The sequence below is a fragment of the Streptomyces sp. NPDC102437 genome (assembly GCF_044765565.1).
Classification (GTDB): Bacteria; Actinomycetota; Actinomycetes; order Streptomycetales; family Streptomycetaceae; genus Streptomyces.
On the sequence record NZ_JBIWKI010000040.1, the window covers coordinates 14,202 to 57,434 of the forward strand.

41 protein-coding genes and 1 pseudogene are annotated in these 43,233 nt (G+C 70.2%); 29 read left to right on the plus strand and 13 right to left on the minus strand.

Features of this window, described 5'->3' with window-relative positions; all coding sequences use genetic code 11:
• Positions 1 to 209 precede the first annotated feature (209 nt).
• The 4 genes from ACIRJP_RS33840 to ACIRJP_RS33855 all read left to right on the plus strand — a co-directional run bounded on the left by ACIRJP_RS33840 (position 210) and on the right by ACIRJP_RS33855 (position 3,710).
• On the plus strand, positions 210 to 1,259 hold the full coding sequence (locus tag ACIRJP_RS33840) for an integrase (protein WP_404182655.1): 1,050 nt from the start codon (positions 210 to 212) through the stop codon (positions 1,257 to 1,259).
• Positions 1,260 to 1,333: 74 nt separating this feature from the next.
• A complete protein-coding gene (locus ACIRJP_RS33845; RefSeq protein WP_404182658.1) occupies positions 1,334 to 1,711 on the plus strand; it encodes a hypothetical protein in 378 nt (125 codons plus the stop codon).
• A 139-nt stretch (positions 1,712 to 1,850) separates the two neighbouring features.
• Positions 1,851 to 2,669 (plus strand): hypothetical protein, encoded by an 819-nt coding sequence (locus ACIRJP_RS33850; protein ID WP_404182661.1) that lies wholly within the window; start codon positions 1,851 to 1,853, stop codon positions 2,667 to 2,669.
• A 123-nt stretch (positions 2,670 to 2,792) separates the two neighbouring features.
• Positions 2,793 to 3,710: a hypothetical protein gene (locus ACIRJP_RS33855; protein ID WP_404182664.1), complete on the plus strand. Its 918-nt coding sequence runs from the start codon at positions 2,793 to 2,795 to the stop codon at positions 3,708 to 3,710.
• 195 nt (positions 3,711 to 3,905) lie between these two features.
• Here the strand turns inward: ACIRJP_RS33855 and ACIRJP_RS33860 are convergent, their stop codons facing one another.
• Positions 3,906 to 5,042, minus strand: coding sequence for a hypothetical protein (locus ACIRJP_RS33860; RefSeq protein WP_404182667.1), 1,137 nt, complete (start codon positions 5,040 to 5,042; stop codon positions 3,906 to 3,908).
• Positions 5,043 to 5,289: 247 nt separating this feature from the next.
• Between ACIRJP_RS33860 and ACIRJP_RS33865 the strand changes: the two genes are divergently transcribed.
• The gene (locus tag ACIRJP_RS33865) at positions 5,290 to 5,964 is read left to right on the plus strand and encodes a hypothetical protein (protein ID WP_404182670.1); all 675 of its coding nucleotides are present in this window, start codon (positions 5,290 to 5,292) and stop codon (positions 5,962 to 5,964) included.
• Positions 5,965 to 5,988: 24 nt separating this feature from the next.
• Here the strand turns inward: ACIRJP_RS33865 and ACIRJP_RS33870 are convergent.
• Together ACIRJP_RS33870 and ACIRJP_RS33875 are read right to left on the minus strand one after the other, a co-directional pair.
• Positions 5,989 to 6,232 (minus strand): annotated as a pseudogene (locus ACIRJP_RS33870) (hypothetical protein); the annotation flags it as partial.
• Between the two features lie 296 nt (positions 6,233 to 6,528).
• Complete coding sequence (locus tag ACIRJP_RS33875) at positions 6,529 to 6,786, minus strand: hypothetical protein (protein WP_404182672.1); 258 nt, start codon at positions 6,784 to 6,786, stop codon at positions 6,529 to 6,531.
• Between the two features lie 684 nt (positions 6,787 to 7,470).
• Between ACIRJP_RS33875 and ACIRJP_RS33880 the strand changes: the two genes are divergently transcribed.
• Together ACIRJP_RS33880 and ACIRJP_RS33885 are read left to right on the plus strand one after the other, a co-directional pair.
• Entirely contained in the window at positions 7,471 to 8,361 is an 891-nt protein-coding gene (locus tag ACIRJP_RS33880) for a hypothetical protein (protein ID WP_404182675.1), read from the plus strand.
• Between the two features lie 388 nt (positions 8,362 to 8,749).
• Entirely contained in the window at positions 8,750 to 9,163 is a 414-nt protein-coding gene (locus ACIRJP_RS33885; RefSeq protein WP_404182678.1) for a hypothetical protein, read from the plus strand.
• Between the two features lie 250 nt (positions 9,164 to 9,413).
• On the opposite strand, the gene ACIRJP_RS33890 is transcribed toward ACIRJP_RS33885, so the two are convergent.
• Entirely contained in the window at positions 9,414 to 9,800 is a 387-nt protein-coding gene (locus tag ACIRJP_RS33890; RefSeq protein WP_404182681.1) for a DUF6415 family natural product biosynthesis protein, read from the minus strand.
• Positions 9,797 to 10,249 carry a hypothetical protein gene (locus ACIRJP_RS33895; protein WP_404182684.1) on the minus strand — a complete coding sequence of 151 codons (453 nt, stop codon included), beginning with the start codon at positions 10,247 to 10,249 and terminating at the stop codon, positions 9,797 to 9,799. Before ACIRJP_RS33895 ends, ACIRJP_RS33890 begins: the two co-directional genes overlap by 4 nt.
• A 170-nt stretch (positions 10,250 to 10,419) precedes the next feature.
• On the opposite strand from ACIRJP_RS33895, the gene ACIRJP_RS33900 reads away from it, so the two are divergent.
• The 11 genes from ACIRJP_RS33900 (at position 10,420) to ACIRJP_RS33950 (ending at position 22,016) form a co-directional block, all read left to right on the plus strand.
• The gene (locus ACIRJP_RS33900) at positions 10,420 to 11,649 is read left to right on the plus strand and encodes a twin-arginine translocation signal domain-containing protein (RefSeq protein WP_404182687.1); all 1,230 of its coding nucleotides are present in this window, start codon (positions 10,420 to 10,422) and stop codon (positions 11,647 to 11,649) included.
• 7 nt (positions 11,650 to 11,656) lie between these two features.
• A complete protein-coding gene (locus tag ACIRJP_RS33905) occupies positions 11,657 to 12,208 on the plus strand; it encodes a GNAT family N-acetyltransferase (RefSeq protein WP_404182689.1) in 552 nt (183 codons plus the stop codon).
• 539 nt (positions 12,209 to 12,747) lie between these two features.
• Positions 12,748 to 12,981: a hypothetical protein gene (locus tag ACIRJP_RS33910; RefSeq protein ID WP_328974025.1), complete on the plus strand. Its 234-nt coding sequence runs from the start codon at positions 12,748 to 12,750 to the stop codon at positions 12,979 to 12,981.
• Between the two features lie 575 nt (positions 12,982 to 13,556).
• Positions 13,557 to 15,581 carry a hypothetical protein gene (locus tag ACIRJP_RS33915; protein ID WP_404182692.1) on the plus strand — a complete coding sequence of 675 codons (2,025 nt, stop codon included), beginning with the start codon at positions 13,557 to 13,559 and terminating at the stop codon, positions 15,579 to 15,581.
• Between the two features lie 182 nt (positions 15,582 to 15,763).
• Entirely contained in the window at positions 15,764 to 16,954 is a 1,191-nt protein-coding gene (locus ACIRJP_RS33920) for a hypothetical protein (RefSeq protein WP_404182695.1), read from the plus strand.
• Positions 16,955 to 17,033: 79 nt separating this feature from the next.
• Positions 17,034 to 17,498, plus strand: a complete 465-nt coding sequence (locus ACIRJP_RS33925; RefSeq protein WP_404182698.1) for a Pycsar system effector family protein — start codon at positions 17,034 to 17,036, stop codon at positions 17,496 to 17,498.
• Between the two features lie 14 nt (positions 17,499 to 17,512).
• Positions 17,513 to 18,253: a hypothetical protein gene (locus ACIRJP_RS33930; protein WP_404182701.1), complete on the plus strand. Its 741-nt coding sequence runs from the start codon at positions 17,513 to 17,515 to the stop codon at positions 18,251 to 18,253.
• Positions 18,254 to 18,972: 719 nt separating this feature from the next.
• Positions 18,973 to 19,656 (plus strand): DUF6884 domain-containing protein, encoded by a 684-nt coding sequence (locus tag ACIRJP_RS33935; RefSeq protein ID WP_404182703.1) that lies wholly within the window; start codon positions 18,973 to 18,975, stop codon positions 19,654 to 19,656.
• A 94-nt stretch (positions 19,657 to 19,750) separates the two neighbouring features.
• The gene (locus ACIRJP_RS33940) at positions 19,751 to 20,884 is read left to right on the plus strand and encodes a hypothetical protein (RefSeq protein ID WP_404182706.1); all 1,134 of its coding nucleotides are present in this window, start codon (positions 19,751 to 19,753) and stop codon (positions 20,882 to 20,884) included.
• On the plus strand, positions 20,884 to 21,276 hold the full coding sequence (locus ACIRJP_RS33945; protein ID WP_404182709.1) for a hypothetical protein: 393 nt from the start codon (positions 20,884 to 20,886) through the stop codon (positions 21,274 to 21,276). The genes ACIRJP_RS33940 and ACIRJP_RS33945 overlap by 1 nt, the downstream gene beginning before the upstream one ends.
• Positions 21,273 to 22,016 (plus strand): nuclease-related domain-containing protein, encoded by a 744-nt coding sequence (locus ACIRJP_RS33950; RefSeq protein WP_404182712.1) that lies wholly within the window; start codon positions 21,273 to 21,275, stop codon positions 22,014 to 22,016. The genes ACIRJP_RS33945 and ACIRJP_RS33950 overlap by 4 nt, the downstream gene beginning before the upstream one ends.
• Here the strand turns inward: ACIRJP_RS33950 and ACIRJP_RS33955 are convergent.
• Complete coding sequence (locus ACIRJP_RS33955) at positions 21,996 to 23,357, minus strand: competence protein CoiA family protein (protein WP_404182715.1); 1,362 nt, start codon at positions 23,355 to 23,357, stop codon at positions 21,996 to 21,998. The two genes, ACIRJP_RS33950 and ACIRJP_RS33955, sit on opposite strands and share 21 nt — an antisense overlap.
• A gap of 12 nt (positions 23,358 to 23,369) precedes the next feature.
• A complete protein-coding gene (locus tag ACIRJP_RS33960; RefSeq protein ID WP_404182718.1) occupies positions 23,370 to 24,041 on the minus strand; it encodes a hypothetical protein in 672 nt (223 codons plus the stop codon).
• A 253-nt stretch (positions 24,042 to 24,294) separates the two neighbouring features.
• Here ACIRJP_RS33960 and ACIRJP_RS33965 point away from each other — a divergent pair, with 253 nt between their 5' ends.
• The 5 genes from ACIRJP_RS33965 (at position 24,295) to ACIRJP_RS33985 (ending at position 33,005) form a co-directional block, all read left to right on the plus strand.
• Positions 24,295 to 24,927 (plus strand): hypothetical protein, encoded by a 633-nt coding sequence (locus ACIRJP_RS33965; RefSeq protein ID WP_404182721.1) that lies wholly within the window; start codon positions 24,295 to 24,297, stop codon positions 24,925 to 24,927.
• Positions 24,924 to 25,832 carry a hypothetical protein gene (locus ACIRJP_RS33970; RefSeq protein WP_404182724.1) on the plus strand — a complete coding sequence of 303 codons (909 nt, stop codon included), beginning with the start codon at positions 24,924 to 24,926 and terminating at the stop codon, positions 25,830 to 25,832. The genes ACIRJP_RS33965 and ACIRJP_RS33970 overlap by 4 nt, the downstream gene beginning before the upstream one ends.
• Before the next feature lie 137 nt (positions 25,833 to 25,969).
• Entirely contained in the window at positions 25,970 to 26,461 is a 492-nt protein-coding gene (locus tag ACIRJP_RS33975) for an HNH endonuclease (RefSeq protein ID WP_404182727.1), read from the plus strand.
• A 964-nt stretch (positions 26,462 to 27,425) separates the two neighbouring features.
• Positions 27,426 to 32,483, plus strand: a complete 5,058-nt coding sequence (gene mobF, locus ACIRJP_RS33980; protein WP_404182730.1) for a MobF family relaxase — start codon at positions 27,426 to 27,428, stop codon at positions 32,481 to 32,483.
• Between the two features lie 78 nt (positions 32,484 to 32,561).
• Positions 32,562 to 33,005: a hypothetical protein gene (locus ACIRJP_RS33985; RefSeq protein ID WP_404182733.1), complete on the plus strand. Its 444-nt coding sequence runs from the start codon at positions 32,562 to 32,564 to the stop codon at positions 33,003 to 33,005.
• 70 nt (positions 33,006 to 33,075) lie between these two features.
• On the opposite strand, the gene ACIRJP_RS33990 is transcribed toward ACIRJP_RS33985, so the two are convergent.
• The 6 genes from ACIRJP_RS33990 to ACIRJP_RS34015 form a co-directional block, all read right to left on the minus strand.
• Positions 33,076 to 34,125: a hypothetical protein gene (locus ACIRJP_RS33990; protein WP_404182735.1), complete on the minus strand. Its 1,050-nt coding sequence runs from the start codon at positions 34,123 to 34,125 to the stop codon at positions 33,076 to 33,078.
• 2 nt (positions 34,126 to 34,127) lie between these two features.
• Positions 34,128 to 35,060 (minus strand): ParA family protein, encoded by a 933-nt coding sequence (locus tag ACIRJP_RS33995; RefSeq protein WP_404182738.1) that lies wholly within the window; start codon positions 35,058 to 35,060, stop codon positions 34,128 to 34,130.
• A gap of 107 nt (positions 35,061 to 35,167) precedes the next feature.
• A complete protein-coding gene (locus ACIRJP_RS34000; RefSeq protein ID WP_404182741.1) occupies positions 35,168 to 35,830 on the minus strand; it encodes a hypothetical protein in 663 nt (220 codons plus the stop codon).
• On the minus strand, positions 35,830 to 38,163 hold the full coding sequence (locus ACIRJP_RS34005) for a TraM recognition domain-containing protein (RefSeq protein WP_404182744.1): 2,334 nt from the start codon (positions 38,161 to 38,163) through the stop codon (positions 35,830 to 35,832). The genes ACIRJP_RS34000 and ACIRJP_RS34005 overlap by 1 nt, the downstream gene beginning before the upstream one ends.
• A 193-nt stretch (positions 38,164 to 38,356) precedes the next feature.
• Positions 38,357 to 40,063: a DUF2637 domain-containing protein gene (locus ACIRJP_RS34010; protein WP_404182747.1), complete on the minus strand. Its 1,707-nt coding sequence runs from the start codon at positions 40,061 to 40,063 to the stop codon at positions 38,357 to 38,359.
• A 22-nt stretch (positions 40,064 to 40,085) separates the two neighbouring features.
• Entirely contained in the window at positions 40,086 to 40,271 is a 186-nt protein-coding gene (locus tag ACIRJP_RS34015; RefSeq protein WP_404182750.1) for a hypothetical protein, read from the minus strand.
• Positions 40,272 to 40,572: 301 nt separating this feature from the next.
• Between ACIRJP_RS34015 and ACIRJP_RS34020 the strand changes: the two genes are divergently transcribed.
• From ACIRJP_RS34020 to ACIRJP_RS34045, 6 genes are all read left to right on the plus strand, one after another.
• Positions 40,573 to 40,902, plus strand: a complete 330-nt coding sequence (locus tag ACIRJP_RS34020) for a hypothetical protein (RefSeq protein WP_404182753.1) — start codon at positions 40,573 to 40,575, stop codon at positions 40,900 to 40,902.
• Positions 40,903 to 40,907: 5 nt separating this feature from the next.
• Positions 40,908 to 41,048: a hypothetical protein gene (locus tag ACIRJP_RS34025; RefSeq protein ID WP_404182756.1), complete on the plus strand. Its 141-nt coding sequence runs from the start codon at positions 40,908 to 40,910 to the stop codon at positions 41,046 to 41,048.
• Positions 41,049 to 41,134: 86 nt separating this feature from the next.
• Positions 41,135 to 41,404 carry a hypothetical protein gene (locus ACIRJP_RS34030; protein WP_404182759.1) on the plus strand — a complete coding sequence of 90 codons (270 nt, stop codon included), beginning with the start codon at positions 41,135 to 41,137 and terminating at the stop codon, positions 41,402 to 41,404.
• Positions 41,401 to 41,676 carry a hypothetical protein gene (locus ACIRJP_RS34035; RefSeq protein WP_404182762.1) on the plus strand — a complete coding sequence of 92 codons (276 nt, stop codon included), beginning with the start codon at positions 41,401 to 41,403 and terminating at the stop codon, positions 41,674 to 41,676. Before ACIRJP_RS34030 ends, ACIRJP_RS34035 begins: the two co-directional genes overlap by 4 nt.
• Positions 41,676 to 42,107 (plus strand): hypothetical protein, encoded by a 432-nt coding sequence (locus ACIRJP_RS34040; protein WP_404182765.1) that lies wholly within the window; start codon positions 41,676 to 41,678, stop codon positions 42,105 to 42,107. Before ACIRJP_RS34035 ends, ACIRJP_RS34040 begins: the two co-directional genes overlap by 1 nt.
• Complete coding sequence (locus ACIRJP_RS34045; RefSeq protein WP_404182768.1) at positions 42,107 to 43,141, plus strand: DNA cytosine methyltransferase; 1,035 nt, start codon at positions 42,107 to 42,109, stop codon at positions 43,139 to 43,141. Before ACIRJP_RS34040 ends, ACIRJP_RS34045 begins: the two co-directional genes overlap by 1 nt.
• Positions 43,142 to 43,233 lie beyond the last annotated feature (92 nt).

Here is a 43,233-nt window from a genome sequence, read left to right on the forward strand (position 1 = left end):
GCAGCTCCACCCGCACCTGGGAACGCCTCCTCGCCCAAGCCGCCCGCACCCCCGCCCAGTGACGGACGCAGTCCATCGGGAGGTTATCCGGGATTCAGCAGGGCCCGGCCGTGCGCCGCAGCCGGACGGCCGGGCCCTGCTGAATCCCGGATAACCTCCCCATATCCGGGATTAAGAACCGGTGGCAAATCCGGCGAACGGGGCGGTCAGTGGCAGAGCATCAGACAGCGGTCGAACCGGTCGTCATCCCAGCGTCCCCGGCGCGGCCGGAGGAGTTCGACGCGGCCACCCGCGCTGCCCTCGACCACATCGACGGCCAGGCCGTGCGGGTGGTCGCCGACGGGCGCCCGGAGAACACCCGCAAGGGCTACGCCCAGGACTGGGCGAGCTGGAGGAAGTTCTGCGCCGAGAGCGACGTGCCGCTGCTCGCCGTCACCCCCGGCACGCTGGTCATGTTCGTCGAGTGGCTGTGGACCCAGCCCGGCTCGAAGCCGGGTACCTGTATGGCGCCCTCGACCATCGGCCGCCGGGTCACCGGCACCGTGGTGTCCGCCCGCACCGAGCACGGCGTGAAGCTGGAGGAGGGAGTGGCCCGCCTCGCCCGCAACCGGCTCAAGCAGCTGGCGAGGGAGATGGAGGAGAAGGGCGAGCAGCGCGGGCGCGGGCAGGCCCCGCCCCTGCTGGTCGACCACCTCACCGCGATCAGCGCCGCCTGCCCCGACAACCTCATGGGCATCCGGGACCGGGCCATGGTCCTCATGCACTTCGCCGTCGCCGGGCGCGAGCACGAGATCGCCGCCAACCGGATGCGCGACTACGCCGACGACCCCGGCGGACTCATCGCCGACATGCGGGTGTCCAAGGTCCGCCCGCGCATCGTTCCCGTGCCGTACGGCTCCCGCCCCGCGATCTGCCCGGTCCGCGCCTGGACCGCATGGAAGGAGGCCGCCCGGCTCGACGACCCGGACGGCCCCGCCTTCCGCAGGCTCCACCCGCGCTGGCACACCGTCATGAAGAGCGGACTGCAGCCCGAGTCCGTCGGCGACGTCGTCACCCGCGCCGGCGAACGCGCCGGGATCGAGATCCGCTTCACCGGCCACAGCCCCCGCCGCGGCCTCGCCACCTCCGCCCGGCTCAAGGGCCACGACCAGATCGTCATCGCCAAACAGGGCGGCTGGGCCCCCCACTCCAAGGTCCTCGCCGGATACCTGGAGATCGTCGACCAGTGGGAGGACAACGCTCTGATCGGCGTGCTGTAGGACGGGCCCGAGCTGCTGTCCACGGCTGTCCGCCCGGGCCTCACCAGGTGGCAGTCTCCCGGCATGGACTGAGCGTGGCCGCACCCGACTGGGAGGCCCTGCGGCTGGTCGAGGAACCGGCCTTCTGGCACGTCGAGTTCGGCCGGCAGGTGAGCCAGTACCTGCAATATCACGTGGGTCTGTCCCTCGACGTGCACCTGCGAGACGGCCGCCCCCGGCCGCCGCTGCCACGACGCCAGGTCTCCCGCCCGCTGGAGGAACGGTTCGCTCTTCCGCGGCTGCAGGGCGACAAGTACATGACCTCGCTGAGCGCGAAGCTGGAAGCGGTCTGCCGATGCGGCGGTCATACCCACCCGCGAGAGTGCCGGCGGGCGCGCAGCACCGGGACGCCGCAGGACCCCACGGGGAGCACCCCCAGCCCGGTAGACGGCCCATCTGCGCCGACTCGGTGAGCGCGGCCCCGGGCGCAACTCCTCACTGGATAGCCGTAATTATCCTGTGCGTTCATTCCGGTCACCCTCACAGGTAAATTCGGCCGAATGTCAGGGTAAACCTGACGAAGGGGTGACTGTCAGGCGTAACCTGACGACCATGACCGACGTGCCCGACACCACAGCGGCCGAGCCGCAGTACTTGTCCCCCCGCGACGAAGCCCGTATCTCCTTCGCGACGAGAGCCTTCAACCTCTCCACCGACGTACTCGACCTGATCCCGGTCCGTCCTGAACTCCCCCACGGCGAACTCCTGCGCCAGACCCTCGCTCTGAGACAGGCCGTCGACAAACTGGTCGACATTGCTGTCATCGCAGAGCGGGAGCGGGGCGCTACCTGGGAGCAGATCGGCGGCGCCTCCGGCACCACTCGGCAGAGCGCTCACGAGAAATGGTCCTCAGACCTCACCGCCTGGGCGAGCAACGGCCGCACCTCTGGGCACAAAAAGAGCCCGGGTACCTCCATGGACCGAGCCAAACGGATTGACCATCTCTACGCCGCGCTGCGGCCGGAGACCGCGGACGCCGTGACCGCCGGCCTGGACGCCGTCCGCTTCCCCGGCTCCGACGTCTACGAGAGGGCCCAGCGCCCGCGCGCCGCCGCCCTGCACGCCCGCCTGATCGAACTCCGTGAACTGAAATTCACCCTGCACGACCAGTTCAAGGAACTCACCGAGGAGGACGAGAGCACTCTCAGCGACGACCAGATCGAGGCGTTGGCCCAGAACCTGACCAGAACGGCGGAGACACAAGACGAATCGGCCGCCTGCTACGAAGAACTGGTTGCCGCAGAACCCGCACTCGCTGAGGAACACCTCGCGTCTGCCCAGTATCAGCGTCAAGTAGCCGCAGAGAGCCACAAACATGCTGCCGCGGCACGGCGAAGGCGAGAGGACCAGAAGGCCAGGACAGCGAACTGAGCCCAGGCAAACCCGTCCATCGAGGGGTGCTACGGCCGGACTGCAACACTCCTCGACCGGAGCCCGGCACCGCACGCCTACGGCGAGACCCACGACCAGTAACCCGCCACGAAGGAGAACCGGATGATGTACGAGACCGACCTTGCCGCAGCCAGGCAAACCCGCCGCGTTTGGACCTGCAGTTGCGGCGCCGACAATCCCCCGACGTACGACTGCTGCCACGACTGCCAGCGCCCGTCCTGGACGTGCGCCTGCTGTGGCACGGTCAACGCCGCGGTGTGGAGCCACTGCCAGGAATGCGACAACACCATCCCCGGCGAGGCCCTCGGAGACCGTGAGGAAGGCTTCGAGATGACCTGGGAGGAGTTCGTTGCACAGCAGGTCGGGCCGCGCCGGGTCGGAGGCCGCTACGACCACGGGTACGCCGACAGCGAGTACGAGGTCACCGCCATCGACCGCGGGCCCCGCGAGAGCTGGCCGTCGTGGCAGATCACGGTGCGCGGCGCCGACGGGCAGGTCCGCGAGCACTGCACTGGCTGGGACTCCCGCCGGGACCGGATCGTTGCCCAGGCGCCGGCCGACGTCACCGTGGTGTCCGTCGGCCGCCTGCACGACGGGGACCAGGACCAGGGCGAGTGGGCCGACGTGTTGCAGCGCGCCACCATCGCGCTCGACCTGCGCGCGCACTTCCGCGACCCCCACGTCCGCGCCGATCTGCGCCAGCTCACCGCCCAAGACCAGGTCGTGCGCGACACGGTCATGGACACCCCGGGCGTGCGCGAGGTCCTCGCCGCGACCGCGCTGCAGGTCCAGGGCTACCTTGCTGGCCCGACGGCCGCACCGCTCACCGTGGTGACGCAGTGTGCTGGCGGACGTCACCGGGCAGCTACCACGGCCATGGCCCTGCGCGCAGTCGTCGCCGGGGACGTAGAGCAGGCCACCGCGTACGGACTGGCCGACGCCGCCCGGGAGTTCATCGCTCGCTGTCTGACCGTTGACCTGGTCCACCGCGACCTGGACAAGGACGTCGTCGCGCGCTGACCCCGCGCCGGGGCAAACAGAAGGGCGTTCGCAGCCATTGGAGCTGGCTGCGAACGCCCTTTCTGACTCTAGCGGTCACTCCGTCGGCCATGATGGGCAGACCCGTCAGCAGTCAGCCGAGGAAGAGGGATCGCCATGCAAATCGGGCCCAAGGGGTGCTTTTTCATCCTGATCGCCATCGTGGTGCTGGGGGTCCTAGTCGGACTGGGGTCCGGCTCCCGGTGAGGGCCGGCGCGGCCCCGCCGGATTTTCCGGCGAGGGCCGTGGTGTCGACGGCCGGGTGCCGTGCGTGCTGATGCCGCTGGACGCGGTCGACGACACCGAGGAAGAAACCGCCGACTGCTGGCCCTGGCTCTCGCGAGCGGCATGAGTACTGATTCCCTGCTTCATGATGCCGACCGGGCGGGTCACCGCGGCCAGGGACTGCCTAGAGGCCGCATCGTAAGAGTCGCGTCGGGCGGCCACAATCTCGTCCCCCATGCCGGGAATCAAACGGAAAAGCATTGCCGACGCGATGATCGAAATGGCGATGATCGCGAGGCCGGAGACGATCGCCCCGACCGAGTCTCCGGTCGGGCTCCCGTCCGTCGCGAGTGCAGATGCCAGGGCGAGCACGATCACGATGATCGGCTTGACCAAAATGATCGCGGACATCATGCCGACCCACTTGCGGACCCGTGACCACAGCTCCCTGTCGACGAGCCCCGAGTAGACGACCGTCCCGAGCAGCGCTCCGACATACAGCAGCGCGGCCCGGACCACCAGCTCCAGCCAGACGACGCCCGCAGAGACGATCGACACCAGAGCCAGGATGATCTGCATGACCGACCCGCCCTCCGACCCCTTGCGCAGCGCCGCCGAGTACGAGCTGAAGAAATCGGTGTCGCCGGTCCCAGCTATGGCTTCCGTGATGCCGTCCACCGCCCCCACCACGACGTGAAGTACCAGCGGTGTGAAGGCACTTGCGATGACCACGAGCCACAGCAGCCCGATGGCCTCACCGAGCGCCCGGGTCAGGGGCGCCCCCCGCACCACGCGCTTAACCGCGGCCCACAACCACATCAACAAGACCAAGAATGTGGAGGCAGCGAACACGATCGCGTACTGCTGGACGAACTTGGAGTTCGTGAAATCGACCGTACCGGTCGATTTGACGGCTTTCGACAGCTGCTCAATTGTCCAGGCAGCCCCGTCCGCGCACCCTCGGGCGAGGGAGGACAGCGGGTCCAGCGAGTCCCCCAGGGAGTCGCTGCCTCCCCCTCCTGCGCCGCCGGTGACATCGTCGCCTCCACCAGTCTCGCAGTATTCCTTGGCGGGGCCGAACTTGATCAACTCGCAGGGATCCTCCGACTTCGTCGGGGACGGACTGGGACTGGGGGCAGCCAGGGCAGCTGTCACACCCGCTGTCACCAGCCCGGTGACAGACGACGTCAGTATGGTCAGCCGGGCCACGAGACGCGCCGACATATCAACCCCCAAGCCCAGTGCCCGAATACACGAGCTACGAGCTTCCCACGGCTGAGCTGGGCATCGGTACGGTGGCGCACCAGGACCACGTAGCAGGAGGGGGCGCACACCCGTGACGACCAAGGACCGCCGGCCGCCGCCGATCACCTGGCGCACCATCAAAGTCTGGAGGCCGAGGCGGAGGCACCAAGGGCTCATCGCCGGGTCCGCCATCGTGACCGTGCTGGTCGCTGCCATTGCTGTGGCGGGGGCAGACCGCGACAGCGGCACCGCCGACGCCACAGTCCCCGGAGGCGCGTACGCGTCCGCCGAGGCGGACCACAGTCCGAAGGGTGCCCAGCGCGCCGCCGCGGCAATGGTCGTAGCCCTGGGATCAGAGGCGATGTACCGACCCGAGGACCGCCACGCCCTCCTCCGCCGGATCGGCGACCCGGCAACCCTGGATCAGCACCAGCGGGACTACGACAAGGACTACAGCCCTGCCTTCAACCGGAAGGTGGGGCTGGACGCGGACGGAATTGCCCCGGCCGGCTCCGAGTTCGTGACCCGTATGGCACCCGTCGGCACATCGGTCCCGGCGTACACCGAGCAGCAGGCCACGGTCGCAGTCTGGTCCCACGCACTCTTCAAGACCGTGGACGAAACCAAGCCCACCGCCGACTGGTACACCGTCACCGTCAAACTGACGTGGACGAGTTCCGGGTGGCGGATGCTCGACAGCAGCCAGACGGACGGTCCGACCCCGGACGAGGCCGCCGGGCGGTACGGACAGGCGCCGCCGCTGTAGGCCGGCCGCCCGTACGACGGCCGGTCAGGGCGAGTCCCCGACCCAGTCCCACCGGCCCGGGGGCGCCGGGCCGAACCTCATAGTCGGCCCGGCCGCCGGGGCCGTAGCTGCTGGCCTCGGCGATGAGGCACGCCCCACCGTCCACCAGGTCCGCCTCAGTCCAGGACGTCACATCGAGCAGCTGGCCATCGAGGGGGCCGCCGACGAGTTCCACGTAGCGCTGGCCCGGCTTCTCCCAGCAGTCGGGGTCATCGTGGTACGCGCCGTACCCGGCGCCGCATCTCTGCCATCACCCCAGCATCCCAAGCGGGCGCCAGCCACGACAGGAGATCGGGAGACCGGGCCGCACTGGGGGTTATGGCGGAGGCTTTCTCCTCGCTTCCCTGCCCGATCTGGGAAGACTGGTCGCATGATGACTGGCGCCGTGGGCCAGCCGAGCGGAGAGGGCGAAGCCGAGTGAACGAATCGGATCTGACGGACCGGCTGGATCTGGCGGTGAGGGCGCATGTGCGCCCAGGGGCACGGTTCCCCGAGGCGGCTTGGGCGGGCGGTCGGGACGTCCGGCTACTCCTGTGGGCCAAGCAGGCTGCGGACGTGGCGCGGGTACTGGGGATCGGTACCGGGTTGCCGCTGGGGATGGAGCTGCCAGAGGTAGGGGTGCAGCCGACGGTGTCGGGCGAGGTGAACGGTGTAGCGATGGTGCAGTTGCCCGAGCGGGATGCGCGGCGCCTTGCGGCCCTGCTGGAAGAGGCGGACCGGGCCGCCCGGCGCCATCGGCTCGCGCCACGGCCTGGTTCTCCCGAAGCTACGGCGAAGTGACAAGTAGCCGAGAGTAGTGCAAAAACGTACGGCCGCGATCAAGGTCCTGGGGGTGCCGGTCCGGCCGCCATATCCGTCCGGCTACGACGCGTCCGGCTTGCCCGCTGACCCCGCGACGCCAAGGGAGCCCGCAGCCATCGGAACTGGCTGCGGGCTCCCGCGTATGCGCTGCTGACCGACCTGGTGCGCGCCGGCGTCGAGGAGGCCGTGGACATGCGGGCGCCGCAGAAGGTGCGGGCCCGCGCCGAGCGCGAACGGCAGAAGGTCGCGGCGAAGGCCGAGCGGCTGCGCTGACCGTACGGGGCCGGGGCACAGACCTGTGGCCGGGCAGCGTGGTACCAGGGGGCTTCGCCGCCCCCTGGACCCCGCTGCCCCGTCACTCCCCGGCGCGAACCGGCATCGTCGTGGTGCAGACCGGTCGCGCCAGGGAGCAACGGGGTTGTGGTCAAAGGCTGCTGTCCGGTGGGGAGTCCGCCACAGACGCGGTCCGGTCGGCAGCCGTCTGCAGGTCCGTCCGGTGCGCCGACCCCACCCTTATCTAGGGGTCTCGGCCGTTTTTGCAGGTCACAGCGCCGGATGACTGTCAGGCATGTAAGGCACATCTCCAGCGAGCGCCGGGGAGTGTTGACTGGCAGCGTGAATTACGGCGCTAGCCCCATAAAACGTCCGCGGCGGACGAAGGCGCAGATGGAAGCCCTCCGGGCCGAGCTGTACTCGATCGTCCGCGACGCCCAGCCCTGCACCGTGCGGCACGTCTACTACCTCGGCTTGGGTCGGCTGTGGGAGAAGGACACCGGGAAGTCGCGCCGGAACTACTCGGTGCCGGTCCGCGAGCTCGGGCACATGCGCGAGCGGGGCTTGCTGCCGTGGGAGTGGATCACCGACGGCACCCGACTGGTCCGGCAGGAGATGCAGTACGACTCGATACTGGAGGCCCTGGAGCGCACCGCCGAGACCTACCGGCGGAACCTCTGGGCCTCCCAGCCCCGCCGCGTCGAGGTGTGGTGCGAGTCGGATTCGATCTCCGGCGTGCTCCACCCGGTCACCTCGAAGTGGGGCGTCGGCCTGTACTCCTGCCGAGGGCAGTCGTCCAAGACCTTCGTCTACGAGGCGGTCCGGCAGAACCAAGCCCACGGAAGGCCGCTGACCGTCCTGTACGCCGGCGACTGGGACCCGAGTGGTCGCTCGATTCCTCGCTCCGTCGTGGAACGGATCGAGCGGTACGGCAACAACGGCATCGACCTCGACTTCCAGCAGATCGCGGTGACGGCGGACGACGTGCGCGGCGGGCGCCTGGTCGCGCACGAGGCCAACACGGCGGACAGCAACTTCAAGCGCTTCCGGGAGGAGTGCCTGCGCGAGGGGCTCGACCCGTACAACGCGGTCGAAGTAGAGGCCCTGAGCCCCGGCGCGCTGCGGCAGCGCCTTGACTCGGCGATCGAGAACCTGGTCCACGACGTCCACCAGTGGAACGTTCTCGCCCGCGCCGAACAGCACGACCGCAGCATGCTCCTCGGCGTCCAGGAAGCCCTCGAAGCTCACCTGCAACAGCAGGAGACGGACCAGGACGACGCCTGACGCGCCGTGCCGTACATGCCTGAAGACCCATCGGATACTCGTCAGGCACGTACGAAAACGGCTACATGCCTGACTTGCCAGACGCTCATTTCCCACCCGAGATAAACAGCGGTGCCGCGAGGTGTAGGTGCAGGGGCGCAGCGGCAGGGTCGGGGGTCGGTTCGTCGTCGGGCGGCTGGTTCGAGGGAGCAGGCATCAGGATCTCCAAGGGGTCAGTGGCGCCGGGTTCGAGCGCACCGCTCCGTCGTACGCCGCCGCCGGCCGCCTGGACCGCTCTGCTCCTGGACCTCCCGCCCGGTGGGTCGGGGCGTTCAGTCTCCGGTCCGCTGCACGGGAACAGGCGAGAGGGGGAGCCGGTCCGGACGAGGTATCGCTACGCTGCCGTTCCATGACCCACACCGAAGAGTCCGACGCGGTCCTGAAGATCAGCGATGCGCTGAGGGCACTGCACATCGACCCCGACGGGGGTGGTGCCATCGAGCGCCCCGCCATCGCGGCCGGGCGACTGCTCGCCGCCGCCGAGATCCTCGCCCGCAGCGTCATGAGCAGCCCCGGCGACCTGGACGGCCAGGAGCAGCTGGACGACCTGATGCACGGCTTCTACGGCATGGTCGTCGCCTTCAGCGACACGATGCCCGCGGGCGCATCCTCCGCCCTGCGCGGCGCACTCCTGCAGGACCGGCTCCGCCGCGCCGAGAAGCAGGCCGACCTCGCCGGTGAAGAGGCCGACCACCTGACCTCCGTACTGCACGAGGCCATCGAGGAGGCCGGACGGCTCCGCAAGCAGAGCGGCGTCCTCTGAGCCCGTCCGTGAGACCCACGGGGCATCGCGCTGACCTGCGAGAAGGAATGCCCGTGGAACCTATGAGACCGTCCTACGCGCGCGAGTGCGGGGCGGTCTCCTTCGTTCCCGCTCCCGGCGGAGCGGGCATATCGACGGGTTCTTGCGCTACTTGCGCAGGTCCACGCGCGGGCGCGTGTGCGTACGAGAAGGGGCCCCGGGGAAGGGCCCGCGCTCACGAGGGGAAGCGACGGGCCGAGGCCGTGGAGGATCAGCCCGGGACGGGCCGGGGTGTGGTCAGCCGGTCGAGCCGGGCGTACAGGTCGCGCACGATGCGGGCCCGGCCCTGCACGCACCGCAGGGTCGGCTCCAGCGGAGTGGCCAGCCGTGCCCGCGCCGACCGCAGGACGTCCTCCGCGAACAGGCGCCGTCCGTCGTGCTCGGGGAGCCGGCCAGCCAGCTGCTCGACGTCGCGCGCGACGAGCCGGGCGTGCCCGGTCAGCTGCAGCGCGATCTGCTCGCAGTCCGCCGGCGCGAGCCCGGCCGGGTCGGTCACCGCGAGCACGGCCCGCACGAGGAGCTGGTGCGGCCCCCGGTCCAGGGGCAGTTCGTCGTCCAGGACGCCGTCGGGATCGTGCAGCACCTGGTGCCCGCTCACGAGGCGACCGCGCCGATGTTGACCAGGCGCAGCAGCGCGGTCGCCAGCTTCCCGGAGTCGACGAGCCGTGACGCCCGGGGAGGGCTCACCCAGTGCGCCGCGATGGTGCCGGCGCCGGAGACCGGGACGAGGACCTGCGAGCCCGCCGACAGCACGCGGACGCCCGGGACGTCCCGGCAGACGTGCCCGGTGCCCGGGTCGACCATCACGTACAGGCGGTTGCTCAGGTAGTCCGCCAGCACCGGGTAGCCGCGGTGCAGACCCAGGCGCAGCGCGTCGAGCGCGTCCAGGCCCCGCTGCAGCTCGACCGCGATCGCGTCCCAGCGCTGGCCGCAGTGCGCCCAGTCCGTACAGCAGTCCGTGCTGCGCCACCGTTCTCGCAGCAGGTCGTCCACGTCGGCTTTCGAGGACCAGGTGACACGGCGTCGGCCGCTGGAGGAGTTCGGCACGGGAGGCTCCCGGATCGGTTCGTCTCGGTACTCCCAGACAACCGCCACACGTCCGGGTGGGATCAGGCCGGATTGCGGGCACTTCCCGTCGAGAGACCGGACAGTTTTGCCAACGCGCGGGGTGCCGCCGCACTACCGTCTCGCGCACGCACAGCACACCGGGGGCCCCGATGGACAGACAGCGCAACGCGATCCTCGAAGCGCTGCTCGACGAGTACGACTTCACCCATCGGAGCCTCGCCGACGAGGTGAACCAGGTGGCCGAGGACATCTTCGGCAGGCCCGGCGACTGCGGCGACCGGCATGTCCGGCGGTGGATCTCAGGGGAAGTCCGCTGGCCGTGGACTAGGTACCTTCTGCCACTGGAACGGATCTTCGATCGTCCGGCCCAGGCGCTGGGGTTCGTGCCGCGTGGCAAGGCCAGCGCCAACCTTCCCCGTCCGCCGCGGCCGGCACAACAGGAGGAGGAGCCCGCCGTGCACCGCCGCAGGTTCATCACCGCGTCCGCCGCCACCACCGTCGCCGCCGTGCTGGGCATCGACCAGACCCCCGTCAGCGGGCGCCTGTCGATGAGCGACGTCGACCGCGTCCACGAGCGCATCGGCCGCATGGACGCCCACTTCTTCTCCATCGGCGGGGGCCCGCTGATCTCCGTCTCCACCGGCTACATCGCCCGGCTGCGCGAGGCCCTCGACGGCTGTACCTACGGCGACCGCGTCGAGCGCGCCCTGCACGGCGCGATCAGCAGCCTGTACGCGTCCGCCGGTTGGGCGTGCCACGACAGCGGCGACCCCGAGCAGGCCACCCTGCTCCACACCGCCTCCCTGCAGAGCGCCCTGCTCGCCGCCGACCCCTCCGCCACCGCCCGCGCGTGGTCCAACCTCGCCATGCAGGCCCGGCTGGAGGGACGCCACCGCGAGGCCGTCCAGATCACCCGGGCCGCCCTCGACAACCGCCGCGCCCGCCAGGACCCGCACATCGCCGCCCTGCTGCACGCCCGCCTCGCCATCGGCCAGGCCCGCGTCGCCGACCGCACCGGGGCTGCCCGCTCCCTGCTCGCCACCGAGAAGGCGTACGACCGCATCGACACCGCGGCGTCGGCGCCGACGTGGTTGTCGTTCCTCAACCCGGCCGAACTGTCCGGGCTGGCCGCCATCACCCACCAGGCGCTGGGCCACTACGACCGCGCCGAGGCCGCCACCGTCCAGGCCCTCGACCTGCTCCCGGAGCCGATGCGCCGCAACCGCGCGTACTACTCCGTGCAGCTGGCCGAGCTGCAGCTGGCCCAGGGCGAGCGCGAGCAGGCCGCGGCCACCGTCTCCGGCATCGACGCGTCCTCCCTCGACAGCCGCCGCATCACCGACCGGCTGGCCACCGTCCGCCGCACCCTCACCGCCTAGGAGCCCCGTGACCTCGCTCGACATACGGCACTACGACCACCACCAGGCCGCTGACATCCGCCAGCTGCTGCTCGACGTCTACGCCGAGGTGTACGCCGAGGCCGCGAAGACCGACCCGTTCGCCACCGTCGAGCGGTTCGCCCAGGGGCTGGACGGCTGGAGCCGCCGGGACGGCTGGACGTGCGTGGTCGGCTACGACCAGGACCAGGCCGTCGGCTACGCGTACGGCGCCCCGCTCCCGGCCGGCGCGCCGTGGTGGGGCGGACTGCTCACCGAGGTGCCCGCTGCCGTCGTCGAGGAGACCGGCACCCGCACCTACGCGCTCAGCGAGCTGATGGTGCGCGTCCCGTGGCGCAAGACCGGCATCGCCCGCCAGCTGCACGACGCCCTGCTTGCCGCCCGGCCCGAGGAGCGCGCCACGCTGCTGGTCGACCAGGAGCACCTCAAGGTCCACGCCCTGTACGAGTCGTGGGGTTGGCAGACGCTGGGCGACCTGCGCCCCCGCATTCCCGACGCGCCGCTCTTCCACGCCATGCTGCTCGACCTCCCCCAGCGCTGACCGGACCGGGCCGCCGGGCGGGGGGGTGTAACAGAATCCGGCGGACGACGTTCCCCTCATCGTGAGGACGCCACCGACATGCCCGTCGGGCCGCAGGCCCGGACAGCCGTCTCCCGGGAGACGGGACGCCCAGTGGGAGACACCCCGCCCGCCTTCCCGTCCCGGGGGACACCACTTGACGTGCGAAAACTGGTGTCCCCTTTCCTGTAACGATTCCGGGGCCGATACGTCTACGGCTGTGAGAGGACCTCACGAAGCAGCACAGGAAGGGGTGTCGGGTGACCAGATCGGGTGACGTTGTTGGACGGGCGCGGGACGCCTTCCTTCGCCGAGAAGAAGCGCCCCGAGCAACCCCGAACGTCCCGACGTGCCCTAATTGCCCGTCAGCCGTTGACCCTGGGGCGACGGATAAAACCTCCCGCCTCAGAAAAAACACGCGCCGCACCCACGTTTTGAGTACGTACATGAACGGGCGACATGGCATGATCACCTGCATGTCTAGGCCCTATGGAAGTCGGGATGCGCGCGATCGGGATTACGTGCCGCCCGTCGCAGACTCGAAGTCCAAGAACAAGCTGGTGCGTCTGTCGCCACTCGTACCACCCGAGGTGCACGCCAAGGCGTTCGCCAGTGCCAAGGCGTCCGGGGTCTCGATGGGCAAGTACATCGCGGAACTCATCCGGCGCGACCAGCTCGACGAGCACGGCCGCCCGGTGTGGGCCCGCGATGCCTTCGGTGAGCCGGACCAGGGGGAACTTCCCATGACCGGCTGATCATCTGAAAAAGCGCCGAAGGGCGCCAAAAAGCCCCGGTCATTCCAACCGGGGCAACGGCGCCCTTCCGACGTATCGGGTCCAGCGTCTCTTCCCAGGCCGCTGAAACCCATTGCATTGCTGCTGCTGTACCTGCTCAACCCGTCCAACGGTGTCTTCCAAACGCCGCAGTCCCAGAGGTTCCCCGGCTTCCAACCGGGGGGCCTCGCCTCGCAGAAGAGGAGGTGAGTCGAGCCCCACAGACGCTTTCCACGGCGACTGTCGGGCGGGTGGTGTCCTACACCGCATACAGAGTTCGGAGCCCAGTTCACGCGCCTGGTTGGTCGCGTTGAGGCCCTCCGCCGAACGGCGGTGGGGGGCTTCGGCGTGCATATGGAGTTAGGAGCCCTCCCATCGTAGCGGACCGCTACGGTGCCGGACAGCTCGCGCCGACCCCCGGAGTGTCCGCGGAGTCGAGTGCGCACAGCCCGTCATCTGCCCCGAATCACAACCCCCCTACGGGTGTTATCCCGACCCCCCGAGCCGCGCGTGCGGACCTGCAGGAGCTATTCCTGGAGCTGTCCCCGCGGCTGTCGGTGCGCGTCGACACGAAGAACTCTTCGGGCCAGTGGCAGCACAAATACGTCGAGCGCTCCATGCACACCCTTCGCGGCGCCCCGCAGGGCCCGTACGCCGTCTACCTCTCCAGCTTCTTCCGCGCCTTCCGCTGGATCTGCTTCGACCTCGACACCAAGCGTGGCGACGTCGGCCCGGACCTCGCAACTCTGCTGCGCTGGTTGGAGGAGGCCGGGCTGACCTACGTGGTCGCCGCCTCCGGGTCCGCCGGCGGACGCCACGTATGGGTGACCGCCGAGACGCTGCTGGACGAGAAGCTGGTCGCGTCCATCGCCGTGGCCGCCGCCAAGCGCCTGCCCACCCTCGACTACGGCCTGCTCAAGAGCCGCACGGGCGCGGTCCGCCCCATCGGTGCCCCGCACCGCAACGGAAGCCGCAGCGAGCTGGTGAGCCCGCTGGACTCCCGCCGTGCCGCCCAGCTGCTCACCCCGGCCACCTGCGGCAACCCCTCGGACGCGTTCGTTCGGTTGCTGCTCATCATCGACGCCGTCCCGGCCGCCGTGGATGTCCGTCCCCTGGTCGTGGGTCAGGACCAGGTCAGCGAGGTCATCGACGACGACGGCCCCCGGCTGGCGGGCACGCCGAAGACCGCCCTCGACCCGCAGACGATGGCGCTGCTCACCCGGCGCCCGCCCGCCGACCAGGTCAGCGAGGTGTGCGGTTCTCTGCTCACCAAGCTGGCCCTGCGCCGCTGGTCGCAGCCGATGGTGGCCCGTCTGCTGGAGGACCGCCGGTACCGCGAGGGCGGGCTGCTGCACCTGTGCACCTCGCCCGCCGTGCGCCCGCTGCGCGTCCTGCTCAGCGAGGCCGAGGTGCAGGAGAAGTTCGAGCGCCAGTGGGAGCGGTGCGTCGCTCACGCCGCCCGCCTCCCCCTCCCGCAGGAGGCTCTGGAGTGGACGGACAACCTCGCCGACGTCGTCGCCCAGGTCGAGCAGCTCCAGGCCGCCGCCGACGCCTGCCCGGAGCGCTGGGCCACCTATTCCGGGCCGGCCGACCGCGCCGCGCTCGATCTGTTCTGCCTGCTCGCCCTGCGCTCCGGCAGCACCGTGCTGAGCCTGGACGTCCGCAGGGCCGCCCTTGCCACCGGCTACGGCCGTTCCACCATGCACCGGGCGTTCGGCCGCCTCCGGCTCGACAGCTGGCTGGGCAACGCCGAGGACAACAACGGCCCCGCAGGCACCTACAAGCTGCTCCCCGTCACCGCTTCGCACCCTGCTTTCCCCCTCTCTGCCGGGGGTGGGACACAAGGGAACCTGCCCCCCAGGGGGGTAGACCGGCCCACCCTCATCTCCCGCCTGGAAAAGCAGATCGCCGCAGGTCAGGCCGACCTCTTCTCCTACGGCCGTGCCACCGCCCACCGTTCCGGAGGGCTCGGTCACCACGCGGGCCGCGTCTACCAGCAGCTGGCCCTGCACGCCGACCGCGCCGTCAGCCTCACCGAACTGTGCCAGCGCACCGGATACGCACCCCGGACCGTCGCCAAGCACCTGGCACGGATGCGTGACCTGATGGTCGCCACCCGGGCAGTGATGACGGTCCACCACGAGTGCCCCACCTGCCAGGCCATCCCCGGGGAGCGGTGCCGTACGGCCGCAGGAGCCGTTCTCCGGCGCCGTGGAGCCGACCAGCACACCAGCCGCCAGAACCTCGCCGCCGAGCGCTCCAGCACCCCGTACTACCGCCCGCGGCCCGGCTCCCTGGTCGCCGCGGCGAAGGCGCTGGGCTGCTTCGGTGTCACGGCAGGCCGTGCACGCCGGTACGCCGTTGAGATCGAGCTGTACCGGTGGTGGCAGCAGGAGGAGGAATGGATGCGCGCCCCCAAGGCCGGCATCCGCACCGGCGTCCAGACGCACCAGGAACAGACCGCCCTGGTGCTCACCACGCTGGGCCGCCAGCCCCGCCGCCGCTACCCCCGCACCACCGACGGCCGCGGCGACCACACCGCCGCCAGGGCCCGCATCGAGCGCCGTATCGCCACCGCCTGACGTCACGGCAGGCCGTGACACCCTCCGTCTACTGCCGCCCCTTTCTGATGTTCCGATGACCCCACCACAGGGCTTGTTATCGGGCCAAATCACCTTCCGGCCATTTCTTGTCAACTGGTTGACGGACACTTGAGGCATCGTCAATCTGTTTACGTCAGACGGAACTCAGTGAGGAGAGCTGGATGAACAACGAGACGACCGTGCCCGTACCGCAGATCAAGGTGGCGACCTATCAGGCGCCCCGGGTCGCCGTGACGCCGGTGGAGCAGGTGATCTCCTCCGAGCCGCTCCACGGGCGCCACGCTCCGGGCCACTACCAGCACGTCCTGCTGGACACCATCACGGGCGAGCTGAGCTGGCACGAGAGCACCGAGCACCGGGAGCCGTGGAACCCCGCGTGGAAGGCCGTCAACGACGTCCCGAGGTCGACGTGGAACCGCTGGCACCCGGGCAAGCCCTTCCTGCCTGGCAGCGGCCCGCACATGTGGTTCGAGCCGGTCCCCGGGCTGCTCAGCTGGACCGTCGACAGCGGCTTCACCGGGCATCCGTACCTCGACGTCGAGGGCGCCAACTGGCTGCTGGAGCTGGTGAAGCCGTACGCCCAGGAGCTGCTCGACCAGTTCTTCGAGGCGGGCGGCGAACTGGACTGGTCGGCCGCCGCCGCCCACGCGGCCCGCAACATCTGCCGCCTGACCTCCCGTCACCGCGAGGCCGCTCCCCGCGAGGTCGACGCCGACCTGGTCGACTTCGCCGAGATCGTCGAGCGCTTCCCCCAGGTCTACGTCCCCAGGATGCTGGGACTGTCGCTCGACAAGCTGGCCGAGGAGTGCGAGTACCAGACCCGGTTCATCGGCGCGAACGAGCACTGGCACGCCGAGGTGAAGAAGGTGTTCGGGCGGCCCTACCGCGACGGCTCCGGCGTGGGCCTGGACGTGCTGGGCGTGCGCTCCTGGTACCGCACGGTCCTGATGAACGGCGACCCCCGGCCGGCGCGGGACTTCGCCGACTGGGACGTCGAGCACAAGGTGCTGGCCGCCGGCGCCATCACCTCCGAGACCACCGACGCCGCCCTGGACGCCTGGATCGAGCGCGAGGAACTGCGCGCCGGGGAGCAGGGCGTGCGCCTGTTCGGCACCCGGGAGGCCGCCTACAGCCACCGGGCCCGGCTGCGCGAGCAGGACTGGGACCGCCTCGCCGTGGTCGGCGCGGAGGCCGCCCGGCTGGAGAAGTACCTCGCCGAGCGCCGCCAGTTGGTAGGCCGGGCCATCGACTGGGGTCACAGCGACTCCGACATCGCCGGCCGGGCCCGCATGTCCCGGCAGGCCGTGCACAAGATGCGCACCGGAGAGAAGGCCGGGACCGAGCAGGCGTGACCTCACACCCGAACACCATGGCGGCCGGAGCCATTGGAGCTGGCTCCGGACCGCCCCTCGATACCAAGGAGCGCAGCCGTTGACTACCACCGACCCTCAGCCCGTACGCCCCGCACCGCAGGGCGCAGCCAATGCCGTCGCCATGCTCTGCGCGGAGATGGCCCGCGCGGACAGCAAGGCAAGCCTGTTACTGGCCCTGAACGGCGCCGCGCTTGCCGGCGTCGCTTCCGCCGCCCCCCAGCTCGACCTGCCTGCAGCGACTGTTGTAACGGGAGTTGTCGGCATCGCCGCCCTAGTCACCTCGACCGTGTTACTGCTCCTCGCAGTACGGCCTACCCTCTCCGGCACCGGCTGGCCGCGCTGGCACGAGCTGGAGACCGAGCAACTGGAGACCCGACTGAACACCGGGCCACGCACCGACGAGGTCCAGCTCCTGCAGGCCGCCGCCCTCCGCAAGTACGGCCGGGTCCAGGGCGCCGTCGACTCCGACCTGGTCGGCATCGGATTCCTGGTTGCCGCCGCCGTCCTGACCGCGCTGCTCTGAGAAGGACCACACACATGACTGACCTGCACATGAGCCCCGCAGTACGGGCGCTGCTCGGTCCCGAGGGCATCGCCCGTGCCGCCGAGGTCTCCCTGAGCAACGGCCAGTGCGCCACCTGCCGGACCCCGCTGAACGGCGCCGTGAACACGGTGGTCCGCACCGGCGGCACCTGCACCCACGTCGTCTACGTCCACGACCACTGCGGCCCCTCCGAGATCATCCAACTGGGCCCCGACTTCGCCCCTGCTGAGCCCGACGGCGGCTACGACATGACGATGACTGCCGCCGTCCTCGACCACGGCGGCGCCGACCTGCCGGTCCTGGTCGCCGAGACCGTCAGCAAGGCGTACGTCGTCAGCGACGGCCCGACCGGCGAGCTGACCAACGTGGTCGCCAGCCACCTCCTGGGCTGCGGCTTCCACCTGGTCACCCGGCTGCGCCAGGCCCCGCCGCAGGTCGCCGAGTGGGTCGGAGTGCTGCTGCTCGGGCACGGGCCGGCCGGCGAGGACGGGCTGCTGATCCTCGACCCCGACGGCGGGCAGTTCTACACCGGGTCCGTGGACCTCCCCGACGGCTGGCTCACCCACGCCGCCCGCTACGGCTGGGCCGTGCTCTACGCCGGCAACGTCGGTGGGCTCGACCCACGCGCCCACGACGCCAAGGCCACCGCCAGGGCCCTGCGCACCGCCGCCCAGGCCGGGCAACTGGTCGGCGCCCGCATCGCCGTCGGCACCCCCGGGCCCGCCCAGGCATAGTCCGCTTCCCGCCCCACCACCAGTGCGCCGAGACCACCCCGGTCCCGGCGCACTGTGCTGACCGGCCCCGGGTTTTGGGACTTTTGGGACCGCCCTGCGCGCCCGCGCGCGACGGGAACCGGGCCCCCCTCAGCCGCGGTCCGATTTATGAAACCCGCGCAGGCCAGCGTGCCCGCTCCGGCCCGACGCACGGCGCGGGCCCGGGAAGAGGGCGCCCAGAGTCCGTAAGCCTCCGTGGCCCGCAGCGTGCGCGGCTGCAGGTGCTTCGGACTGGGAAAAGACGGCCAGCGGCGGAGGGAGGGGGACCGGTGGCGCTCCGGTCGCCGTCTGCCCGGCCGGAGCGTGGCCGCCCGCCGTACTCCCGCCGTCGCGCATGACGGGCCCGTGAGGAGACCGCGCCGCCGACGGGGGCCGAGGGGGAGCAGCTGCTGCCGCGCCGTGGTGGCCGGCCGGTGCGGTCGCTCCGCGTCGGCCCGGGTCTCGTCGTGGCCGAGGAGCGTGTCGTCGGTGGTCGGCGCGGCCCGGCGAGGACCCACCGCCCAAGGCCGACCCCGGGGCGAGGACCGGGCCGCGCGGCACCCGGGGTGCGCACGGCAGATCTTGCCGACCCCCTAAAACATTGCGTTTCATTGCATCACTCGTGATGAAATACATTGACGAAATGCAATGCAATGCATTAGACTGGAATCCTGCACAAGTCACCACGAAGGGGGCATGGGATGGGGCTGCGGGACGAAGGCCAGGAGATCCGGCGCGAGGACGGCACCGCCGCCCGCCGGCCGCTGTGGGACACCGGCTGGGGACCGGAGCGCGCCGCCCGCTACGCCGCCCGGTGTGCGCGCTACGTCGACACCGACCGCCTGCAGCTGCTCGACGCCGCCGAGCAGGTCGAGGCCCCGGCCGCCCGCTGGCCGGTCGCCGCCGCACACGGCGAGCAGCTGGCCCTGTTCGACCCCGCCACCCCCGCCACGGCCGGGCCGGTCGTCGTCATCCCCTGCTCCGAGGCGAAGGTGGACCACGCCGCCCCGGCCGGGCAGCTGTACGTCGGCAAGCTGCACACGCACGCCCGCCGGACCGCCGACGCCCTCACCGCCCACGGCGGCACCGTCCTGGTGCTCAGCGCGTTGCACGGCTTCCTGCCGCTCGACCAGGTCGTCGAGCCGTACGACCACACATGGGAAGACGCCGGCAGCGTCACCGTCGAGGAACTGCGCGCCCAGGCCGCCGAGCTGGGACTGACCGACGCCGACGTCGTCCTGCTCACCCCGAGCCGGTACACCCAGCGCGCCGTCGCCGTCTGGCCCCAGGCCAGCACCCCGCTGGCCCATCTCGGCATCGGCCGGCAGCGCGGACGGCTGACCGCCATGCGCGAGCACGCCGACCACTACACGACCGCCGCGTGACCGGCGACCCGCTCCCCCACCCGTCCCCGGATACGGCACGCTGTCGACCGCAGCGCGCCGTACCGACCGCACCGCCCCGTAGGAGTTCTCCCAGATGAGCGAGCAGCCGACCGAGCAGACCGCCGAGGCCACCGTCGAGGAGGCGCCGCAGTGCGCGTTCCCCGGGTGCACCGCCCCGCCGGTCCCCAAGGACCCCAACGCCCCGGGCCGGGCGCCGAAATACTGCTCCGACCCTGATCACAACGCCATGAGCGCCTACCGGGCCAAGCGCGGGAAGACCACCAGCACGAAGACCGCGCCCGCCGAGGAGCCGTCCGACCGCGTCGTCACCGACGCCGCCCGGACCGCCGGCATCGTGCAGGGCACCGTGCTGCAGAAGGTCTCCGAGCTGCAGAAGGAGCTGGCGCGGTACGTCGACCTGCTCCAGACCGTCACCGACCCGGAAGCCGCCGAGGCCGAGGTCACCGCCGTCGCCGCGCTTGCCGACCAGCAGGTTGCCGAGTGGCGCAAGAAGGCGAGCACCGCGAGCACCGAGCGGGCCGCCGCCGTGCGCCAGCGCGACCTCGCCCGCGCCGAGACCGAGGAAGCACAGGAGGCCGCCGACCGCGCCATCGCCGAGCTGGAGGAGGAAACGACCCGCTTCGAGGAGGAGACCGGGCAGGTCCGCGAGCAGGCAGCGGCCGACGTCGCCGCCGTGCAGGAGGAGATCCGCCAGGTCCGCGAAGAGACCGAGGAGGCCATCCGGCAGGCCCGCGAGGAGGCCGAGGAGAAGGCCACCGCCACCAAGACCGAGGCCGACCGGCGAGTCAAGGAAGCCCAGGAGACTGCTGGCAAAGCGCAGGTGGAGGCGGACCGCCAGGTCGAGGAGATGAAGAAGACCGTCGCCCAGGCCCAGGCCGACGCCGAGCAGACGAAGACCGACGCCGCGACCGCAACGGCCGCCGCCGACAAGCGGGCCACCGAAGCCCAGGAGGCCGCCGACAAGGCCACGGTCGGGGCGAAGGCCCGGGTCGACGCCGCCGACAAGGTCGTCACCGAGCTGACCGACGCCCTGACCCGGGTCCGCGAGGATGCCGAGGGCTACCGCACCCGCGCCGGCGAGCTGGAGACGCGACTCGACGAGCTGCGCAAGCAGCTGGACACCGCCCTCACCGAGAAGCGGACCGCCCAGTCCGAGGCCGACACCGCCCGCCAGCAGCTCCAGGACCAGACCCGGAGGAGGCCGTAATGCCCACCGCGTTACTCACCGCCGCCGTGACCTGCGCGGCCCCGCTCGCCGCCGTCCTGCCGCACGCCCGCCACCGCATCCAGGAGTACCGGGCCGAGCACGCTCGGCGCACCGCCGCCGATCACCGGCGCCGCCAACTGCTCTACGCCACCGACTGGGCCATCACCACGGCGGTACGGGAGTGCTGGGGCCGCAAGGTCGACGACTGGCGGGCGCCCCGGATCATGCTCGTCAGCGTGGCCGACGTGGTCCGCCGGGCCGGGGACGACTTCAACCTGTACGTCAGCCGCGAGGAGGCGCGCACCCTGCTCATGCACCGGCTGGAGTTCCGCGGCCACCTGCAGACCACTCTCATCACCGAGGACCAGGACCCACAGGAGGGGACGACATGACGACCACACCCGGTCGCCGCGGCGGAGCTGGAGCCAGCGCCCGCCGCCAGGGCGAGTTACAGCGCGCCGCCGAGCGTGCCGCCCAGCACCGCCGCGCGAAGTGGGCACTACCGCTGACCGCCGTGGCCGCGGCCATCGTCGGAGGGGCCGCCGCCACCGTGACCGTGTGGCAGGTCGGCGCCCTGGTCGGCGCCGCCGTCCTCGCGTACGGCATCCGCCAGATCTACCGCCGCCAGCGCAACAGCTGGATGTCCGGCGCGGCCGGCGAGCAGTCGACGGCCCGGCTGCTCGCACCGCTCGCCCGGCGCGGCTACGCCGTACTGCACGACCGGGCCATCCCCGGGTCGAAGGCCAACCTCGACCACCTGGTCGCCGGAGCGTTCGGCGTGGTGCTGGTCGACAGTAAGAACTGGCAGTCGAAGAAGTCCCGCATCACCATCACCGGCGGGCTGCTGCGCTACGGCCGGTACGACCAGACCCGGGCCCTGCAGACCGTGGTGTGGGAGGCGAAGCAGGCCGCGAAGGCGTTGGGGGTACCAGTTCGCCCGATCCTCGCCGTCCACGGCGCGAAGGTCCCCGCGCCGCGCGGGCGCACCGAGCTGCACGGCGTCACCGTGATCGAGGCCAAGAAGCTGCGCGGGATGTTGTCCGGGCTTCCTGCGCAGCACGGATGGGACGCCGCGCGGGTCACGGCCGTGGAGCAGTTGGCCGAGCAGCGTCTACCGCCGCACGGGAGCTGACGACCGCACTACGACAGCGATGAGGGGCCCGGTATCGCCGGGCCCCTTCTTTGTGCCTTGCTGCCAGCCCTCGACCACGCCCGTCCAGTGCTCCAGAAGCACGTCCTCCTCATGGAGCAGGGCTGCGAAGCGGGCCCGCCGGTCCTCCGTGGGGAACACCAACAGGGCACCGACGTCTCGAAGGAAGGTCAGGGTGCAGCTCCATGGGTGCGGCGGTAGCGGGTCGTAGACCCCGAGCAGGCTCCCCTCCTCATCCACGAGCGGCACGCCGCACGCGTAGCGTTCGTTTCCGACGTTCCACCCCACGGACACGGGCACTCCGTGTATCTCGGCGAGACCGACCATTGCCTGTTGGATGCCGGGGAGCCGAGCCGAGTGAAGCGACAGGGACACCCGGGTGTGATCGGTCCTTGCCCACCCCTCTAGCCTCCGCGCCTCCTCCCGCGCGTACATCCGACGCTCCTCCGCCTCCAGGCGCCGGTCCTCCTCCTGACGACGGGCCTCCCGCTGCGGCTCGTACTTCCGCTCCCAGTCCCGTATCCACCCAGCGACCTTCTGCCTCCGTTCTTCTTGCTCCCGGCGGGCCTGCTCGGCCATTCGTTGCCGTTCCTCGCTCCACTGGACGTAGGCGCGTTCCTTCTCGACGTCCTCCGCGCTGGTCCACACCGTGCCCAGGGACCGGGTCCTGGGCGCCATGCGCGCATGTGGCACGTGGCGGAGGATGCTGCCGGTGAACAGTCGGGCGAGGAACCGGTCCAGAGGCACGGGCGCCTCCGCCTCCCAATAAGGCTGGGAGAACCCGGCGAGCCCCTCAGCGGTAACCAGCCCGGCCGTGTCATCCCGGACCAGCCGCATGGAGGGAACAGCACCCAGCCAGTGCACGCGCGACCGGTCACTGAACCAGCAGGAGCGGACCCCGTCCGCCGCCATCCGATCTGTGCGCGCGGTTATGTGGTCCACGGTGATGGCGGCCAACTGCGCCTCCAGGGCGATCCGCCGGCCGCTGTCCGACGCAAGGACGTCCGCTCGCCAGCCGCCGCCAGGGCCGCTGATCTCTAACTCAGCCATCCACCCGGCCTTGCGGGCCGCGGTGGCCAGCTCCAGTTTCAAGAGGTGATGCGCCAGGGATTCCCCAGCCAGGGCACACATCGGGGAACCGGGGGCATGCGCGAAGAACCGCAGGCCCCGAGCCGACTCCTTGGCGTGGAGGCCGTGCCCGCATTGGGGGCAGGCGAGGGGTTCGCCTTTCCGGTGAATGGCCTTCCACGTCCAGCCGCAGCCGAGATCGGGCTGGGTGGCATCTAGGCGACCGCGGTCGGGATGGACAGCGCTCAGAGTCACAGGTTCCCCCTCCTACTCTGGCCCGGCGGCCGGTCGGTCCAGGTCGAGCAGTACGCGCAGGTTCTCCCCCGCCGCCCAGCGCAGGAGCTGGCCGCGGTCGACGAGCCGCACCCCGCTGCGTGCGGCCCATACGACCCGGTCCCGGGCGAATGAGCCGGAGGAAACGACCAGCAGCAGCGGCCCGGACCCCCCGGGATCCTCCTGCCCGTCGTCGTCCGGGGCCGCGCTCACCGGGCGCAGCGCGGCAGCAGCACGAGGCCCGTCCTGTCCCACCGTCTCGATGCCACGCTCGAAGGCACAGCCCATGCGCCGGCCGCTGGAATCGTTGCCGACCAGGTGCACCGTGCCCCGGTCGTTGGCCAGCACACCTCTGGCCGTCCACCCGTCGCGCCGCAGGAGCCGACCGACCATCCGGCGGAACTCGCGGTCGTCGGCCGCGTCGACATTGTCGAGCGTGAAACGCACCGCGCGGCGCCGGTTGCGGGCCACGACCTCCCGCCGGCGCAGCACCACCGCACGTATCCCGCACGCGATGACCGCCGCGGCGAGCAGCCCGGCCCACCAGCCGACCCGGCCCCACAGCCAGCCGACACTGAACAGCGGTAACCCGATGGCGAGCAGCAGCGTGGCGAATGCGGGCGCGATCTCCCACCAACGCGGCCCGTACTCGCCGCGCAGGATCACCTGCAGCTCCTCACTCTGCCGCCACGCGCGTCGAGTCCCCTCCGGAGACCGGCGCAGCCGCCACACGTCGCTCACCCCCACCACCACCCCCCTGCCGTGCTTACGACGTCTCATGTCATATCTGCCCGCCACGGCCCCGTACAGCTGCGCCGCCGCAGATCAGCCTCTGCGCTAACAACAAGCCCTTAACTCAGTTGCCAAGGAAACTCGGTTTCCGTGGTAACTCAGTTGCCGGATGGGTATCGTGGTGAGCATGACGACCGATGACATGGGCGCCCGCATCGACGCCTTCCTGCTGCAGCGGTTCGACCCCGCGTGGCACGACCCCACCGCCGACCAGGCCGCTCAGTGTCGCGCGCGCGTCGAGGACGCGGCCCTGGAACTGGTCCGCAGCATCTCGACCCGCGAGGCCCACCTGCGCGACCTGTCCCCCAACATCGCCGAGACGCTCGCCTTGTCGAACGGCGAGACGGCTGACTGGAACCTGGCAATGCTGCGAGCCCTGCGGCAGATCAGGACCGAGGCCGAGCGTCTCGGGAACGACCTCGCGGCCGACGCCGGCATGCACGGAGCCAACTACCCCGACCTCGGCGCCGCCTGGGGCATCACTCGCCAGGGCGCCCGCAAACGCTGGCCCCACGCGGTCAGCGCCCTCAACCCCGACGCCTACCGCGGCCGGGAACCCGTCACCGTCAACTTGTTCGGCGGCTCGGCCCGCATCAGCTTCCACCCCGACGACGGCGGATGGTGGTGGATCGCCACCGCAGCCAACGGGCAGACCGCCGAGGCCCCCGAGGGCCTCACGCACGACACCAGCGAGGAGGCGAGCGCCGCCGCCGGCGCCTTCCTCTCGGCGAACACCGCAACGGACGGAGCCACCGCGTGAGCACCCAGACCACCCCCCAGGAAGCCGGAGCGTTCGTACAGGCGCTCACCGAGCTGGCCTCCGAATACCCGACTGACCCCGAGGGCACCGCGCTCCTGACCGTCACGGTCACCGACCCGGCCACCGGCGAGCAACACCTGGTCCCCATCGAGCCCGGCCAGCTCGAATGGGTGACGCGCTTGGTGCGAGATGAGCTGGACACCTGCCGCAACGCGCACAGCGACGGCAGCGGGCACTGCGGCCACTGTCGGGGCACCGGCCTCGCAGGGGGAACGGGCGGCGCTGCCGCCGTCGAGCTGTCTACCGACGGGGCATCCGTGATGTCGGTCACACCGGCTTGTCCTGAGTGCGAGACCGCGACGGAGCCGATCTTGGTGGAGGGCGAAGACCTCTTCCGTTGCCTGGCACCCGGGTGCGGTCGGCGCACCTACGGCACCGGGGACGCGAACGACGACCAGGACCTTCCCTCGTACAGCGAGGTCGACGAGGACGGAGTCGTGGTCATCTACCACGGGACGGGTGAGCCGGATTTCGAGGCGACTGCGGAGTACCGCTCGCAGGACGGGCCCGACGAAGAGGACGGCCTGGACGACGAGGACCCGTATGACGACGGGCCCGGCCCGCTTGCCCCGCCGGCCGGGCCGATGGTTCGTGACGTCCGGGTGAAGGACCTGCCCGCCCTCGCGCTGGGTGGAGCGTGGGTGTGGATCTACGGGGACGAGCGGGGGTGGCGGTTCCTTGCCGATGCGGAGTACGACCCGGCCGCCGGGGAAACTTCGGTGACGCTCACGTACGGCGACGGCGATGTGGTGAACGAGGAGCCGTGGACGCAGGCTCGGCTGACCTACGAGCAGCCTGCCGACTTCCCCACCGCAGCCGGTCCGGCCCGGGTGGGGAACCAGTGAGCGCTCCGGGTGGGGAACGACTCACCGGTCTTCCCCACCCGGAGGGTGGGGAAGACGGCACGCTTCCCCACAGTGGGGAAGTCCCGAGCGGCGGGGAAGGGCCCGGGGATCTGGTCTCTTCCCCGGGCGGGGAAGGGGTGCCCTGGGGAACGCTGCTGGCGGATGGGGAAACCGTCGAGCGCTATCGGAGCCACGTACTCCGGCGCGGCCCGGACGACTGCTGGTGGTGGACCCACTCCCTCAGCGATACCGCCCACGGCACCTTCCGGGGAGGGTCGCGCACCACCAAGACGAGCCGCGTCGTCCTTGCTCACTTGTTCGGCTACCGCCTCTCGTACGGCGAAAACTCCATCCCCCGCGGCTTCGTCGTCCGCCACACCTGCGACGAGCCGCCGTGCCAGAACCCGGCCCACTGGATCCTCGGAACCCGGGGCGACAACAACCGCGACGCCGCCAGTCGCCGCAGGTTGGCGGGCCACGCGCTGACTGACGTACGGGGCGCAGCGGGCCGGGCGCGGGCGGTCCAGGCCGCCATCGCCGCCGCCGATCCTGACCGCCTGGGCGAGGCCATCGCCGCCGCCCTCGCCGAGGGCCACCCCAGCGGCGCCCACCAGGACGCCCTCTTCTGATCCGACGTGCCCGCGTCCGGTCCTGGACCAATTGGTCCAGGACCGGACGCGGGTGGGGAAGGCCCGGGCCGGGGAGCGAGGGTGCGGGGAAGTCGGATGGGGACGGGCGCGTGCGACTCGCGGCAGCATTCCCCACCCACGTGGTTTTCCGCCTCGCGCGGTCCGCGCACCGTCCGGTGGGCGGGGAACTTCCCTGCGGCCGGGCGGGCGGGGAACCGCACGGGTGGGGGAACTTCACCGGGGTCTCCCCGCTTCCCCGGCCTCGCCGAGTTCCCCGCTTCCCCACGTTCGTGCGGAGTTCCCCACGGTGGGGAAGCTCGCGGGTTCGTCGCTTCCCCAGCCGCCGGCGGGTCCGCCGAAGTTCCCCGGGCGCGGCCCGGCGGGTGGGGAATCGCTCCGTAGTCTCGTCACGCACCGTGTCGGCCGGGCCGGTTGGGTGGGGAACCCGGCCGCCGCGCAAGCGCGCCGGCCGGAGGGTGGAGGGGAACCGCGCAGGCGCCCGTCCTCGCGCCCGCCGCCTGGTAACAGTCGACCCCCACCGGGAAGCCCGGCGGGGGTCGAAGTCGTTGGTGCCGACCGTAGCGCAAGGGCGCGGCCGGTGGCCAGCGCGCCCGCCCCGTTCCGGCGACGACCGCCCGGTGGAGGCTTCCCCCAGCGCGCCCCAGGTGGTGGGCGCAGCCCTCAGCCGCCGAGCGGCACATTTCGGTACAACCTGTGCGCCGCGCCGAGCGCGCCAATGAAGGCCGGAGGCCAACGCAGCAGGAACCAGGACGGCCCTATCCCGCCGTTGTAGAACCCTTTTTTACCTCCTGCAGGACGAGGTAATCGGACCCCTTCTTTCCCCTTGATCAATTAGACCGAATGCAGACCGTAGAACTAGATGCACAGACCACAAGCCCTCACACCTATGCATCACGATCCAATGGGTGTTAATGATCTTGAAAATCGCCTACTCTGAGTCGCGATGCTTTCGATCTCCGCAGGTTCAGACCCCGCCTACCTCACCCGTGAGGTAGCGGCTGGTGCTGAGCACTACTACGCCCGGAGCGTGGACCTGCAGGGGGAGCCTCCCGGCTACTGGCTCGGCGTCGGTGCGACCGAGCTGGGCCTGGAGGGAACGGTCGACAACGAGGTCTTCACGGACCTGTACAAGGACTGGATCGACCCCCGGAAGCGCGACGAGATGCTGGAGCGTCTTGCGGCGATCCCCCACGAGGAGGGCACGCCGGAGTACGCCAAGGCCGAGAAGGCGATCCGGAAGGACGCCCGGCTGGGGAACGCCCCGAAGAACTATGAGAAGAGCTTCCAGCGGCGGTTCGAGGCTGCGCTGAGCGACGCCCAGGCGAAGACGCCGGGTGTCGAGCTGACCCCAGAGCGGGTCAAGGCCATCGAGCTGGACACCCGGAAGCACTCACCGTCAGCGACGCTGTACTACGACCTCACGTTCTCCGCGCCGAAGTCCTGGAGCGTCTACCACGCGAGCCTGCAGGTGAAGGCCGCGGAGTGCCGCAAGGCTGGCGACCTGGAAGGTGCCGAGCGGTACGCCGCCAAGGCGGACCGGGTCTGGGACGCCTGGAAAGTCGGCGTCAAGGCCGGTCTGGAGCACATGCAGGACGAGGCCGGCTACACCCGGCTGGGTCACCACGGGAAGAAGGTCGAGGGCCGTTCGACCGGCCGCTACGTCAAGGGCGAGGGCTTCATCGTCTCCGCCTGGGCCCAGCACACGAGCCGCGACGATGACCCGCAGCTCCACGTTCACGCCACGGTCCTGAACAAGATCAAGGCCGTCGAGATCGACCCGGTGACCGGCGAAGAGCGCGTGACCTGGGCATCGGTCGACGGCCACGCGCTGTGGGTGCACAAGCAGGAGGTGGGCCACCTTGCCGAGCGGATCGCCGAGCAGGAGCTGGAGCGCACCGAGGGCGTGCGTGTCATGACCCGCCCCGACGGCAAGGCCCGCGAGATCGTCGGCATCGACCAGGACCTGCGCGACGGGTTCTCCTCCCGCCGTGTCGCCATCAAGGCCGAGGTCGCCGAGGTCGCGAAGGCGTACGAGGAGCGGTACGGCACCGCCCCTTCCCCGTACGTGCTGGCCCGGATGTCCGAGGACGTCACGCTGCAGCAGCGGCAGGCGAAGAAGCACGACGCCGTCACCCGTGACCAGCTGCTCGACCGGTGGGAGGCGTTCAGCCAGGAGCGGTTCCGTGCCTCGCTGGCCAACGTCCCCGACCAGGTCGAGCACGAGTCCGCGCTGCACGACCTGCACCGCCCGTACACGGAGTTCGACCCCGAGCGCATCCAGCAGCGCGCCATCGCCGCGGTTCAGGAGCAAAAGGCGACGTGGCGCCGCCCGGACCTGATCGTCGAGCTGAACAGGCAGCTGCCGGACACGCTGGGCGGGATGGAGGCCCACGAGGTCCGTGACCTGCTCAACCGGCTCGCGGACGAGGCGCTGGACCCGGCCACCGACAACGGCGTGGTCTGCGCGACCGCGCCGCACCTGGTCGAGATCCCCGTCGAGCTGCAGCGCGCGGACGGCTCCTTCGTCTACGAGCCGGCCGACAACAACGTGAACCGGTTCGCGACCGAGCGCCACATCGCGACCGAGGAGCGGATGCGCACCTTCGCAGGCGAGCGCGGCGCCCCCACGGTGCCCAGCGAGCTGGTCGAGGCGGTCATCGAGCGGCGCGGGCTCAAGGGCAAGCAGGCCGATTTCGTCCGCAGCGCGGCGACGTCCGGCCGCAAGCTTGACCTGCTGATCGGCCCGGCCGGCGCGGGCAAGAGCTACACGCTTGCCGCGCTGACCGAGGTGTGGGAGGCGCACGAAGGCCGTCAGGTCATCGGTCTGGCCAGCGGTGAGCGCGCCGCCCAGGTCCTCGCCGACGAGGGCCTGACCAACGTCGCCAACATCTCCATGCTGCTCAAGAAGCACGACGACATGGCCGCGGGCAAGAACGTGCCCGACGCGGAGAAGTACCGCATCGCGCCCGGCACGCTGGTCATCGTCGACGAAGCGGGCATGACCAACACCCCGGACATGGACCGCGTCCGGGCCCTGGTCGAGTCGTACGGCGCGAAGATGATCGGCAGCGGTGACCACCACCAGCTCACGGCCGTGGGCGCGGGCGGGATGTTCGGCCAGCTCGCCGAGGAGATGCCCGGAGTGCACACGCTCGAAGAGGTGCGCCGCTTCCGCGACATCGACCCCGTCACCGGGGAGATGAAGGTCCGCGAGTGGGAGGCCACGGCGTCGCTGCAGCTGCGCGAGGGCGACGGCGAGGCGCTGGCCCAGTACGAGCTGCACGGCCGGTTCCGGGGCGGCAGCGCCGAGGAGATGACGGAGCGCGCCTACCAGGGATGGGTCACCGACCAGCTGGCCGGGCGTAACCCGCTGCTGGTCGCGCCGGACAACGAAACGGCCGCCGAACTCTCCGCCCGCGCCCGCGCCGACCTGGTCCGCGCCGGCTTCGTCGAGGAGGACGGTGTCGCCCTGCGCACTGGGCAGCAGTACGGCGTCGAGACCAAGGCCGGCCGCGGTGACGTCATCCAGATGCGCCGCAACGACCGGAAGATCGAGGGTGAGAGCGGCCAGTTCGCCACCAACCGGCTGACCGCCACGGTCACTGGGATCAGTGACAACGGCTCCCTGATGGTGCAGCTGGAGGACGGATCGCGGATGCACCTTCCCGCGGCCTACGTCCAGACGCACGTCGAGCTGGCCTACGCGTCCACCGTGCACGGCGCGCAGGGCCGTACGGTCGGGCCCTGCCACTCGCTGGTCGACGAGCAGACCACCCGCGAGGCCCTGTACGTCAGCCTCACCCGAGGCCAGGACGGGAACTGGGCCTACGTCATTACTCACCGGGACGGCGACGGGATCAAGGAGGAGGACGTCCCGCACTACCTCTCGACGCTGGACCAGACGCTGCAGCGCTCCGGCTCGCAGCAGACCGCCACCCAGGCCATCGCGGGCGAACTGGAGCGCCGCGAACACCTCGCGGCGCTGGAGCCGGTGTGGTCCGGGGTCAAGGACCAGGATGCCGAGACGCGGTACGGCAAGGCGTTGCTTGACGCGCTGGGCCCGGAGGACTACGCCCGGGTCAGCAGTGGCGAGGCGTACGGCTCCCTGATGCGGCTGGCCCGCACCGTCGAGGAGCGCGGTTTCGACGCCGAGGACCTGCTGGTGCGCACCGCCAGGTCTCGTGAGCTGGAGACCGCCGACGACGCCAGTAAGGCGATGCACCACCGCCTCAAGAACGCCTACAACCTGGTCGAGCGCGACCAGATCCGCGCGGAGAGGGCAGAGCAGCGCGAAGCCCTCGCCGCCCAGGAGCAGACGATCGACGCTGCCATCGAGGCCGGGCAGGCGACCGCCAGCCCGGAGGAGCTCAAGCAGCTGCTCGACGCTGCGGACGAGGCCGCCCGGGTGCACCCGCACCAGGACGAACTGCTGCAGCAGACCCTCGCCACCCAGATGGGCACGGAAGTCCTGTGCGCCGTGGCCGACGAGGAGGCCCGCCAGCAGCAGGAGACGGCCGTCATCGAGGCCGCAGCCGCCGAGCCCGCCGACCAGGACCAGCTGCAGCAGCTGGTCGACACCCCCGTGCCCGAGACGAACACCCAGGCCAACGACACGCTCAACACGGAACTGCTGCTGCGCCAGTCGTTCGCCTTCCAGGTCGAGGCGGAGGTCCTGCACGCCGGACAGGACAACGAGGTCAAGCAGCGCCAGGCCACCGAGCGCGAGGCGCAGATGGAGGCCATGGACTCCTACCAGGCCCGTACGCCGGAGCTCGACGGAGACCTGGGCCGGTTCATGGGCGAGTGGGCCGAGCTGATGGACCAGCGCACTGAGCGGCTGGGCCAGCGCGTTGCGGAGCAGCAGCCGGAATGGGCGATCGTCCGCCTGGGGCCCGTCCCCGAGGACCCGACCAAGCGGGCCGACTGGGAGCTGCGCGCCGGCCGCATCGAGCGGTACCGCGAGGCGCACTCCTTCGACAAGGAAGCCGACGCCATCGGCCAGGCTCCGCCGGACGGAGCGGTCGAGGCGCGTGCCGACTGGGAGCGGGCACGGCGTGCCCTTGGCGTGCCGGAGGAACTCGCCGACATCTCCCGCGCGAGCGAGGAGAGCCTGCGCCAGTCCGTCGAGCGTGCGGAGCGCGAGGAGGAGTGGGCGCCGCCGTACGTCGCCGACGACATGAAGAAGTCGTTCGGGGCGGCCCGGGACTACGAGGACCAGGCCGTGCAGATGGAGCTGCGTGCCCAGGAGCAGGCGGAGAAGGAAGCGGCCGAGCACGAGGAGCGGGTCAACAAGACCATGTACGAGGTGCAGACTGCAGGCGGCTACAACGAGCACCAGCAGGCCCTCGCTCAGTCCATGGCTCTCCAGCAGGTGCCCACTCTCCAGGCCGAGATCGACCCGAGCGAGCTGGTGCGCGACACCCTCGACCGGGCTGAGACCAGCCGGGACATCGCGGAGACGATGGCCGACCGCGCACGGCAGTACCAGGAGGTCCACGAGACCCGCGAGAAGTGGGTCGCCGAGACCCAGCAGGTCCGCGAAGAGGCCGATTACGCCCGGATCGAGCTGGAGCGCCGCAACCCCGTCGTCGCGCCGGAGACTGCTGAGCCGGAGTCGATCCCGGCCCCCGCGCCGGCCCCGCAGCCCTCCGCTGAGCAGGAGTTGCTGGAGGCGATGGAACAGGCGCGCCAGGCGCAGCAGATCCTGGAACAGCGCGCTCAGCAGCGGGAGCAGGAAGCCCAGCGGGAGCGCGAGGCACAGCCGAAGGCCGAGGAGATCGACCGCGAGCGCCGCGACAGCGGTATGAACTTCGAGGCCGAGTACGAGCGGATCGGCCGGGAGCTGGCTATCGCCGGGTATGACTACGGGCAGGACCTCGATGTCGAGCCGGCGGGCAGCAGCCCGGCCGCGCCCGAGCCGGCGACTGCCCCGGCCCCCGCGCCAGCCCCGGAGCCGCCCGCTCCCGCTGCTCCGGACATCGACATCGACATCGAGATGTAGGCCCCGGGCCAGCGGTCAACCCGCTGGCCCGCACCATTTCCTGGCTCTGTGTCGCAGGAGCCCGCTACCTTGACGGACATGGCCGAGACATCGTGGTGGAACCGGGGCGGCCCGCAGCCGCCGGCCCAGCCGACCCAGGAGCCCGCGGCGCAGGACCTGCCGCCGCGCGTCGCGCGGTCGCGCAGTGAGCTGGAGAAGCTCCGAGATGACGCGCTGGCTTCGCAGTCGCTGCAGCCGGGCGACGTACGGATGATCTGGGTGTCTCCTGATGGTGTGGCGAGCGCGCTGGAGGCCATCATCCACACCACCCGATGGCTGCTCGGTGAGCGAGAGTGGGCCCCGATCTCCCGGGAGCTGTACCCGTACCCCGACCTCCCGGTCCCGCTGATCCGTACGCACGCCGTGGACGCGATCTACGGCTACAAGTGGACGGACACGTCCGAGTGGTACGCCGGCGGAGTGAAGCGCACCGTGGACTGGGCAACGGCGGCCGGCACCGAGGACCGCCCCATTTTCGAGTGACCGCCCAGAGTGCCCGACCATGCCGAAGCCCGCCCGGATCGGATCCGGGCGGGCTTCGGTGGTGCTCAGGTCAGACCGTGGCGCCTTCCGGCTCCTCGTTGTCCTGGTGTTCCGCCTGGTTGGGGACCGGCACGGCGGGCCACGGTGCCCGGTCGGTAGCCCGCTTGAGTTCGCTGGACAGCGTGCGTAGTGCGGTGACCAGCTCGCGGTACTGGTCGTGCTCCCCTTCGTCGATGGCGCCCTCGAACGTGGCGCGCTTGATCGCCTTGCGTGCCGCCTTGAGGTCGACGAGTGCCTGCGTCAGCGAGTCCAGGTGCGGAGTCTCGACGACTTCCGCGTCCTGGACATCGTCGGCCGGCTCCCCGTCTTCCCCTTCGTTCGATTCCGTCTCGAACGAGTCCGGACCAATTGGTCCGGCGAAGAAGGCCCGCGCCCACTCGGTCAGGACGGCCTCGCGTTCCTCGGGGCCGGCGGGCAGCTCGGTGCTCTCGTCCTCGATGACGTCGCGGAACTCCTCCAGGACTTTCGCGGTGACCTTCTGCCCCGTCTCCTTGGCAACGGCCTCGACGGTGACGTACATGTCCCGGGCGAGGTCCTGGGGCAGCGTCATGTCGCCCCGGGCCTGGATCAGCCCGCGGATCTGCCCCTCGTTCGGGGCCTCTCCCGTTCGCGCGGCGATGGCCAGGGCCAGCGGTGAACCAGCTACCCAGCGACGGGCCTGACGCGGCACGACCTCCGGCACCAGGTCCGCCACATATGCCTCCAGGGTGGGGTGCGTGCGGCGGAACCACTTGCCTCGCGCGGCGGCAGCGATGCCCTGGCCGATGACCCAGACCGCCGCTTTCCCCGCTGCGTGGGCCGTCCTGATGACGTCCTCGGTCTGGCCTTTCTGGATCTTCTCCGTGTCGCTCAGCTCCGAGGTGTCGTCATCTTCGACGGGGGCGATGTCCTCCAGCTTCGGCAGCGAGGCGGAGAGGGCAATTACGGAGGCAGCCGGATCCACGGCCAGCTCGACATCGGTCGGGCCGTCGAGCAGGGCGTCCGTGCGCTCCGAGACGCCGCTCTTTTCCTCGCCGCTGAGACTCGCGAACGCGTCATCGTCAACGTCCTGGTTGCGCATGCTCAGCCCACCTTCTGCTCGGGTGCGACGAGGAGGTCCGCCGCACGGTCGTAGTCGAGAACCGGCTTTTCGCCCGGCGCGCACATACGCATCGGACGCTTTGCCAGAGAAGCCCAGCCCGCCTGTGTGGACTCCCGCGCCGGGACGATCAGGGCATCGGGGAATGCCTTGAACATCGCGTTGCCGATCTTGCGGCAAAGCTTGTCCTTCTTGAAGTCGGTGAAGATGATCGCGCGTACCTGCAGTTGCGGGTTGAGCCGCTTCCTGACACTGCGGATCGTCTCCAGGACGGATCCTGTGCCCTCGACTTCCAGGCCGCCGTCCTGGATGGCGATGATGGCGTCCTGGGCGGCCACCAGCGCGGCGACGGTGAGTTTCCCGAGGTTGGGGCCCGAGTCGATGATGGTGATGTCCCAGTCGCCTTCATCGGCGCGCAGAGAGTCACGCAGCAGGCTTTCCGGACTGAGGACCTTGGTGGGAGGGGCGTTCTCCACGTCGTTCAGGTCGGGCTCGGAGGGCACGAGGTAGAGCCCCTTGTAGATGGTGGGGTACGTCGCCTCAGCCAGTGTGGCCTTGCCGTAGAAGACGTCCCGCAGAGTGAGGCGGGGCCCGTCTGCCGGGTAACACGTTTCCTTGAGCCATACCGTCAACCCGGCTTTCTGGGGATCGGCGTCGATCAGCCGGACCCGCCGGCCGCGCGCAACCCAGGCGAGGGCCAACTCCAACGACGTGATGGTCTTCCCCACGCCTCCCTTCTGGTTGGCGACCACGATGACCCGGGGGAGGGCAGCGGGCCGGAAGGTGGCAGGGACGACGATGCCGGGCCGCCACTGGTGGAACGGCGTGCTGGTGTCCCATTCGGTGACGATGTCGAGGAATTCGAGATCCACATCGAGCATCGGCACAGGTACTGTCTGGGCTTGCAGTGCAGTCATAGCCCGGACCGTACCGGGTGCACACGCAACAGCGGCCCGCTCCGTCTGATGACGGGGCGGGCCGCTCGTTGACGGCGGATCAACCGCGGTTTCTGTCGGGTTGGTGCCTACTCGCTGCTCTTCTTCTCCGGGTCCGGCCGCCGGGCGATGTCCGCTTCCTTCCACTCCGTCAGCCCGTGGTCGGCGAAGTCGTCGTAAGTGAGCCCGTCATCGTCCGTGATGACATGCACCGGCTCGCGCAGACTCTCGCTGACGTACCCGCAGTCCTTGAGCTCTTCCTTCATGTACTTCTCGATGGCCGGCCACCACCGGGTGTGCCACTCCGCGGCCCGGGTCGGCGGCGCGGTTTTCTCGTACGACCAGTGCCAGTAGGCGCACAGCCACGTCAGCTGGATACGCAGCTGACGGTGGCGGTACCAGCAGGGCCGCCAGACGTCCCCGGCGTAGACCGGCAGCAGGACCTTGCCGCACCACGTCAGCAGCCATTCCCACAGCTCCCGGCACTGTTTCTTGTCGAGGTTGGTCCAGTCCGGGGCCGTGCCGGGGCCCTCCGGTTCTTCCGCTTCCTCGGGTTCGGCCTGCAACTCCTGGACGGCTACGGCGAGGTCACCGATGACCTTGCGCAGCCCGGTGATGGCGTCGCCGAACTCCTGACCTTCCAGGGTCTCCAGCCGTGTGATGGCGTCTTCCAGACCGGAGTTGAGAGTCGTTCGGGTCTCCGAGAGGTCCCGGGCCAGGGCGAGGAGCATGTCCCCCGGTTCGAGCTTCATCAGAAGTCCCCCATCTCGTCAGCGCTGCGCCGACGCCGGGTGGGCCGGGCCGGGCCGGTGGGCTCGCTCGGTCCGGCGGTGCCGGTGCCCCGCAGTTGCGCGGGCTCCGTCGTTGCCCCGGACTCCTGAACGGGCGAGGTCTGCTCCGGCACCAGGTGGGCCGTCGGCTCGAACTCGGGTTTCGTCGGCAGCGGCTGGGGTGCGGGCGGCTCGACTACCTCGCCGGGCACGACCCGCAGGTGGTCACGCGGGCCGGGGAAGCCACCGGTGTTCCAGCCGCTGGCCGCCGGGTCCGCCGTCCACGGGCTGGCGTCCTCTGCTGCAGGGGCCGACGGTGCCCAGGGCTCTTCGGGCTGCGGTCCCCACACGTCCGGAGCCGGAGCGTCCGTCCACGGGCTGGCATCCGGGGCCGCGGGCGCCGTGGCGAGCTTGCGCTTGCGCGCCTTGAGTTCGGCCTTGGCCCCCTTCTTGTTGTCCCGTGCGATGTTCTTGACGTCCTTGCGGTCCCACACCGGGGTGTAGGTCGCGACGACCGGACCGCCGAGGTACTTGCGGAACATCAAGATCTCGCCCGGGTCGAGATACATGATGTCGGACATCGTCATGGTCGGCTTTTCCACCCAGGTGTAGGAGGAGGACCGGTTGAAGGTGGCGTTCGGGCCCCCCGAGTTCGATTCCGACTGGCTTTCCTGCTTGACCCGCTTCAGGCCGGTCAGCCGGGACAGCGAGTCGAGGTGTTCGTCGTTGCTCAGGCCGCCGAGGACCAGCTTCACGCAGTTGTCCCAGATAGTCTGATAGGCGAACTTCCCGTACCGCTCGTAGATCTGCGCCGGGGACTGGAACACTGCGTGGATCGTGATGCCGATGCCCCGGCTGTCAGCGGTCCAACGCTGCAGCGGCACGCTGCAGATCAGCGCCGCCTCATCCAGTACGAACGTCATCGGCGGGTCCAGCCGGCCGCCGCGCGAGCGGGACGCCATCGCCCGCGCCCCCGCGTACACCTCGCTGGTGAGGCAGGTGAACAGCGGGCCCATGCCGCCGACGTCGCTGTCGTTGCCGAGCATGTAGAGCGTGTCCCGCGAGCGCAGGTACGCCTCGGTGTCGAACTGTGCGTTGGGCCGGTGGGCCGACAGGATCACCTGCTGGATGTCAGGGGAGTCGAGGAACATGAACGTCTGGCTCAGCGTGCCGAAAACGTTCTCCAGCGTCGTCGCCTTGCCGTCGACCTTCTGCTGCTGCTCCAGGTCGTCCTGCCAGCCGCGGGGGGCGATGTCCGAGTGTTTCTTGAAGATCTCGATCGCTTCATAGCGGTGCGGCTGCTTCGACCACCGGGCCACGTCGATCAGCGTCAGCCCCTCGACGTCGGCGGCCCACATGAACGCCTTGAGCACCCGGTACGAGCTGGAGGTCCAGAAGTTCCGGTTCTCCATGCCCTTGGTGAAATCGGAGCCCTCCAGCAGGGACTTGGCCCGCCGCTTGGAGCGCTCGACGCCGAGCTGCGGGTCGGAGCAGCCGATGACCGGATCCCAGGCAATGTTCGAAGACCGGTCGGCCAGACCTTCCGGGTTCCAGATCAGGATGTTGCCGACCTGGGCCCGGATCGCTTCGGTCAGCTCGACGATGTCGTACTTCGAGCTGGTCGCCAGCACCGCGCCCACCGCGTCCAGCAGCCAGTTGCCCAGCTTGGCCGTTTTGCCCCCGCCCATCGGGGCGATCATCAGGGAGGATTCCTCGATCGACGCGTACAGGTGCAGGCCGGTCTTGCGGTCGCGCCCGATGTAGAAGCCGACGGCGCTGGTCGGCACCTTCCGGGCGGGAACATCCGCGAGACTGGGCCGCAGCACCCCGCGCTTCTTGACCAGCGGGCCGCGCGTCATCTGCTTCTTGAGCCGCTTCTTGTCCGCGAAACCGTCGGTCCCGCGGCCGAAGTCCATGTTCGTCATGTACATGTAGCCCGCGCCGGCCAGTCCGACCGTCATTCCGGTCGCCAGGAGGGGCTGCGCGGCAAAGAATGAGCCGACGCTGTTGGCCAGGTTCCCGAGGACTGTGCCGACGATGTCTCCTGCGTCGGAGGGACTGTCAGCGGGGGTGACAACCTCTCCGGCCGCGAGGAACGTGGTGGGTACGGCGAACGCCGTGACGCGCACTCCTGGCCCCCGCCAAATGCGCGCCTCGTTGAACAGCGGGCTCCGAGGTTCCTGCATTTTCCGGCCAGCCGCTGCTGCGGAGTCGTCCGAGGTCGAGTCGGGCTGGATGCTGGCCTTACTGTTGTTCTCCACGAAGGTCTCCTTCGTCAGGGCCCCGGTGCTGTAGCCGCCAAGCTCAGATAGCACCGGGGCCACTCCTGTCTGTATACGTTCCTGCACTGACAAGCGCGCCATAGTTACCGCCGATCGTTACGCACCTACAGCGCACGGGTGCGCAGCTTCCCCGCCAGGCGGGATGACCTGCGCAGACTGCCCGCCGCACCGGACACCTTCGTGTTCGGTCCGCCAATCCTGCGGAACCGGGCCTGTGGACAGCGGATCACTCCCCGGTCCCCTGCTCGTACTCGGCGAGCAGGTCGTCGGAGATGTGCGTCCTGCGGACCGTGTCGAACTTGAGGGTCTCGCCGCTCGCTTCGACGATCGCCTGGGCCAGCGGACGTCCCCGCAGTGCCTTGGTCTGATCGGACAGGCCCCGGTAGATCTCAGCTACCTGGGCGCGAGTGTTGCCGCTGCGGCTGGGCCGTACCGGCTGCTCCTCGTTCGGGGCATCGTCGACCTTGGCCTGCACGCGCGCCGGGCCAGTTCCTCGGGCCGGGGCAACAGGTTCCGACTGCTGAGGAATCGACGCGGCCGTCTTCTCGGTTACGAGCGGCTCCGGCTCGACGCGCGGAGCGGGCTCCGGGTGGCCGACCGGCTCGACGTACTGCCGAGCAGCGACGGGCTGCTCGGGCTCTACGTACGGTGCCGGGTCCGGCTTGATCAGCTCGACGGGTTCCGGACGTTGCACGACCGGCTCTGTGTAAGGGGTGGTGACCGGGTCGCCGTAGCGGTGCTCCGGCCCGTACGGTTCGGCCGGCACTGGGGCGCTGACCGCCGGGCCGTACACCTCGGTGTTGTACCGCTCAACGAGGGCCTGCAGGCCCGTCGGCCCCTGGACGCTGCGCCCGTAGACGCCTGCCAGATGGGTGCTCAGCTGGTCCGCGGTGGGGAAGCCCCCGTACTGCGAGACGTACTGGTGGAACGCCACGTAGTGCTGCTCCGGGGTCAGTTCCTCGATCTGCGGCGCGACCGGCTGCTCCGGAGCCTGCTCGACGGCCGGCAGTTCCGCAACGGCCGGGCTTTCCTCTGCCTCCTCCGGCTGTTCGACCGTGTCCTCGACGATGTCCGCGTCCACGATCGTGTCGTCGTCAGTCGCAGGAAGCTCGCGCAGGGCGCGGGGACGCAGCAGCTCGATGTCGATCTGGATTCCCACGCTTTCCAGCGCGGGGGGCCCGGTCTTCCACAGCGGGATGCCGTACGCCGCGAGCCGCAGCGGCATCATCACCTCGTCCGGTGCCTTCCTCTTCCAGTTCCGGCCGTACCGCGCCTGCAGCTTGGCGCGGTACACAAGGCGTGCCTGCTCGGCGGAGATGGCTTCGTCGTATGTCCGCAGCTCCCACAGCTTCATCCGCCGCCACAGTTTGAACGTGGGGACGGGGGAGAGCAGCCAGCGGGTGAGCCGGACTTTCTCCATGTGCTGGTCGGCGACGATGTCCGCCGCGCGGCCGACCGCGTGCCGGGCCGCTTCGACGACGATGACGAACAGCAGCGGGATCACTGCGTGCATTCCGGCAGCCAGTACGTCTCGCCAGTCCCACGGCCCGTTGGTCGGCCAGGCGCTGGCCGCGTTGAAGGCGATGGTGGCGAGCGTCAGCAGCCACGCGATGTACCGCAGCGGCGAGAACGGCATCCGCAGCCAGGTCAGCATCAGATCGAGGCCGAGCAGCACGCCGATTCCCGCGTCCACGCCGATCGGCAGGACGTAGGAGAACCAGCCGAAGCCCAGGTCGTCCGCGAGCTTCTGTACCGCGTCGTAGGAGCCGGAGAACCCGATCCCCGCCATGAGCACGGTGCCCACGACGATGAAGGTGACGGCCCGGCGAAGGGGGCCCGGCTGCTTGAGCTGCTTCCACGACGGCGCTTGTGCCGTCTGGGCGGCTACCGCTGGACCGGGTGGCCCGGCAGCCGTGGCCTGGGGGTGGCGCATGTAGGTCAACTCCCGTTTCTGGTCAGGCGTTGCGGCGGGTGAGGTATTCGTCCAGGGCTGCGTCGACCAGGTCCTGCAGATTGATGTCGTGGCCGGCGGAGTACAACTTGGCGCGCCTGCGGACGGATACGCGGACACGGGCGGAGAAGTTGGCGCGCTCCTCGGACTCGGGGGTCTGAGGCTCCTGCGGCTCGCTCTGCTGCGGCACGGTGACTCCTGATGTGGGTCGTTCCAATGTTGCGAGCACCCTATGACCTTTCGTTGGCTTCCCTGCTTGCCCGACAACTGTACTGCCAGGAATCATGCTTGCCAACATTCCAGCAATTGGGAATCCATGGATGTTGACAATCTGGCTAGGGGGGAGGTTAATGGAAGAGCGAGAGGGGCCCCGGCGGCTTGCAGGCCCCGGAACCCCTCTCCAGCCAGGGCTTGCAGGCCCTGGATTCAGCCTCCGGACAGGCGTTGCAACCGCCTTCCGGATCGGGACACCCCTAGTTGGAGGGATCTCCGTGCGTAATTCTCTCAGCTTCATCCCCGGCGCCACGGTCACGGTCGACGACCTGCCCGCACTGCGTCTGTCGCCGGAGGGCCAGCCGGCCCTTCCGCTGATCTCCGATCCGCGCCTCGTGGTCGTCGGCCGGTTCGGCCCGAAGTGCCGCGACTGCCGCGACTTCGAGCGCGTCGTCACCCGTACCGGAGTCGCGATCTGCGGCAACCCCGTGCACGAGCCCCGGACCCCGCTGCCGGTCCGCCCGCAGCCGCACGAGCGCGACGGCCGCCAGGAGCCGCCCACCGAGCCGGTCCGCCCCCACTCGCGCCTCACCGCGCTCGTCGGCTGACCGCCATGGCCGCCACCATCCAGGACCCGGCCGCGTCCGCCGCACTGCGCCGCGCCCAGGAGGCCGCCGCTGACGCTCAGCGCGCCGCCGCCCGCCGCGCCGCCATCGAGGCGAGCCGGAAGACCGGGTCGCCCCAGAACGGCTGATCAGCCCTCTACTGCTGGCCCCCGGGCGGAGAAGGCCCAGCCCCCGCCCGGGGCCGGCATCCCCTCACTCTTCTGCGGAGGACGCTGTGCGCTCCAGTCTGACCATCACTCTCGCCACGTATCTGTTCGCCGCTCAGGTCCGCATCGACATCGCGGACCCGGAGCAGACCATCAAGACCATCAGCGAGATCGCTGACCGCCTCGGCCCCGAGGGCGAGGCCGTCGTGCTGTCCGAGACCGCCCACGAGTACGGCGAGCACCCCGAGCTGGCCGCGGCCCGTATGCGGAAGTGCCTGCAGGCCGTTACGGCCATCCGGGCCGACCTGCCGCTGCCCCGCACGGCGGTGTCCCTGTGAACATCACCCGCGAGCACAAGGCCGCCTGGACCGCGGTGTTCCTTTCCGTGCTGACCACGATCCTGCTCCTCGACATCCAGGCCGGGGCCGGGAACATCATCGGCGCCGCGGTCATCACCTACACCCTCACCGTCGTCGGCATCGCGATCAAGTTCCCCCTGGACCCGGTCCAGGTCGTCAAGTCCACCGGCCGCGGCGCCGTCATCATCGCGGTCCTGCTCGTCCTCCTGCTCAGCAGCATCGGACGGTCTCTCGCGGGGGTGTTCGGCTGATGCGCGCCTTGACTGTCCGCCAGCCGTGGGCCGGAGCCATCGCCTACGCGGGCAAGAACATCGAGAACCGGGTTCAGCGCTGGTCGTACCGAGGTCCCGTCCTGATTCACTCGGGCGCGACGATCGACAGGGCCGCGAGGAAGCACCCGCCGCTGGCCGCCGTGATCCGCGGGCTGCAACTGGACCAGCGCGCCGTGATCGCCGTCGCCCGGATCGTCGACTGCCACGCCGACGACGGGGAGTGCACCCCGTGGTCCCTGCCCGGCCACTACCACTACGTCCTCACGGACGTGACCCCCCTGCCCTTGCCTGTCCCCCACGAGCGGGGCCAGCTGGGGCTGTGGATCCCGCCGGCCGAACTGGTCGCCCGGGTCCGCCTGCAGCTCGACGACGGCACCGCCGCCCGCCTGCTCGACGAGGAGGGCTTCTGATGGCCCGCCGCACGATGCAGCAGACGCGCACCGCCACCCACCGGCCGGCCGTCAGGCGCCGCCGCTTCCGCCACGACGGGTACACCGCAGTCGACCTTTTCAGCGGCTTCGGCGGACTCACCAAGGGCATTGAGGACGCTGGCTTCGACACGATCATGGCCGCGAACCACAAGCGGTACAAGGTCGAGGTCCACGAAGCGAACCACCCCCAGGCCGAACACTGGATCGCCGACCTGGTCAACCCCGAGTCCTCCGACTACCACTCCGCCCGCGACCTCCCCCCGGCTGACCTCTTGGCCGCCGGAGTCAGCTGCGTCAACCACTCGCTTGCCAACACGAACAGGGCGTACGAGCAGGGCCTGGCACTGTTCGAGCTGGAAGACCCCGACTACGAGGAGCGTGTCACCCGTTCCGAGCGGGACCGGGCCACCGCGACCTGCGTCCTGCAGTACGCCGGCAAGCACCACCCGCGGCTCATCCTCGTTGAGTGCACCACCCAGCTCACCTCATGGGGGCCCGCGCTCCCGGGGCGCCAGAAGGTCGGGGACGGCTCGACCTACCGGTGGTGGCTCAACCAGTTCGATCTGCTCGGCTACCGGCACAAGGTCCTGTACCTCAACAGCCAGTTCTTCGGCGTTCCGCAGTCCCGGGACCGCGGTTACTGGGTGTTCGTCGACAAGTCCCTGCCGATGCCTGACCTGGAGCACCGCCCGGTGTCGCACTGCGGGCGCTGCGACAAGGACATCGAGGCGGTCTGGACGTGGAAGACCGGCATCCCGCCGAGCGGCACCGTGACGTACGGCAAGCAGTACGAGTACCGGTGCCCTTCCTGCCGCCGCCCCGTCGTGCCGCCGATGACGCCGTCGCTGGCCGCGCTCGACCTCACCAATCTCGGCACGCGCATCGGCGACAAGCCGGTCAAGACGTTCAAGGACGGGTTCGTCGGGCCGCTCGCACGGTCGTCGATGGCCCGTGCGGAACGGTGCCGGCGGCGTTTCGCCGACTTCCCCGCGATCCTCATGCCGGCGAAGTGAACCGCCCCGGTTTCAGTAGAGGCTCGATTTCATGAAAGGATCGAGTCATGGCACGGCCTTCCCGATACCCGCTTGAGCTCCGCCGTCGTGCG

Coding starts and splice junctions, on each gene's coding strand:
- ACIRJP_RS34000 (WP_404182741.1), bottom strand. CDS start 35,830: ATGAAGCTCGAACCGGGGGACATGCTCCTCGCCCTGGCCCGGGACCTC.
- ACIRJP_RS33900 (WP_404182687.1), top strand. CDS start 10,420: ATGGACAGACAGCGCAACGCGATCCTCGAAGCGCTGCTCGACGAGTAC.
- mobF (WP_404182730.1), top strand. CDS start 27,426: ATGCTTTCGATCTCCGCAGGTTCAGACCCCGCCTACCTCACCCGTGAG.
- ACIRJP_RS34040 (WP_404182765.1), top strand. CDS start 41,676: ATGCGCGCCTTGACTGTCCGCCAGCCGTGGGCCGGAGCCATCGCCTAC.
- ACIRJP_RS33965 (WP_404182721.1), top strand. CDS start 24,295: ATGACGACCGATGACATGGGCGCCCGCATCGACGCCTTCCTGCTGCAG.
- ACIRJP_RS33855 (WP_404182664.1), top strand. CDS start 2,793: ATGATGTACGAGACCGACCTTGCCGCAGCCAGGCAAACCCGCCGCGTT.
- ACIRJP_RS33850 (WP_404182661.1), top strand. CDS start 1,851: ATGACCGACGTGCCCGACACCACAGCGGCCGAGCCGCAGTACTTGTCC.
- ACIRJP_RS33945 (WP_404182709.1), top strand. CDS start 20,884: ATGCCCACCGCGTTACTCACCGCCGCCGTGACCTGCGCGGCCCCGCTC.
- ACIRJP_RS33885 (WP_404182678.1), top strand. CDS start 8,750: ATGACCCACACCGAAGAGTCCGACGCGGTCCTGAAGATCAGCGATGCG.
- ACIRJP_RS33935 (WP_404182703.1), top strand. CDS start 18,973: ATGGGGCTGCGGGACGAAGGCCAGGAGATCCGGCGCGAGGACGGCACC.
- ACIRJP_RS34045 (WP_404182768.1), top strand. CDS start 42,107: ATGGCCCGCCGCACGATGCAGCAGACGCGCACCGCCACCCACCGGCCG.
- ACIRJP_RS33940 (WP_404182706.1), top strand. CDS start 19,751: ATGAGCGAGCAGCCGACCGAGCAGACCGCCGAGGCCACCGTCGAGGAG.
- ACIRJP_RS33950 (WP_404182712.1), top strand. CDS start 21,273: ATGACGACCACACCCGGTCGCCGCGGCGGAGCTGGAGCCAGCGCCCGC.
- ACIRJP_RS33985 (WP_404182733.1), top strand. CDS start 32,562: ATGGCCGAGACATCGTGGTGGAACCGGGGCGGCCCGCAGCCGCCGGCC.
- ACIRJP_RS33920 (WP_404182695.1), top strand. CDS start 15,764: ATGAACAACGAGACGACCGTGCCCGTACCGCAGATCAAGGTGGCGACC.
- ACIRJP_RS34025 (WP_404182756.1), top strand. CDS start 40,908: ATGGCCGCCACCATCCAGGACCCGGCCGCGTCCGCCGCACTGCGCCGC.
- ACIRJP_RS33995 (WP_404182738.1), bottom strand. CDS start 35,060: ATGACTGCACTGCAAGCCCAGACAGTACCTGTGCCGATGCTCGATGTG.
- ACIRJP_RS33880 (WP_404182675.1), top strand. CDS start 7,471: ATGGAAGCCCTCCGGGCCGAGCTGTACTCGATCGTCCGCGACGCCCAG.
- ACIRJP_RS33930 (WP_404182701.1), top strand. CDS start 17,513: ATGACTGACCTGCACATGAGCCCCGCAGTACGGGCGCTGCTCGGTCCC.
- ACIRJP_RS34010 (WP_404182747.1), bottom strand. CDS start 40,063: ATGCGCCACCCCCAGGCCACGGCTGCCGGGCCACCCGGTCCAGCGGTA.
- ACIRJP_RS33990 (WP_404182735.1), bottom strand. CDS start 34,125: ATGCGCAACCAGGACGTTGACGATGACGCGTTCGCGAGTCTCAGCGGC.